48 protein-coding genes, 2 tRNA genes and 7 pseudogenes (1 of these 57 only partly in view) are annotated in these 57671 nt (G+C 43.3%); 15 read left to right on the top strand and 42 right to left on the bottom strand.

The annotated features are described in order from the left end of the window. Window positions 1–69, top strand: the 3' end of a protein-coding gene (locus tag JO375_RS12930; protein ID WP_229524858.1) for a YopX family protein. Its footprint begins 345 nt before the window's first position; 69 of the gene's 414 nt are visible here — the last part of the coding sequence; its start codon lies off the left edge, out of view; the stop codon is at window positions 67–69. 51 nt (window positions 70–120) lie between these two features. On the opposite strand, the gene JO375_RS12925 is transcribed toward JO375_RS12930, so the two are convergent. The 8 genes and pseudogenes from JO375_RS12925 to JO375_RS12890 form a co-directional block, all read right to left on the bottom strand. Next, the gene (locus tag JO375_RS12925; RefSeq protein WP_229524857.1) at window positions 121–657 is read right to left on the bottom strand and encodes a cysteine hydrolase family protein; all 537 of its coding nucleotides are present in this window, start codon (window positions 655–657) and stop codon (window positions 121–123) included. Window positions 658–1049: 392 nt separating this feature from the next. Beyond that, window positions 1050–2072 (bottom strand): annotated as a pseudogene (tnpC, locus tag JO375_RS12920) (IS66 family transposase); the annotation flags it as partial. 139 nt (window positions 2073–2211) lie between these two features. Then, window positions 2212–2486, bottom strand: a pseudogene (locus tag JO375_RS12915) (ArsR/SmtB family transcription factor). A 102-nt stretch (window positions 2487–2588) separates the two neighbouring features. Then, on the bottom strand, window positions 2589–3536 hold the full coding sequence (locus tag JO375_RS12910; RefSeq protein WP_229524856.1) for an oxidoreductase: 948 nt from the start codon (window positions 3534–3536) through the stop codon (window positions 2589–2591). Between the two features lie 201 nt (window positions 3537–3737). Next, window positions 3738–4450 (bottom strand): annotated as a pseudogene (locus tag JO375_RS12905) (DsbA family oxidoreductase). A 246-nt stretch (window positions 4451–4696) separates the two neighbouring features. Further along, window positions 4697–5311, bottom strand: coding sequence for an FMN-dependent NADH-azoreductase (locus tag JO375_RS12900; protein ID WP_229524855.1), 615 nt, complete (start codon window positions 5309–5311; stop codon window positions 4697–4699). Between the two features lie 300 nt (window positions 5312–5611). Then, entirely contained in the window at window positions 5612–6256 is a 645-nt protein-coding gene (locus JO375_RS12895; protein ID WP_229524854.1) for an NAD(P)-dependent oxidoreductase, read from the bottom strand. Between the two features lie 47 nt (window positions 6257–6303). Then, window positions 6304–6963, bottom strand: coding sequence for an SDR family NAD(P)-dependent oxidoreductase (locus tag JO375_RS12890; RefSeq protein WP_229524853.1), 660 nt, complete (start codon window positions 6961–6963; stop codon window positions 6304–6306). 328 nt (window positions 6964–7291) lie between these two features. Here JO375_RS12890 and JO375_RS12885 point away from each other — a divergent pair, with 328 nt between their 5' ends. Next, window positions 7292–7873, top strand: a complete 582-nt coding sequence (locus JO375_RS12885; protein WP_229524956.1) for a TetR/AcrR family transcriptional regulator — start codon at window positions 7292–7294, stop codon at window positions 7871–7873. A gap of 312 nt (window positions 7874–8185) precedes the next feature. Then, window positions 8186–8779, top strand: a complete 594-nt coding sequence (locus JO375_RS12880; RefSeq protein WP_152381718.1) for a recombinase family protein — start codon at window positions 8186–8188, stop codon at window positions 8777–8779. Between the two features lie 193 nt (window positions 8780–8972). Here JO375_RS12880 and JO375_RS12875 read toward each other — a convergent pair whose 3' ends face one another. The 4 genes from JO375_RS12875 to JO375_RS12860 form a co-directional block, all read right to left on the bottom strand. Further along, a complete protein-coding gene (locus JO375_RS12875) occupies window positions 8973–12080 on the bottom strand; it encodes a glycosyl hydrolase (RefSeq protein ID WP_229524852.1) in 3108 nt (1035 codons plus the stop codon). 579 nt (window positions 12081–12659) lie between these two features. Beyond that, a complete protein-coding gene (ribD, locus tag JO375_RS12870; protein ID WP_229524851.1) occupies window positions 12660–13769 on the bottom strand; it encodes a bifunctional diaminohydroxyphosphoribosylaminopyrimidine deaminase/5-amino-6-(5-phosphoribosylamino)uracil reductase RibD in 1110 nt (369 codons plus the stop codon). After that, entirely contained in the window at window positions 13766–14530 is a 765-nt protein-coding gene (locus JO375_RS12865; protein ID WP_229524850.1) for a GTP cyclohydrolase II, read from the bottom strand. The genes ribD and JO375_RS12865 overlap by 4 nt, the downstream gene beginning before the upstream one ends. Before the next feature lie 124 nt (window positions 14531–14654). Continuing rightward, a complete protein-coding gene (locus JO375_RS12860) occupies window positions 14655–15770 on the bottom strand; it encodes an FAD-dependent monooxygenase (RefSeq protein ID WP_229524849.1) in 1116 nt (371 codons plus the stop codon). A 242-nt stretch (window positions 15771–16012) separates the two neighbouring features. On the opposite strand from JO375_RS12860, the gene JO375_RS12855 reads away from it, so the two are divergent. Further along, window positions 16013–16333, top strand: a complete 321-nt coding sequence (locus tag JO375_RS12855) for a winged helix-turn-helix transcriptional regulator (protein WP_229524848.1) — start codon at window positions 16013–16015, stop codon at window positions 16331–16333. A gap of 109 nt (window positions 16334–16442) precedes the next feature. Here JO375_RS12855 and JO375_RS12850 read toward each other — a convergent pair whose 3' ends face one another. Next, window positions 16443–16832: a winged helix-turn-helix transcriptional regulator gene (locus tag JO375_RS12850; protein WP_229524847.1), complete on the bottom strand. Its 390-nt coding sequence runs from the start codon at window positions 16830–16832 to the stop codon at window positions 16443–16445. Window positions 16833–16980: 148 nt separating this feature from the next. On the opposite strand from JO375_RS12850, the gene JO375_RS12845 reads away from it, so the two are divergent. Beyond that, on the top strand, window positions 16981–17499 hold the full coding sequence (locus JO375_RS12845; protein WP_229524846.1) for a DJ-1/PfpI family protein: 519 nt from the start codon (window positions 16981–16983) through the stop codon (window positions 17497–17499). A 178-nt stretch (window positions 17500–17677) separates the two neighbouring features. After that, entirely contained in the window at window positions 17678–18379 is a 702-nt protein-coding gene (locus tag JO375_RS12840; RefSeq protein ID WP_322098731.1) for a YoaK family protein, read from the top strand. Window positions 18380–18391: 12 nt separating this feature from the next. Here the strand turns inward: JO375_RS12840 and JO375_RS12835 are convergent, their stop codons facing one another. Both JO375_RS12835 and JO375_RS12830 read right to left on the bottom strand, forming a co-directional pair. Continuing rightward, on the bottom strand, window positions 18392–19567 hold the full coding sequence (locus JO375_RS12835) for an alanyl-tRNA editing protein (RefSeq protein WP_229524845.1): 1176 nt from the start codon (window positions 19565–19567) through the stop codon (window positions 18392–18394). Window positions 19568–19867: 300 nt separating this feature from the next. Then, window positions 19868–21460 (bottom strand): alkaline phosphatase family protein, encoded by a 1593-nt coding sequence (locus JO375_RS12830; RefSeq protein WP_229524954.1) that lies wholly within the window; start codon window positions 21458–21460, stop codon window positions 19868–19870. Between the two features lie 459 nt (window positions 21461–21919). Between JO375_RS12830 and JO375_RS12825 the strand changes: the two genes are divergently transcribed. Then, window positions 21920–22693: an alpha/beta fold hydrolase gene (locus tag JO375_RS12825; RefSeq protein ID WP_229524844.1), complete on the top strand. Its 774-nt coding sequence runs from the start codon at window positions 21920–21922 to the stop codon at window positions 22691–22693. Between the two features lie 146 nt (window positions 22694–22839). Then, window positions 22840–23040 (top strand): hypothetical protein, encoded by a 201-nt coding sequence (locus JO375_RS12820; RefSeq protein ID WP_229524843.1) that lies wholly within the window; start codon window positions 22840–22842, stop codon window positions 23038–23040. Between the two features lie 9 nt (window positions 23041–23049). Here the strand turns inward: JO375_RS12820 and JO375_RS12815 are convergent, their stop codons facing one another. From JO375_RS12815 to JO375_RS12805, 3 genes and pseudogenes are all read right to left on the bottom strand, one after another. Next, complete coding sequence (locus tag JO375_RS12815) at window positions 23050–24087, bottom strand: threonine aldolase family protein (protein WP_229524842.1); 1038 nt, start codon at window positions 24085–24087, stop codon at window positions 23050–23052. Then, window positions 24074–24500: pseudogene (locus JO375_RS12810) on the bottom strand (MarR family winged helix-turn-helix transcriptional regulator). Before JO375_RS12810 ends, JO375_RS12815 begins: the two are co-directional and overlap by 14 nt. A gap of 1340 nt (window positions 24501–25840) precedes the next feature. Continuing rightward, window positions 25841–26608, bottom strand: a complete 768-nt coding sequence (locus tag JO375_RS12805; RefSeq protein WP_229524840.1) for a TSUP family transporter — start codon at window positions 26606–26608, stop codon at window positions 25841–25843. Window positions 26609–26721: 113 nt separating this feature from the next. Between JO375_RS12805 and JO375_RS12800 the strand changes: the two genes are divergently transcribed. Next, the gene (locus JO375_RS12800) at window positions 26722–27507 is read left to right on the top strand and encodes a TrmB family transcriptional regulator (RefSeq protein ID WP_229524839.1); all 786 of its coding nucleotides are present in this window, start codon (window positions 26722–26724) and stop codon (window positions 27505–27507) included. Between the two features lie 625 nt (window positions 27508–28132). Here JO375_RS12800 and JO375_RS12790 read toward each other — a convergent pair. The 8 genes and pseudogenes from JO375_RS12790 to JO375_RS12760 all read right to left on the bottom strand — a co-directional run bounded on the left by JO375_RS12790 (window position 28133) and on the right by JO375_RS12760 (window position 33749). Continuing rightward, window positions 28133–29170, bottom strand: a complete 1038-nt coding sequence (locus JO375_RS12790) for a glycosyl hydrolase family 18 protein (RefSeq protein WP_229524838.1) — start codon at window positions 29168–29170, stop codon at window positions 28133–28135. Between the two features lie 99 nt (window positions 29171–29269). Then, window positions 29270–29509 (bottom strand): annotated as a pseudogene (locus tag JO375_RS25030) (multidrug ABC transporter permease); the annotation flags it as partial. Between the two features lie 994 nt (window positions 29510–30503). Beyond that, window positions 30504–30913: pseudogene (arsC, locus tag JO375_RS12785) on the bottom strand (arsenate reductase (thioredoxin)). 25 nt (window positions 30914–30938) lie between these two features. After that, window positions 30939–32228 (bottom strand): arsenic transporter, encoded by a 1290-nt coding sequence (locus tag JO375_RS12780; protein ID WP_229524837.1) that lies wholly within the window; start codon window positions 32226–32228, stop codon window positions 30939–30941. Window positions 32229–32267: 39 nt separating this feature from the next. Further along, a complete protein-coding gene (locus JO375_RS12775) occupies window positions 32268–32567 on the bottom strand; it encodes an ArsR/SmtB family transcription factor (RefSeq protein WP_229524836.1) in 300 nt (99 codons plus the stop codon). A 204-nt stretch (window positions 32568–32771) separates the two neighbouring features. Continuing rightward, window positions 32772–32942: a hypothetical protein gene (locus JO375_RS12770; RefSeq protein WP_229524835.1), complete on the bottom strand. Its 171-nt coding sequence runs from the start codon at window positions 32940–32942 to the stop codon at window positions 32772–32774. A gap of 20 nt (window positions 32943–32962) precedes the next feature. Then, the gene (locus tag JO375_RS12765; RefSeq protein WP_229524834.1) at window positions 32963–33157 is read right to left on the bottom strand and encodes a small acid-soluble spore protein H; all 195 of its coding nucleotides are present in this window, start codon (window positions 33155–33157) and stop codon (window positions 32963–32965) included. 313 nt (window positions 33158–33470) lie between these two features. Further along, window positions 33471–33749, bottom strand: coding sequence for a hypothetical protein (locus JO375_RS12760; RefSeq protein WP_229524833.1), 279 nt, complete (start codon window positions 33747–33749; stop codon window positions 33471–33473). 106 nt (window positions 33750–33855) lie between these two features. On the opposite strand from JO375_RS12760, the gene JO375_RS12755 reads away from it, so the two are divergent. Further along, window positions 33856–34545, top strand: coding sequence for a L,D-transpeptidase family protein (locus tag JO375_RS12755; RefSeq protein WP_229524832.1), 690 nt, complete (start codon window positions 33856–33858; stop codon window positions 34543–34545). Window positions 34546–34634: 89 nt separating this feature from the next. Here the strand turns inward: JO375_RS12755 and spoVAE are convergent, their stop codons facing one another. Genes spoVAE through JO375_RS12735 form a run of 4 tightly spaced genes read right to left on the bottom strand, consistent with a single transcriptional unit; the run spans window position 34635 to window position 37372 of the window. Further along, a complete protein-coding gene (gene spoVAE / locus JO375_RS12750) occupies window positions 34635–34985 on the bottom strand; it encodes a stage V sporulation protein AE (RefSeq protein ID WP_229524831.1) in 351 nt (116 codons plus the stop codon). 1 nt (window position 34986) lies between these two features. Further along, a complete protein-coding gene (gene spoVAD / locus JO375_RS12745; RefSeq protein ID WP_229524830.1) occupies window positions 34987–36003 on the bottom strand; it encodes a stage V sporulation protein AD in 1017 nt (338 codons plus the stop codon). A gap of 1 nt (window position 36004) precedes the next feature. Further along, window positions 36005–36487 carry a stage V sporulation protein AC gene (gene spoVAC / locus JO375_RS12740; RefSeq protein WP_229524829.1) on the bottom strand — a complete coding sequence of 161 codons (483 nt, stop codon included), beginning with the start codon at window positions 36485–36487 and terminating at the stop codon, window positions 36005–36007. Window positions 36488–36511: 24 nt separating this feature from the next. Continuing rightward, window positions 36512–37372: a DUF421 domain-containing protein gene (locus tag JO375_RS12735; RefSeq protein ID WP_229524828.1), complete on the bottom strand. Its 861-nt coding sequence runs from the start codon at window positions 37370–37372 to the stop codon at window positions 36512–36514. A 269-nt stretch (window positions 37373–37641) separates the two neighbouring features. Here JO375_RS12735 and JO375_RS12730 point away from each other — a divergent pair, with 269 nt between their 5' ends. Beyond that, entirely contained in the window at window positions 37642–37848 is a 207-nt protein-coding gene (locus JO375_RS12730) for a DUF1657 domain-containing protein (protein WP_014280765.1), read from the top strand. A gap of 393 nt (window positions 37849–38241) precedes the next feature. On the opposite strand, the gene JO375_RS12720 is transcribed toward JO375_RS12730, so the two are convergent. Beyond that, window positions 38242–38430 carry a hypothetical protein gene (locus tag JO375_RS12720; protein WP_229524827.1) on the bottom strand — a complete coding sequence of 63 codons (189 nt, stop codon included), beginning with the start codon at window positions 38428–38430 and terminating at the stop codon, window positions 38242–38244. 585 nt (window positions 38431–39015) lie between these two features. On the opposite strand from JO375_RS12720, the gene JO375_RS12715 reads away from it, so the two are divergent. From JO375_RS12715 to JO375_RS25025, 3 genes and pseudogenes are all read left to right on the top strand, one after another. Next, on the top strand, window positions 39016–39810 hold the full coding sequence (locus JO375_RS12715; RefSeq protein ID WP_229524826.1) for a TrmB family transcriptional regulator: 795 nt from the start codon (window positions 39016–39018) through the stop codon (window positions 39808–39810). Beyond that, entirely contained in the window at window positions 39755–40741 is a 987-nt protein-coding gene (locus JO375_RS12710) for an alpha/beta hydrolase (protein WP_229524825.1), read from the top strand. The genes JO375_RS12715 and JO375_RS12710 overlap by 56 nt, the downstream gene beginning before the upstream one ends. A 97-nt stretch (window positions 40742–40838) precedes the next feature. Continuing rightward, window positions 40839–41000 (top strand): annotated as a pseudogene (locus tag JO375_RS25025) (DUF6220 domain-containing protein); the annotation flags it as partial. A gap of 923 nt (window positions 41001–41923) precedes the next feature. On the opposite strand, the gene JO375_RS12705 reads toward JO375_RS25025, so the two are convergent. Beyond that, on the bottom strand, window positions 41924–42814 hold the full coding sequence (locus tag JO375_RS12705; RefSeq protein WP_229524824.1) for a ketopantoate reductase family protein: 891 nt from the start codon (window positions 42812–42814) through the stop codon (window positions 41924–41926). A 134-nt stretch (window positions 42815–42948) separates the two neighbouring features. Between JO375_RS12705 and JO375_RS12700 the strand changes: the two genes are divergently transcribed. Continuing rightward, on the top strand, window positions 42949–43551 hold the full coding sequence (locus JO375_RS12700) for a TetR/AcrR family transcriptional regulator (RefSeq protein WP_229524823.1): 603 nt from the start codon (window positions 42949–42951) through the stop codon (window positions 43549–43551). Window positions 43552–44124: 573 nt separating this feature from the next. On the opposite strand, the gene ltrA is transcribed toward JO375_RS12700, so the two are convergent. The 10 genes from ltrA to JO375_RS12650 all read right to left on the bottom strand — a co-directional run bounded on the left by ltrA (window position 44125) and on the right by JO375_RS12650 (window position 57652). Continuing rightward, window positions 44125–45330: a group II intron reverse transcriptase/maturase gene (ltrA, locus tag JO375_RS12695; protein WP_267497695.1), complete on the bottom strand. Its 1206-nt coding sequence runs from the start codon at window positions 45328–45330 to the stop codon at window positions 44125–44127. A gap of 720 nt (window positions 45331–46050) precedes the next feature. After that, complete coding sequence (glmS, locus tag JO375_RS12690) at window positions 46051–47883, bottom strand: glutamine--fructose-6-phosphate transaminase (isomerizing) (protein WP_229524821.1); 1833 nt, start codon at window positions 47881–47883, stop codon at window positions 46051–46053. Between the two features lie 630 nt (window positions 47884–48513). Further along, window positions 48514–49854 (bottom strand): phosphoglucosamine mutase, encoded by a 1341-nt coding sequence (gene glmM / locus JO375_RS12685; RefSeq protein WP_229524820.1) that lies wholly within the window; start codon window positions 49852–49854, stop codon window positions 48514–48516. A 59-nt stretch (window positions 49855–49913) separates the two neighbouring features. After that, on the bottom strand, window positions 49914–51383 hold the full coding sequence (locus JO375_RS12680) for a CdaR family protein (RefSeq protein WP_229524819.1): 1470 nt from the start codon (window positions 51381–51383) through the stop codon (window positions 49914–49916). Then, complete coding sequence (cdaA, locus tag JO375_RS12675; protein WP_229524818.1) at window positions 51380–52213, bottom strand: diadenylate cyclase CdaA; 834 nt, start codon at window positions 52211–52213, stop codon at window positions 51380–51382. The genes JO375_RS12680 and cdaA overlap by 4 nt, the downstream gene beginning before the upstream one ends. 224 nt (window positions 52214–52437) lie before the next feature. Continuing rightward, window positions 52438–53061 (bottom strand): zf-HC2 domain-containing protein, encoded by a 624-nt coding sequence (locus JO375_RS12670; protein WP_229524817.1) that lies wholly within the window; start codon window positions 53059–53061, stop codon window positions 52438–52440. A 147-nt stretch (window positions 53062–53208) separates the two neighbouring features. Next, window positions 53209–53775 (bottom strand): RNA polymerase sigma factor SigW, encoded by a 567-nt coding sequence (gene sigW, locus JO375_RS12665; protein WP_229524816.1) that lies wholly within the window; start codon window positions 53773–53775, stop codon window positions 53209–53211. Window positions 53776–53964: 189 nt separating this feature from the next. Continuing rightward, window positions 53965–56757, bottom strand: a complete 2793-nt coding sequence (gene ppc, locus JO375_RS12660; protein WP_229524815.1) for a phosphoenolpyruvate carboxylase — start codon at window positions 56755–56757, stop codon at window positions 53965–53967. 741 nt (window positions 56758–57498) lie between these two features. Continuing rightward, window positions 57499–57569, bottom strand: a tRNA-Gly gene (locus tag JO375_RS12655). Window positions 57570–57578: 9 nt separating this feature from the next. Continuing rightward, window positions 57579–57652 (bottom strand) — tRNA-Pro (locus JO375_RS12650). Window positions 57653–57671 lie beyond the last annotated feature (19 nt).

Here is a 57671-nt window from a genome sequence, read left to right as displayed (position 1 = left end):
GTCGCTGGATACCGTTGTGAGGTCATTGGGAACATCTATGAAAATAAAGAGCTACTTCAGGTCGCTTAACATAAGAGAAAAAGAAATAAGTGCCCTTGCTTGATACAAGGGCACTGTAAATCAAATGAAAATTTCGTCTGAACTTTTTACTGTAATACGGTTTTTAGCGGTACCAAAACCGTTAAGAACTGAATTATGATGAGCTATGATTTGTTCGGCTTTTAATACAGAACCATCAAATGTTGAATGACAATCATTAATCAGTGTTACATCATAGCCTAATGAAATGGCACGTCTGCTTGTTGTGTCAATACAATATTCAGTTTGTAATCCGACAATTACGAGATGATTGATTTCTCTAGACTCAAGTTCATTCTGTAATTGCGTATCGAGAAATGAATCACTAGCGAATTTTTGAATGACGGGATCATTTTCCCGGGGAGTAATTGCAGGATGTATATGCCAGGTTGGCGCACCAATTTCAAATGGGCTACCTTCTTTTCCGCAATGCTGAATATAAATGACTGGGATATCTAAATCACGGGAGCGATTTATTAATTTCTCAATTCGTTCAACAATCGCATTGCCTTGATAGGGAGGATGCTCGATCATGAATGCTTGAACATCTACGATGAGCAGAGCAGTGTCTTTACTCATTAGAAAATCATCCTTTCAAGCTAAAATGATCTTTCAAGCATAACACCTTGAATGAAAATAATCATGGATAATTTTTACTTAACAAAATATTTCTTGAGTCAATTGGGAACCCACGTCCCAATAGTATGAAAGGGACGTGGGAAAAGCCTACCTACTACGTTTGGTAAGGTTCTTGATCTGTACCGAAGATGTGTCTAAGTGTTACGAGATTGGAGTCTGAAACATTTGGGAAAACAAATTGTACGTGATTGTCTAGTGGTTGAATGTAGTAACGTGATATTCCCGCGTTAGTCAGTTCTCGGCTAAGCCGTAAAGCATCTTCTAAATTGACTTTAACGTAAGCGCAAATTAGCCCCGCCAAGAAAAAATGGTGAGGGCTATTTCTTCTAGGACTAGGATTTCGTGATGCGACAAACATCTGGTAATGACGTCGACCATGGAAGGAAACGGTCCAACTCTTCTCCCTTCGTCACATCAGATAATTGGGGTATTTGTTCAAACAGATAGTTCAGATATTGGAAGGGATTTAGTTGGTTCTCTTTCGCTGTCTCAAGTAAGCTATAGATGATTGCACTGGCTTTTGCACCGCGAGGTGAATTTGCAAACAACCAGTTTTTTCTTCCAATGACAAAGGGTTTTATGGACCTTTCACTTCGGTTGTTATCCATCTCCAGACGTCCGTCTTCTAGAAAGGAAGTCAGTTTCTCCCACTGATTTAAGCTGTAGGCAATGGCTTGACCAACTGCGCTTTTAGGTAGGGTACGGGCTCTTTGCTGACAAAGCCATACCAAATAAGCATCCAAAATGGGCTTGCTCCGCTCTTTTCGGATGGCATACCGCTCTTCTGTGGTTTTTTCCTTAATGTCCCTTTCAACGACAAACAACTGGTTACAGTATTGCAGTCCCTGCTGCGCAACTGTACCTTTCCGCTCTTCCGTTGAAGGTAGGACTTTTAGTGCTTCGTCAAACTTTCGGCGAGCATGTGCCCAACACCCAACAAGTGTCGTATTGGCTACCTTGTGGTATCCCGCATAGCCATCCACGTGGAGATACCCATGAAAGCCTTGTAGATAATCACGGGGATGCTCACCGCCACGAGTCTGTTTATAGTCAAATAAGACAATGGGTGGACCCATTCGTCCCGTTCGATACAGCCACATATAGGACTGTGTTTGTGGAGCTTTCCCTGGTTCACGAAGGACTTGTAGCGTGGTTTCATCCGCATAAAGGACATCCTGACGTAACAGGTGTACACGCATCCTCTCTACAAGGTGAGACAGCCACTTTTCAGCTCCATAGATCATCCAATTGGCAAGAGTCTGTCGTGAGAGAGGAAGACCTAAGCGAGCAAGCTGCTGCTCCTGCCGATACAAGGGCTGACTCTCTACGTACTTTTGGCACATAACATGTGCCAAAAAGTGTAGTATTCATTTAATAACCCTCTATATTTTTATTAATTTAATCATACGAACGTATTTTGCAAAAAAACCACGGTTCTAATAATATGTTGGCAAAGTTGCAGTTGACAGAGAGTTAAACCAATATTTCCAATTTCTAATACGGGTCATCTATATGCAAGGAGTTAATCCGTTGGGTTCCATTTTGCTCGATGAATACAGGTTGCTGTCGCGAAGAACCTTAAGATGTTGGGAAATGGCTGGACGAGACAGCTTCGATTGTTCAGCAATTTCATTGACGGTTAAACGTCCCTTTTCAGAAAGCAATATGATAATTTCCTGCCTTGCTTTATCACTTAAAGCAAGAAATAATGGGCTGCAGGAACGAAAAAAATGGGAACTCGGCTTCTGATCACATGAGTAGTCCTCCAAGACACTTGATGATGTAGGGATGGTTTTCACCGCGCACACAACGGTCAATGGAGACATCTTGTTCACTACACCCTTTCTCTTGTTATAAACAAAAGTGCAGTTTCAAATTACGGGAGGCAAGCCGGGGTCGATCCCTGTCATGTCGACGGATACATCCCACAGTCGCTTGGCAAGCTTCGGATCTCGCGCCTGCTCGGAGCAGGAGCATTCGCGGGAAGGTCCCCGCAACTCGCGTAATCCTGACGGCCCGTAATAGCCGCTTGGCTTTATCTTCCCGGTGGCTGCGTGCAACGCGCCCCAGGCACCCATGGCCGGCGTGGCAAAGAACTGGCCGATCAACGGCATCAGTACTTTGCCAGCCATGCTATCGCGTCCGAGGTCCGTTCCCACAAGGCCCGGGTGGCAGGCCACGACTGTTACTGGCGCTCCCGCCGCCCGCAGCCGCCGGTCCAGCTCGAAGACGAAGAGCAAATTCGCGAGCTTGCTGGCGCTATAGCGCGGGAGCCATTTGTAGCTCTTTTCTGCGTTAAGGTCTTCCCATTCGATCTTCGCGTCTTTGTGTTGACCGCTGCTCGTGACGACGATGCGCGACCCAGGCGTTTCCATGAGCTTGGGCAGCAACAGCGCGGTGAACGCGAAGCAGCCAAGGTGATTGACGCCGAACGTCAGCTCGAAGCCTTGCACAGTGTGCCTCAGCTTCGAACCCTGCACGCCGGCATTGTTGATCAATACATCGATGCGCGGCTCCTTGGCGGCCAATTCGGCTGCGCTCCGCACACTCGCCAGATCCGCCAGGTCGAGCGGCAGGAAAGCGAGGTCAGCTCCGGGGATCTTCCTCCGAATCCGATCCATGGCGGCTTTCGCCTTCGCTTGGTTGCGGCAGGCCAGCAGCACCCGCGCACCCCGCGCTGCCAGCACTTGCGACACTTCGAAGCCAATTCCAGTATTGGCCCCGGTGACGATGATGCATTTGCCCGACTGGTCAGGTACATTGGCATCCGTAAATCCTGTGTGACCGATTTCTCCGCTTTTGCCCGTTTGGCGTGCCAAATAAATCACTCCTCTAATTTTTAGGCTGAGTTCAGCGTCTTTGTTACTTAGGAACATTCTTTCTTGTATTCTTTTTAGTTAAAACTTCTGTTTCATTATTTGAATCTCCATCCCCCATGAAGTTGTTATATAGAAAAATCCAAGAGGGCTCAGCTCTCTAATTATTCTTTTGAGATTTCTGTATCTTTTTTTGAATATTCATTAAAATTCACATGTTCCATCTGAACAATAATCATCGAGCGACGGCTCTAATTTATGCTCTTCAACCTTAGCATTCGCGTACTCTTCTTTCCAAACCCGTTGTAATGTTTCTAAAAATACTTGGCTAGGTTGTGCTCCTGAGATGACATATTTATCATTCACTACGTAAAAGGGCACGCCCTGAATCCCAATTTTTGATCCCTCGGCTCTATCAGCTGCAATATTCTCGCTATATTTATCATTTGCTAAAACATCCAAAGCTTCGTTGCCATCAAGACCTATCTCACTTGTAAGTTGAGCAAGTGTTGCATGGTCACCGATATCTAGTGAATCCGTGAAATGAGCTTTCATAATACGCTCCATAAACTCCTGTATCTTCCCTTTCTCTTTTGCATAATAAGAAAGACGAAGTGCATCATATGAATTCGTAGGAATCATTGTATCAAATTGATAATCTAACCCAACCTCTTTTGCTTTCTGTTTCAATTGATTGTTCAGTGCTTTTGCTTTTTCATATGGGATACCATGCTTGGAAGATGATACTTGATGGATATCCATTCCTGTTTTTTTTTCGCATATGGATCTAATTGAAAATTACGAAATAAGACTTCTACCTCTTCTTTATGTTTAAACTGTTCTAACCCTATTTCAAATTGACGTTTGCCAATATAACAAAACGGGCAAACAAAATCAGACCAAATTTCTACTTTCATCATATGTTCCCCCTTTATTATTTTGATGATTGTGTTTTATCTATTCCCTATTACGCTTGACAGTTTTAATTGTATAACGTAATTTGATATTACTTAGCAAGAATAGGTTTTTAAATTTTTGTCCTCTTGATTCTATAGAAAAATCCCCTCCATTATTAAGTACAATTTAACGTTCTTTTTGTACTAGTCTACTGTGAGGGGATTATGTTAATAAAATCTTTTTAACTATTCCACCAATGCTCTTTTTTAAAAAGTTCGTGCTACCGCTTTTGCCTTTTCAATTGCTGCAGCAACAATTTCTTCTTCTTTAGTTGGATCATAGTCAATACCTTCAACAAAAATCGTTGGAACCACTTCAATCCCAACAAACTTTAGCGCACCTTTCACGTAAGAATCGGAATGCTCCATTCCAATTGCCTGCGAATAAAACCCTCCCATTCCATGAATATGGATTGCTTTTTTCCCTTTCATCAATCCTTCTGGACCTTCTGGTGTATATTTAAACGTTTTTCCAGCACTCATGATTGTATCAAAATAGGCTTTTAATAACGGTTGGATTCCTAAATTCCACATTGAAGACTGAATGATGTATTTATCTACTTCCATAAATTGCTTTGTGAATGCATTAACTGCTTCTACTTTCTGTGCTTCAACATCTGTTAGCGCTTCCCCACTTCTTAACTTCTTTTGTCCAGTTAAGAAATCAGCATCAATTAATGGCACATTTGCATAATAGACATCCACCTCAATTATTTCATCCGTTGGATTTACTTCCTTATATTCATTGATAAATGCTCTTGCAACTTGCGTACTTCTTGATTGCTCCTCACTTTGAGGTGTTCCTTTAACAATTTTTGACATGATAATTGTCTCCTTTATGATTTATTCCCAAACATTTTTTGAATACTCATTAAAAGAATTTACACGTTTCATCTGAACAATATTTTCGGTATGATTCTAAATGATCCCTACAATTTTTGCTGAATCAACACCCTCACACAAAAATATGTGTTATTTAAACGACTAGTGTTGTTTATCTATTAACAACCACCAAAATGACTTATATGTTGTTTACACAACACTTATATTGTATTGTTGTTTTTAAACACCAAATCCGACCATATCTCAATTTTCATTTTGAATGCTCCCTTTAAAGCTGATTTAATTATTATAGACAATGGGCATTTTTCCGATTAATTGGCTTTGCCGAGCGGCGGCATACATGAGTTTAGCCACATTTTCCCTAGAGACGGACATTTTAGCTGGCTGATCGCCGAATGAATAATCATAAGATTGCCCTTTGTATTTGACATTAGGATTAATGATTCGAACGACTGTCCAATCCAGGTTCGATTGTTTAATAATTTCTCCTATCTTCTTCATTTCGGCATAACCATTTGGCATTAAAAGTTTAGGCAATATTCTCGGCAATATCGTCGATAAGCTTTTCTTATCGTCGTCAGATTGCAAGGCTGGCGTCGCGAGTGTAATCAACCTTTTTTTGGTGAACTTCTTCATCGCTTTGACAATCCGGTTATGTCCGTCGGCGATCGGTGTGCCTTTTAGTTTTCGCGACATATCAACCCCGGGGCCTAAGGTGCTTAACACGACATCTGCTTCTGAAACTGCCGTTTCAATGGCTGAAGTGTTCGATAGTTCCCCCGTTACAATGCGTAAATTGGAATGCTTTAGCTTGATTTTCTCAGGGTTTCTAACATATACCGTAACGAAATCTCCGTTTTCTAATGCAAACCGCGTTAGAAGTTGACCGATTGCACCAGTTGCCCCAAAAATAGTGATGTTCATGGTCTTCTACCTCCTTGTGTATAGTGTCCTGAATAAAATCCTCCGATTCACACTTTATCTTCCGTAATAAATTCTTCGACTCGATCTCTTTTGGTGTACATGTCATACCAAATGTCGGCGATTTTGTCTTGAACTCTCGAATTCGGCTGCATCCAGATTCCAATCGAAACATGCCCGGCATAAATACCCTTGTCCTTTAATTCGCTGTTCAAATTGATGATATAATTACGAAGACCAGAAACAGCTATTCCGACATTGCCCATCATTGGTACTGGATCGATTGCGGCACCACCCGTCGTAAATAACAAAGCTCCGCTTTGTTTATCCAGCATATCCGGAAGCACTTCTCGAATACTCGATATCGCACCTAAAACGTTGAATTGAAATTGGTATAGCGCATTTTCTTCTGTTACATCTAATGCGGTTGCTACTGTATCGATACTTGGAGTTGGACTGTATTCAACCACATCAATAAATCCGTATTTCTCCTTGATCGCTGCGAAAGCTAAACTAATTTGGGCTTTATTTAATATATCTGCTTGAAATGATGCTGCTTCAATGCCTAATTGTTCTAGTTCACTAACTAGTTGGTTCAACTTTTCTTCATTACGGGCTATAAGTGCTACACGAAATCCGTTTTTTCCGAACTTCTTCGCAATAGACATTCCTAATCCTGGTCCTGCCCCAACAATTACAATATTTTTCATAATATAATTCCCTCCATAACTTCTTAGCTAAATATTTTTTTATAGAGCTCATTTGTTACGATAGGTACTGCTTTATTTATTAAGAACCAATCGCCTTTTCAATCTTTTGAGTATGATTCTGAATGATCACAACTATTTGCTTGATCAAAACTCTTCCACAAAAACATGTGTTATTTAAGCAACGCTCGTTGTATAATTGATGATAAGATGAAAAAGAACTATTAACAACCACCAAAATGGCTAATATGTTGTTTACACAACACTTCTATAGTATTGTGGGTTTTTAAACACCATTATGTACCCTAAAAAGGAGAAGAAAAAATTGATTATGCCAAAAAAAGATCCGAGAATACTTCGTACAAGACAATTGATTGTAGACTCTTTTCTTTCGTTAGCTAGTGAAAAAGATTTCAACAATATAACGGTACGTGATATCACAGAAAAGGCTACTATTAACCGCGCTACATTTTATGCGCACTTTGACGATAAATTTGATTTATTACATTCTACAATCACCAATACTTTTACAGACAAATTGAAAAAAAGACTAAATGATCACGAGGGATTCAATGAAAAAGTCATTGCAAATATTTTTCTAGCCATGTGTGATCACCATAAAGAGTTAAGCGACCTATGTCCTAAAGGTTATAATTCTTTAGGAACTATTATAGAAAGTAAAATTAAAGAAGAGTTACAGAAGCTAATAGCTGATCTTGTGCTAAAAGGAACTAAAAATACCATTGAATTAGAGGATAAACAATTGGTAACAACCCTATCTACTATGCTAAGTTGGAGTATATACGGAGCTGCATACACATGGAATAAGGATGGAAGACCTATTTCACCAGAAGAGCTAGTGACTAAGACCCTGCCTATATTTAAAAATGGCATGAGTAAGTATTTCCTTTAATGAAACTCATGTTAAATTTCAAATCTTTTTCGCCATTTTAAAGTAGCCTTTACTATTAAATTACGCAACAAAAACGAACGTTTCTGTTACGCTGGTTCGTACCAATTTTTTCAGCTTGTAACTTTACATTTTATTTTGCGCACTTTTGACACGAATAGTTGCGCAGATCCATGTAAGGGACTGAGTGACTAATTACTATTAATCTATCAATAGGGTATACTCTATTGATAGATTGCTCAAGTGTTGATTTTCTTGTACAATCTAACTATCATATACACCTGTCTTTGATTACGTGTTTTTGGGAGGGATTTTATGATTTTTGGGTATGCGCGTGTTTCTTCGTTTGATCAGAACTTGGATTCACAAATTGAACAATTGCGAAATGCAAACGTAGATCGAATTGTTCAGGAAAAAGTATCAGGTGTACAAAATCAGAAAGAGGAATTGCAACAACTACTGAATCGATTAGTTAAAGGGGATACGCTCATTGTTACAAGGATGGATCGTCTGGGAAGAAATACAAAGCAGTTGTTAGAGCTCATTGAAGAGTTAGAAGGACGTGGCATTCATTTGGTCATATTGAATCTGGGGATTGATACTAGAACTCCTTCAGGAAAATTCATTTTAACGGTTATGTCGGCGTTTAGTGAACTCGATCGCACGATGATCAAAGAAAAACAACAAGCTGGCATTGCGATTGCAAAAAGGAAAGGGACATACAAAGGGAAGAAACAGAAGTTTACCTTAAGGCATGACGGTGTCAAACATGCAATCGAATTACATGAAACCACGAATAAACCCATAAAAGAGATCTGTAAGATCACCAATATAAGCGAAGCTACCTTTTATCGTCGATGGAGAGAATATAAGAAACAGAAAGAAAATATACCTACATCTACACACTAAAATGCCTCTTAAAATCGTTGGCAGGTTGCGTATAGACGTGGCCTAGCCAGCTCTACCAAGATATATTTTCATCATTTATTATAATCTTACGTATTTTATATCTTGTCTTACCGTACAGGTAACTGGATAAAATGTGTCTAAATTGTGTCTAAACGTACAATTTTTCACTTTTGGTAACGTGACCCCTATTAGTCTATAGATGGGTATAACTTGCCTTAGGGGTGTCATAAGCCAAGCCATTGCTTTCATAGGTGAACCAATAGCTGATGACCTGACCAGCTGAAAGTCCGGTGACCTTTTGTTCCCAGGCTCCATTATTGTTCATCATGCGAAAATTCATTTGATTGCCGCCGGAAACAGTATAGTGGACATCCACGAATGCCGATGTACTCTCCGGCCGGAACGTAACCAGCGCCTCGGTAGCAGAAATCTTGGAAATCCCTGTCTTTGTAGGGGCAGCCTGATGCGTATAACTTGCCTTAGGGGTGTCATATTGCGCTCCCGCTTTTTCATAAGTAAACCAGTAGCTGACGATCGTCCCGTTGTGGAGGCCTGTAACCCGCTGCTCCCAGATGCCGCCGTTGTTTGTCATTCGATAATTAAGCTGTTGTCCACCTGATACAGTATAATGCACGTCAACATAGGCCGAGGCTGTTTTGGGTGTAAATTGAAGCATTGCTTCACTATCGCTGATAAAACGGGCCTGCACGGTGTAATCCTTCTTTTCTCCGCCTCCGTCATTACCGCCAGATGCTGCTTCCGTAGTGACCTCTACAGCATTGCTGGCCTCAGACAGGTTCCCGGCTGCATCACGAGCCTTAACGGTAAAGCTGTACAAGGTAGCTTCCTTCAATCCTGTTATTGAAGCGGAAGTACCGCTTACCTCTGCCGCCTGAGCTCCGTCCTTATAAACGATATAACCCGTAACGCCAACATTGTCAGTGGCTGCATCCCACTTCAGAGTGACCTTTGAAGCCGTTTTGCTCGCAGCCCGCACATTCGCCGGGCTGGATGGAGCCTCTGTATCAGGCTCGGTATTGCTGCCATCGCTTCCATTTCCGGTATTAAAACTGTTGGGCTGCACGGTAATGCTGTGTCCATCCGAGAAGATTACTGTTTTGACCTGGTTGGTAAAGTTGTATGCTACATAGGTTTTTACCCCGTTTTTATTGAAAACGCCATAACTCGGTGTATTGGCAGTGACGCTGCGATCGAGGTTGCCTATTGCATCCAAATTGTAGATCCAGTGGTAGGCATTCGCCTTTGAATTCCCCGCTTCTGGTGTCATGGCTGCTGCGCGTGCACTGAATTTGTCCTTGGCATCGGACGGGTCCGAGATCGCTCTGTACATGTACACGATATCTTCCCACGGACTAAAATTCCCACCGCTTTTTTTCAGCAGATCGTTATAATTTTTAGCCGCATACTCCGGATATTCCGTCAAATAAAGGGATGCAGAGGTGATTGGAAGCCAGTTGATACCGTGCACCTCTGCGGGATTACTGGTCCACCATGTTGCATTCCCCACCGTTTTACCACCCCAGATCATGCTTGCCGTCGCACTTTGCATGCCTGCAGGGTTGTTTGTGCCATGTACATCAAACCAATATTCGTTAATCGCATTCATTTCTGTTGTATATAGATAAATGCCTAAATCACGAATTTTAGTATTTCCTGTAGCCTCGCCCCATAAAATAACGCCAGCCCAGGCATTCATCGCCTCTGAGGAGGATTCATTGTTGTTGCCATCGCCAAATTTGGCATGTCCCGAAGCCCAAGTGTGCCCGGCATAGGGATCAAAATTACGCAAATACGGGAATTTCGAATCAGATCTGTTGCTATTGGCAATGTCGCGAATGAGCAGATTCACCATTTGGCCCCATTGGGAATCGGATGCCCAGTTCTTGTCTACACGTGCAATTTCAGCCGCAGCCTTAATAAAGTAGCCATAATGGAAATGATGGTCATTTAATTCTATTGCACTGCCAAAGCTGTCAGGATAACCGATCAATGTCCCCCAATTGTTGTTATACACAAATAGACTGGAGCCTTTCAGATTCCCTGAGCTATCACTGGCCTTAAACCAGTCCTGCAACCGGCTTTTGATCTCATTGCGGAACTGGGCCGCTGCTGCGGTATTGCCAACCTGGTCGGCGATCGGCGCCAAAGCTGCCAGCTTGCCCAAACGTTTTCCTGTCCAGTACGTGTCTTTGTCGCCGGAGTAGTTTTCCGCTTTCGCTTCGTTTACGTAGTTATTGAGCGTATTTTTATCATAAGACCCCAAATCGGGCAGGGAAGGGAGTACCCCTGAAAATTTCATCTTCGTTTGAAAAGAAGTACCTTCTGCCGTTTTCATCAGACCGCGTACAGAATTATACGTGTAGTCAAGCAAGGGCTGTAGTGAATTTTTCCATTGATGCGGATACAAGGCAAAAATAGTACCGGCTTGTGTACCTTCCTTCGCTGTTGTCGTAATGCTAAAAGTGGTCGTTACTTCCGAAGAACCTTCGTGATAGCTGTACTGCGCTTTGGAGTTTGTAACGAAAGAATAGGCGTATTGCCTAAATTTATCCAAGGCCTTCGCTGATCTGTCAGGCAATGCTGCCACTGTAAAATAGGTTTCCCTGTTCAGCTGATTAGTCAGGGTATTCGTTCCCAAGCCTGACCAGGTGCTGCCGGAAGGACCAAACAGGCCATAGTGTGAGCCATTGACCGTAATGCCAAGCACAGAGGAATTGGCTGACCCGGACCAGACCTCAGGTACCTCATTAAACGAGAGCTTGGGATTGCCGCCGCCAAACTCAAAATAAACATATGGGGAACCATGTCCGTAGGTAGCGCTCATTTTGCTGCTTCCGCTTTGAAATAATGATTTAACAAACCAATCGCTAAAGCCGTCTACCTTGGCATCCGGAAATGAAGCAGTTGCAGAATGACCAATGGTAAAATCGTTCTTTTCATCCATCCAGCCTGCTACGAATCCCGGATTTACAGTAATTTTCCTGCTCGGGTTAAAAATCCGCAAGCCATTTTGCTGATTTTTCAAGGCAATGGGATGGGGATATTGGGCCTCAGAATGAGACACCCATGCCAGACTGCTCCACCAGTCATTGGTAGGCATCGCACCGGTTACATTCGCTGTTTTGTAAATTTCATTTTGCGGAGTAGCTGCTCCGGCAGGCAGTGTCGTTGAATATGAGCCAGCACCTTGTGTAACCTCCCCCGAAAAGGCTTTAGTAGAAACCGCAGCAGCTAAACATATCAAGCTGGCACTTAACAAGCATAACAACTTTTTTTTCATAACTTATATCCTCCTTTTAAGTCTTTAATCCCTTATGCTGCAATGGTTTTCCCATTTCTTCCAATTGGGATTCGACTACATTGTGCCCCATCCCGATTTCCAGGTCAATCCTTTTACTGCTATTTCTTGGCTAAATAAGGCGAAATGTTCCAAAAAAAAATCTAACTTTCTTTCACCCCGTAAAACATTCACACCATCAGGTATTCATTGCATGAGTTATTCATCCCATTAATCGTTCACCCGAATAAATATTTGGCATAAAAAAAGATCCTCCAGGCTTTTTAGCCCTTCAGATCCTCGTTTTTTGATCTTTAAGTATTGAGTCTTCAATTCTTTAGTCTTTAGTCTTTAGTCTTTAAGTATTTTCGTCCTTCCCCATACTCACACCATTTCGGAAAAATGAGTAACCTTGTGGCGGGCAGTAGCGGAGCGGAGGGGTTGAATCTGGAGAAGCGTATGCGTTGCCTTTGCCCCTGAATTTTAACCCTGTAAGGGGTTATACAATCCAAAAAATTCAGGGGCAACAGCGATCGGAAGATCAACCCCTTCGCGGAGCGCCTTCTCCCATCCACAACTCACTCACTTCTTCCGCCCAAAATACCCTTCTATTCTCAAATCCACGCCAACCTGCGTCACGCTCAAATCTAGCAACCCAACCGCATCGCTCATGGCAGATACACCTTCTCCTCCCAAAAAGCCCGGTGCTTCGCGTCCTCCAACCAGCTTCGGCGCAATATAAAGTACAAGCTTGTCAGCCAGTCCTTGCTGTACAAACGAAGCGTTCACCTCGGCACCGCCTTCCACAAACACCGAAGATACCTCTGCCGCCCCCAGAATATCCAGCATTTGCGGCAGGTTCACCCGATCACTGTCTGCATCCTGTGTCGGGTATACCTTCACACCAAGCTGTTCCAGCTGGCTCCGCTTCCCTTCATCGTAATTACGTCCTGTGAATATCCAGGTAGGCGCTTCACCGTCTGTAATGACGCGGGCATCGAGCGGAATACGCAGGGTGCTGTCCAGAATGATACGAATCGGATTCCGCCCTTCCGGCAGACGTGTTGTAAGCTGCGGATTATCGTGAATCACGGTCTGCACCCCGACGAGAATGCCCACATGCTCGTTACGAAGCCGATGCACATCCTCCCGTGCCGCCTCGGATGTGATCCATTTGCTTTCCGAGGTCCGGGTTGCAATTTTACCGTCCAGCGTCACGGCTGATTTGATCGTAATAAAAGGACGCTTGCTTACAATATATCGGTTAAATACTTCATTCATGCGGATCGATTCCTGCTCGCATACGCCGACGATGACCTCGATTCCCGCATCTTTCAATATCTGCACCCCTCTGCCCGAAACAAGCGGATTCGGGTCCAGCGCAGCGATCACCACCCGGCGAATGCCGGCCTTTACAATTGCTTCCGCACACGGGCCTGTGCGTCCGTGATGGGAGCACGGCTCCAGCGTTACATAAATCGTTGCTCCCCAAGCATGTTCACCTGCCATACGCAAAGCATGAATCTCCGCATGTGGCTCGCCAGGCTTCAAATGAGCACCGATCCCGACAATACGACCGTTGTTAACGATCACTGATCCGACGAGCGGATTCGGTTCTGTTTGCCCTTTGGCACTTCTGGCATTTTCCAGTGCCAGGCGCATATATTTTTCGTAAGTGGTCTGAGTACTCATAGAACCTCCCTGAAATCGAAATCCCGCAAATGGCCGGACCGTTCCACTTTTGTATTCAAATACCGTTCATTATATTGCGATACATCGCCCCACAGCGGCATACGACCCGCCACATTCATACCCGATTTTTTCAAAGCATCCAGCTTTTTAGGGTTATTAGTAATCAACGTGACCGGTTTTTGTCTCAGGTGACGAAGCACACCAATCGCATCGGCATAATTGCGCGTATCATCTTCAAAGCCCAATTGATGGTTCGCTTCGACCGTGTCCAGCCCTTCTTCCTGCAAAATATAAGCCATTGCTTTGCTAAACAAGCCGATCCCGCGGCCTTCATGATTAGCCAGATAAAACAACGCACCCGTTCCATGCTCCACAATCATTTTCATCGATTGGTGAAGCTGAAATCCGCAATCACAACGCTTGCTGCCAAAAATATCTCCAGTATGGCAAATACTATGCATACGAACAAGTGCATTTTCCGACTGTTGAAGATCGCCATACACCAATACACTTGACTGTTGTCCCTCTGCCAAATTCAGCGTGGACAATCGCTTCACAATCGTGTCAGCGGTCGCGTTCAGCAAGTCCTGGCGATCTGTCTCATCCCGCACAGGTAACCAGCAGTACCATTGGAAAACTACAGTTTCCCCTTCCAAATTGACTGGCAGCTTGATGGGTCCTACCAAAATCGTCGAGGATTGCTCTCCGCGAATCGTTTGAATTTTATCGTTAAGCAGCGTAGCTACATCTTTTTGGTTCATCTCTCTGCACCATCCTTTATATCACTCTATCTATCCGGAAACTCTTATATTCAAGGAATAATCATTGCTTTACATGATTGGGGTATATACTTCTTCGATCTATATATTGTTTATTGAAAGTCGCTTATTGGATTTTTGCCAAATCCTCATCTTGTGAAAAATGTTCATGAAACGCGGATTCCATCGTCAGTTGCCGTTCCTGAAGCTCGGTCACAGCCTGTCGCCGCCCGTCTTCGAACGCCTTCAAGCCTGCTGCGGTGTATCCTCCCTCCTGACGTAAACGAAGAAGCACACTCGCCAGCACATCGGCATCCTTCAAGGCTGCGTTCAGGCCAAAAGCTCCGGTAGGTGTCATGGTATGCGCCGCATCGCCGATAAGGACCAGTCCGCCCTGTGTCCACGTGTCACTGCGGCTGCTGAAAATGTCCAGCGGCACGAAATCCTTCCATGAACGAATGTGATCATGCACGCTATGCTCCAAATCCGGGAACGCTTCTGTTAACAGCTGTATGAACGGTTCAAAAGATTGCTTGAACAGGCTTGAAAAGCTGCCTTCCTCCACATTCCAGCCAATCTGGATATAGTCTTCAGCCTGCGAAAATAAAGACAGTTGTCGTCCATTGACCAGCGCCAGGCGTGTCACAGGCTCCCATCCGACAGGTGCGGTGATTTTCGCCCATAGCAGATCATAGCCGTGCCGGATGTTCGTCACAGGCATCTGTGCCAACTTCCGCACCGTAGAATAGCGACCATCTGCTCCGACAATAACAGAGCAGTGAATCGTAATCTCATGGCCACTCTTGTCACGCACAGTCAGGCCCGTGTAGCCCTGCTCCCTGTCACCCTGCAACGCAGTCACTGTCGTGCCACCCAGGTAATGAAAGGATTCACACGTTGAAGCCTGTTTTAGCAGAGCCTCTAAAAAACGGGGCTGTGGAATGTGAATCCCCACGTTACCGTATGCGGAGCCCGACTTGACCGTTTTCAGCTGCTGCTGATGCTCCCAATATTCAATTCTCGTTGAGGCAAGAATGTAACCCTCATGAATGTTGTCGAGCAGCCTATGCTTCCCAATCACCTGCTGGCCCTCATCGTTTAAAATTTCACCGCGAAAAGCCTTTCCCGCCACACTCTGCCGCTCAACCAATATTGTAGAAACACCATGCTCCGCCAGCAAATAGGACAACAAAGTCCCTGCCGGTCCTCCGCCAACTACGCACACTTCACATCCCAGCTTCATCTGACTTCCCCCTACACCCAAACCATGACTTCAACGATTAAGCCCGTACGTATCAATTAAATTACATTTCGTTACAAAGTTCAATTTTTAAATACCATATATAAATGTACGTATTCAACAAGTTACTTTATGTAACAAAGTATATTTATATCATTCAGTTTCGTCAAGTAATAAATTTATACAAAGTAAAATCATTTACTTTTAACAGTGAATCGTTAATAATAGGAGCATGAGGTGATCATATGAACATTCCGCAAATGTGCCCACGGTTTGAAAAAGCGATGGAGCTACTGAGCAAGCGCTGGACGGTGTTGATCGTATTTCAACTAACTAACGGTCCACAGCGTTTCGCCGCTATCGAGAATTCAATCCCCAATTTAAGCGGGAAGGTCCTTTCCGATCGCTTGAAGGAGCTTGAAGAAGAAGGAATCATACAGCGTATGGTTTATCCTGAAAAGCCGGTTCGGATCGAATACTCCCTTACGGATAAAGGACGCGATTTAGCTCCATTGTTTGACTATATCGGTACTTGGGCTACTCGCTGGATTGAAGTTATGCCATGATAAATAACACGAACTGCTAACATGCCAAAGAACGCCATTGTCCGGGTACAATTCGTACTCATCACACAAGGCGTTCTATTTCTTTATGGAACGTGATAAGTGAAGTGTTCTACTTATACATCGCTGCTGCGTTCCATTTCCTCACGGATGGCTTGCACCCGTTTTTCCCCCAGTCATACATCATCTCTACAATCGGTAAAATCGTCATCCCCAATTTGGTCATCGAATACTCCACTTTTGGCGGCACCTCTGGGTATACCTCTCGGTGTACAATACCGTCCTCCATCAGCTCGCGCAGCTGGTTGGTCAGCACTTTATGAAACAGCTTCGGAAACAGCCTCTGCAGGTCGCTAAAACGGTGCGGCCCTTCCACACCCAAATGCCACAAAATAACAACCTTCCACTTCCCGCTTAACACCGACAGCGTCAATTCCTTTTCGCAATTATAGTCCCCGTTGACGATCTTCTCCCGTATTTCTTCTCTCAGCGTATCAGACATATATCGATTAACTCCTTCTAATTCATCATGTTCCTGCAGCCCAATAGTAACCTGCAGGTAACCTCCGTACTTGAAAGTGCATTCTTCACAGCCTGACAAAACCATCCTACAATAATAGTATCATTTTACATTCAAGGAGGAATAAAGTATGAGTAAAAAAGCTCTTTTTATTATACCCCCGGAGCGCTTTAATGAGGATGAATTGTTTAAACCCAAAGGGGTGCTGGAGCAAGCAGGCTTTACGGTGACACTGGCGAGTACAAAAACAGGCGAGATCATCGGTGACTATAACGGTAAAGCGACGGCTGAACTTATTTTCTCAGACGCAATCCCTGCGGAATATGATGTAGTAGCTGTGATCGGTGGATCAGGAACGAATGACTATCTGTGGAATAACCCAGATCTCCAGGCACTGCTAAAACAAACTCATAAGCAAAAAATCTTATTGTCCGGTATCTGCGCGGGTTCCGTAGCCGTGGCCCAAACCGGGCTGCTCTCCGGCAGAACGGCTGCATGCTATCCAGTGGACGTACAGAAAGATCAGCTCCAATCGCATCAAGCCGAATATGTGGCTCAGCATGTCGTTGCGCATAGCGACATTATTACGGCCGACGGTCCAGATGGTGCTCAGGCGTTTGGCGAAGCTCTCGTTCAAGCGCTGCAATAAATCATCCGAAGCTCCCGGCAGTTGTCCCTAAGCAAGCAAAAAAACCGCTTCATGTTCTCGCTAGAGTGAAGCGGTTTCTTTGTGCCGATTTCGTGCCGAAGTGTCCAAATGAATTGTCGTATCCGGATTGTCGTGCTAAGTTAGAGGAATCGACGTTTTAGCACAGGAGGCTTCGGCCGTGATTATGAAGGGCAAAATCCATTTACATCAGGTAACGTCCGAATCCTTACGACTGGGCGCCTTACTTTCATTAGTAGGGGGCTTTTTGGACACATATACCTTTGTCGGAAGAGACGGCGTATTCGCCAACGCTCAGACAGGCAATATCGTACTGCTGGCTATCAAAATCATTCAGGGAAACTGGGTTCAGGCGTTAGTCCATATCCCGCCCCTGATCGCCTTTTCGCTGGGTGTTTTTGTCGCTGAAGGGATTAAACGAAAATCGACCCATCTCTTAACTCCAGACTGGACTCGCGCTATTCTTTTACTGGAAATTGCAATTTTCTTCATCGTGGGACTCATTCCGCAGGGGGTTCCCAATACCGTGGTGGTGGTGATCGTCTCATTCGTCGCTTCTGTCCAAATGACTTCCTTCCGCAAGCTCATTGATGTGCCATATACCTCAACCGTCAGCACCGGCAACCTTAGATCAGCTTCTGAGGCTTTGTATATTGCCATTACGACCAAGGATACGAACGCCGCCATTCGAGCGATGCGTTACGGTGTCATCCTGACAGCCTTTTTGGTCGGTGCTTTGCTGGGGGGATTTCTGACTTTGGCTATTGGGGATATAGCCATTTGGGGTGCTGTTGTTGCACTCATTTTTTCTTTTATTTTATTTACGGAAAAAGAAAAGTGGAAGCTGCCCCTGCGTCACTAAGCCTGTATTATATTAGCCCTGAACAAATTGCCGCCGGGCTGTTTCAAAAAAACTCAGAAGATCCTCGCGGGACGGGAATGCGGCCTGAGCTGATTGGTTGCTGCCGCCCCCCTTCCCTTGGAATGCGCCCAGATTCTCCTTAAAAAATGCCCCGCAGGCGACCGCCTGTGTGCCGTTATGTGTCAGAATGATTTTGTTGTCTGCTGTCGTCGCTAATAAAACAAGCAAATCATGTTCAGCGGTCAGCTTGGTAGCCAATTGCTGCATCTCCTGAAAGGATTTTTGTTCGAATACATGAGCAAGAACGTGCCCCTGAACAGCTGACAGCAACTCTTTTATCTGATACGAAGCATTTTCCTCTTGTAGGAGCTCCACTTGTGCCTTGAGCTGCCTGTGCTCCTGCTCCCATTTTTCAAATCGGGTCAAAATGTCTTTGCGTCCGGTATTGAACCTCGCAGATAACACGTCTAGAATCCGAACACTCTCGTTAAAGTCCTGAAGTGCACGAGCGCCGCATTTGAAATGGATTCTTGCCATTCCCTTCTGCTTCTCCCATTTCAGGCATTTGATAATCCCAATTTCCCCGGTCTGATCCACATGTGTGCCACCGCAGGCATTATATTCAATGCCTTCAATCTCAACAATGCGAATATTCTCCGTCACCTTGGGCGTTTTCACAAGCGGGATATCCTGCAATTGCTCATGGGTTACAAAATAGCTTTTTATGTTGCGGTTGCTGTAGATTTGCCGATTTACTTCCTGCTCGATTGCCGATAGCTGCTCAGGGGTTATACCCGAACAGTTTACATCAATCGTGGCGTACTCTTGTCCCAAATGAAAGCTTTCTGTACGCGCGCCCAACAGCTCCAGACAAACCGCTGACAGCAGATGCTGCCCGCTATGCTGCTGCATATGGTCAAATCTGCGCTCCCAATCCAGTTGGCAGACCACCTTCACATCCTCCGGCAAACGCTCTACCTCGTGCCAAATGTCCCCCTCTTCCAGAAAAACATCCACTACCCGGATACCCTGAATGGTTCCTGTATCGCACGGCTGTCCTCCTCCATGCGGATAAAAAGCCGTTGCCTCCAGCGTGATAAAATATCTCCCCTCTTTTTCCATACTGTGGGTAATATGTGTGTCCCACTCCGTAAGATTCGGAGCGGTGTAATATAATTTTGTCGCCATTTCAGGTCCCTCACTTTTGGGTATCTTTGTCTCGTGCGATATCCACTTATTATCAAGTACTTCACTGTAAATATCAATGTAGTGAATAGCTTGAATTATGCACGAACAACCCTCATCGGCAAAGTGTCTGCATAACATTTGACAAAATCTGGATTGAAATTAACTTTTGAGTCGATAAATTAATCTGTAAAATAAAAAGGTTAAGGGTCGTTCAATGCCCCTTAGCCTTTTTTTACTAGCTTGAGAATGTAACGAAAAAACTTGTATACCACAAAACTTCCCTCAAAAAAAGATACCGCCTTATTCATTCACCAGTTGCAGAATCCAATCTTTTATATCCACAATTCGCAGAGTTTTGGGCCGTGTATTCGTTCCGGAAATAATTAACGGGACAAGGGAATCTTTTTCGTGCAGTGATCCATGGGCTCCCCCTCCGATGTGAGTAGGGGAACTTTCACCAACGAGCTCATATCCGGGTTTGACCGTCACAACAACATATTTGCCTTCATGAGAATTCATCGCCCCGTATAACCTCGCTAGAACATCGGGGTATATTCCATACTTAATCCGATTGTTATTTATTTTTATATCGGCAAGGCTTGCTTCGCCCGATAATGTCCATGATTGCCCATATTCATCTGTGAAATTTCCACCGGGACGATAAGAAAAGCTGGCGACGCCTTCTTTCCCCTTGGCAATACGTATATTATGTTTATCGTCTTTTATTGCGATGATATCGAGTCTTTCCTCTTTTTGTAGATCCTTTACTACATCGGATAAATTGACGTTATCATTAATCGCATAGACATAGGCCATTCGTTCATTCGCGGAAATGACCATTTGGTCTTCTTTTCTTATGGGTTGATTTAACTTTGCTAAACGGTAACGGCTCAACAGCCGCTTTATATCAACAGTTGCTGCCTGTCGATCATCATAAACCACACTTTGTCCACTGTCGCCCATGACGATCCATATCGCATTTTTCACAGCCTGCTCCCACGAACCATATTTGTTAAGCACCGTTTGCAGCGCTTGATCCGCTTTTTCAATTCCCTCTAGCTCAGTTGGGCCTTTTTTATGCACCTTACTGTCATTCTCTGGAAAATATGCAATGGTTACGCTGGGAAGCTTTTTTTGACGAATTAAAAAAGCGATATCTTGTGCCGAAAACTCGTTGTTCATCCCGAATTTTTTCCACGGAGAAGTATTCCAGTTATTCTTCGGATCCAGTTGTGTAAAAGTTGCATATGAAAACCATCGGGGTCCTTTTATTTTTAATTGTTCAGGCACTCGGCTGCTGCTCGATAGGAAGCGAGGCACTTTTAAAACATGCTCTGTTCTTCCTCTATAAACAATAGCGTTAATTGACGCAGATTCCTTTCCTTTGTTGGCCAGCTCTTCATGAATAGTTTTCGTTTTTTTACTCAAATGAACTTGATTTAACTGGTGGATTACATCCATAAATACTTGCATTTGATCGATCTTGAAGGCTTCTTTGACGCCATTTCCGTAGAAAACCATGCGTTTCCTTTGATCGCTGTACCACACAAGTCCGGGCACATGATGCTCGTTTGCATACGTCCCCGTTAATAATGTGCTGTCAATGGTCACGGACATCGTGGGGAATGAGCTAACAACCTGCGGGAAGTATTGCCCTTTTTGAATCAGATATTGCATAGCGGGTGCACGGCCCTGTTGAATTGCCTTTAGCAATGGCTCGTTCATTAAAGAATCAATCAGGATCACGATGACAGGTTTAGCCTTACGATTCACTGAAGTTTGGGATTGAACACTTTGTTGATGCAATTGTTTGCTGGAGTCCGCCCTGCAACCGATGACCAATAAGCTTAAACTCAACACAAGTAAAATGCTCATTTTGTTCTTTATTTCCATGTCGGCCCCCATCTTTGAAATCATACAGTTTACTTCATTTCTAATATTTTTGCTTACATTACAAAAGTTATTCCAAATCAAATTATGATTTCATGAATGTTTTTGATCTTATAGGTCAAAATTATGTTTGTGATTCGACTAATTAGAAAGAGGTTGAATTCTCATTAACATTCCGTTCTCACCCAGACTGTATCATTGGTTTGTCCGTCCGAAATGGTTCACTAAAAAAATATATCCATGATCATGTACAATCCCATTTTACTTTTGAGGGCCAAACTGTACTGGATTTTGCCTGCGGTACTGGCGCAAATTGCTCCAGAACCTTCATCGTTATGGAGCCCTGTTCATACAAGAAAAATCCGTTATGTAACAGGTTTATGAAATGGTATGACAACGGGGAATATATTCGTAATTTTTTTATAATAAAACCAAAAGCACTAAAGGAAGGAGAGTACAACGATGACGACTAAAAACATAAACGGATACTCAATGCATTATATTGATTCCGGAAAAGGAATCGCTCTCCTCTTCATTCATCCTCCGGTGCTCACAAGCTTAAATTTCATATACCAAATCCAAGGGCTTTCGTCTCATTTTCGCACTATTGCTTTTGACATCAGAGGACACGGTAAGAGCCAGCCTTCACAGCAGGCTGTTACGTATCCTCTAATTGCCCAGGATATCAAACAGCTGATGGACCAGATGGGCATTGATAAAGTATTTTTATGTGGATATTCCACTGGAGGCTCGATCGTGCTTGAATTTCTCCTGACCTATCCAGAGCGGGCATGGGGAGGTATCGTTATCAGTGGAATGTCGGAAGTAAATGAACGGCGGCTAAGAAACAAAATTTCTTTGGGTATTGCTCTCTCCAAAATCAGAGCGGTCGGTACAATTGCGCTGTCTAATGCCTGGTCGCAAACGAAACAGCCGTCTTTGTTTTATAAATTATTTAACGATGCAAGACAGGGCAATTTCAAAAATGTCGAACAATATTACCAATACAGCTTAAAGTACAACTGTACCTCGCGGCTCGGAGAAATCCATCTTCCCGTCCTGCTCGTTTATGGGGAAAAAGATAAGCTCTTTTACCCGTATGCCAAAATATTACACCAGCAATTGCCGGTGAACGAACTTGTTTTCATTCCAAAGATGGATCATCGCCTTCCTACGAAGGCGGCGGAGGCATTAAACGAACTGATCAAGCAATTTGTTCACCGCTTTAGCCTTTAGGGCATACGCTACAGGAGCATCATGAACCTTATTTCACATTGGAAATATACAAATTGTGCTAAATCATATATAGTTTAGGTAGGGACGAATATATTACTGCAAGGTATGGCCATTTCGATCAGCGCTCCTTTTTTGCTCAGCCGATCATGCCGTTGCCAATTCAACCCTACTTTATATGCTTGTTTTTCCATTTTTATATCCGCCTGCTCTTTCATGGAATTGTAGACAAGCCGCAGGGAATTCAGCACATGGGCAGCACAAAAAAGCCTATACTCATCGCAGTCCTGGCAACAAGTACAGGCTTTCAACTTACCTCCTATGATGTAACAGATGATACAACCGAATAAATAAACACACTAATGCAACGCTTTGATATCCTGAATCAGCATTTCAACATGCTCCTTCTTCGTGGCCCAACTAGTGCAAAATCGAACCGCGCTATGTGTGGCATCGGTTTTTTCCCAAAAGGAAAAAGTATATTTCTTTCCCAGTGCTTCTAATGTATGATCCGGTAAAATCGGGAACTGCTGATTGGTTGTAGAATGATACAGGAAGCGGATTCCTTGGTTAGTCAACGCAGTTTGAAGCAACATCGCCATCTCTATGGCGTGCTTGGAAATGTCAAAGTATAGACCATCTTCAAACAAAGTTTCAAACTGAATGCCTAACATGCGTCCCTTCGCCAGCAGTCCTCCGTTTTGCTTGATCATGTATCGAAAATCTTTTTTCAACGCATCATTGATAATGACTACTGCTTCTCCCATCAATGCCCCAACTTTGGTTCCGCCGATATAAAATACATCGCATAGCTTCGCGATATCTGCCAAGCACATATCACTGTCATCTGCAGCCAGGCCATATCCCAACCGGGCGCCATCTATAAACAAGGGCAGACCACATTCCCGGCAAACCTGACTTAACGCTTCCAGCTCGGATTTAGTATAGATCGTTCCATATTCCGTAGGCTGAGAGATATAAATCATACCGGGCTGTACGCTATGCTCAGGAGCGGCATCGTTCCAGTGAGCGTCATACAGCTCCTTTACCTGCTCGGCCCGGATTTTCCCATCATCACTTGGCAAAGTAAGTACTTTATGCCCAGTAGCTTCAATCGCTCCGGTCTCATGTACGGCAATATGCCCAGACACTGCAGCAACGGCACCTTGATGCGGACGCAAAATAGATGAGATCACCGTTGTATTCGTCTGTGTACCTCCAACTAAAAAGTGTACATCTGCATTTTCGGAGCCACATGCTTTTTTAATATAAGCCCTGGCTTTTTCACAGTGCTCATCCACACCATAGCCGCCAGTTTGTTCGTCATTCGTCTCCAATAGCCGCTTTAATATACGTTCATGGGCACCTTCGGTATAGTCGCACTCAAATCGAATCATGTTGTTCTCTCCAGTTTTTCCAGTTTATTCTGAATCCGCACCATAGAAGTATGTAATTCTTTAATCTCTTTCTCTGATAGACCTTGAACCAATTTTATGATTTGCTCGTCAGACCTTTTATCCAGTTGGCGATAGAACACTTTTCCTTTAGGCGTCAAACGAATCAGATTTGTTCTATTATCCACCGAAGAATTTTCCTTAACAAGGAAGCCCTCTTTGCAAAGTTTAGCAATGATTCTACTCATATAGCTGCGGTCAATTTTAAGAGAATCGACTAATGTATTGGCTATGCATGGCTCAATCATACCGATCTCTATAATGACACGTACTTCGGTAAAGGAATGTCCGCTATCCAGCACATGTCGATCCAATAAACCGAGGATATTGGTATAAAATCGATTGAAACGTCTCATATCTGCGATAAACTCAGCATCTATATTAATTTTAACCCCCCCTATATAGTGGACTTTTACAACAATATAGTAATCATTTTTGTGGACTGTGTCAACAAAATGACGGGATTTGATGTTCAATTAGCCATAAAATAAAACCCGTCGCTCTTTGTATAGAGAAGACGACGAACAACGAAATTCTTCCTCTCTACGCGTTTTTTAGCATTTAATTATTGGAACGAATCACAAAAACAAATGTGTCGAACATGTAGACGAGAATATTTCATCGACCATAACTTTTTTGAAAAACGGCACTCACTTTATAACTTACATGAAACCTTTTTTTATTCCAACGTGGAGAGCTGTCACAAAAAGACGAGCACATCGTTATTGTATCCATGTAAAGAGTAAAGCAGAAAGGGCAGACCGCAGCCAAGTTATAAAACATGTGCTCTCCACTATGATCTTGTATCCTCTCAAATGTTGTAGAGGTGTAACGATGAAAGGACGGTGACAGCAAAAAAGGGGTTGAGCTGGAGGTACCATACGTTTCTTGGTGTTGGACAGTCACTATAAATCTATTTAAATCTGAAGGGAGTTTTGTACATGCAACACATTTTTAACGATCTCATTCAGCCCTGATCTGGGCAACACATGTAGACTGGAGCGAGGTGACAGACAGCGTCTTTGATGGGCTGGAAAGACCTGACTACTATTGAATTAGTTCTCGTCGCAAAGACACATAAAGAAGACACACCTAAAGGCAGCCCTATTCCTGGCGCCCATGAAGAGGGGGAGAAAACGACATAGCTCCTACCGTCAGCGCAAAGGAATTCGTAGAAGATAATCAAATGTTGTTGTTCCAGGCCGGAGCTAAAACAACGGCGATCATCGTTCTTGTCTGGTAGTTTCCTATAGTTCATGGAAGACCCCGGCTACTTATAGCTGACAGGTCTTCCATGACACCTCCAAAATCTCATAGCGTGGGTTTTATGTCATTTCGTTGGCAGTACCCCACCTATACTTTCAGAAACCCATTTTCCAAAAATACATTTTTTGACATTATTTATGTATTTCATTATCAAATAAGACATTTTATTGAATAATAATATTTATTATGTGTGTTTCCAATATACCATCTTTTGGTACAACAATAAATACTATAAATGCTTCATTAGGAGAACATTGGATTTACAAGCTGTACTTGTAGGTTCAAAATCATTTAGGAGGGTGGATATCAAATGAAGATATTCAGGATTTTGCAAAATTCGATTCCTAGAAGTGGCCTCCCTGTTTCTATTTACACATAATATCTTACGCTCTCAACTATGACCCTTTAGAGAGATACAATTTTTTAGAAATTAATGAATAGAATCGTATATGTTTTTCGCTAATAGTAAAAAGGTTACGGCAATAAACAATGCACGTACATAACCACTTCCTCTTTTAATTGCAAATTTCGACCCGCAAATCGCTCCAATAATTCCTGCAAGTGCCATTGGCAATCCATAAACATAGTTGACTTGTCCTAAATACATAAACATCAACAATGCAGCAATATTACTACCAAAGTTTAAAAATTTCGCATTCCCCGCTGCCTTTATAAAATCTAATCCAATCATTAAAAAAGCAAATATTAAAAATGAACCTGTTCCAGGACCAAGAAATCCATCATAGAAACCAATAGCAAAAATTAATACCGTAAAAATAATAAAGTGATGGATAGACAATTTTTTATAAGTTGAGATACTGCCCCAATCCTTCTTGAAAATCGTATAAATTGCAACGACTGCGAGCATGACTAACATCATTGGCTTGAGTACCTCAGGGTTCATAAAATGAACGGTCCAGGCCCCAAGCATCGAGCCGACAAATACGAGTGGAAATAACTTATACACTGATGTTAAATCGAGTTTTCCAGAACGATAAAACATAAATGTGCTCGTTAAAGAACCCATTGTGCCTACTAATTTATTCGTAGCAACAGCTGCCGCTGGAGTCATCCCTGTAAATAACAATGCAGGCAGTGCAATCAGTCCACCCCCCCCTACAACTGAATCAATAAATGAAGCTAAAAATCCAAAAACAATCAAAATAATTAATACCGATGGGTCTAAGTGAAAATCCATATAATCACCCTTTCTTTAGTCACTACTCAAATGGTAACTAATTATTTGCTAAATGTAAAGAGTTATTGTAACGTTGAAAATATAGGAAATGAACAATTGGAGGACGAAAAAAAGTGGACTACATAGTGCAGCAGCTCAAAAAATTAGGTTTTAACGAATATGAAGCTAAATCTTATGTATCTCTTGTTAAACAAGGTCCTGTTACAGCCTACCAAGTTAGTAAAGAATCAGGTATCCCAAGAGCACGAATTTATGATGTGTTAAGTAATCTTGTTGAAAAAGGAATTGTCATGAAGGAAGAAATAAATGACACCACTCGATATTCACCTCTACCTGTTGAAATCTTTTTGCAGAAGGCTCAATCAGAGTGGCAATCCACTTATGCAGTAATAAGTGAATCATTAAAAAGTCTAGCAACTTCCGAGGAAAAAGCGGACAATCGAGTGATTACTTTAAAGGACTATAAAACGATAATTAGCTATTGTCAGACATTACTAAAAAAAGCAGAAAAGCGTATTGTCATTTCGATGTGGGATGATATGTATGAGGTGTTAAAGGATAAACTAGCTGAGGCGGCTAATAAAGTCATGGTACAAGGTATTACCCTACATGTTGAAAAACCCATTAAAAACCTAGAAATCCATCGTACAACAACTTATACGGAAACCCCGTCTACAGAGCATTGGTTTATTTTGTCCATTGATTCTAAAGAGATGATTTATGGACCATCATTTGAGGAGCGTAGTGTTGCTTTTTATACAGATGACCCTGTTCATATTTACCTATTAGAGGATTATGTGTGGCATGATGTACTAGTGAATCGACTTGTCAGACGTAGCCAAGACAATTTGGATAATTGGATTACTACAGAGCGAAAGGCATTCTTTATGGGAGAATAACAAGCATTATCTAAATTAAATTTCCTTGTTCAACTAACCTGACCGTAGTTGAACAAGGAGCAATGCATATCCTATACACGACAGCTTACCCACCATACCGAAAAACTGCATAAGGTTCACCTGTCTACTATTTCGGGAGCATGTATCTTGGGTGTGATAAGATGTATCTAGAAGTTAACTAATAAAAGAGAGGGTAATCTAAATGAAAACGCAGAAACTTGGGCAACAGTGAGCTTGTCTTCTCCTATTGGAGCGGAGGGAACAGGCAATTGTCGCTACCAAGTTTACATTTTATCCTAATTGGGGGTTTATTGGAACCCATCCTTATTCCACCAGAATTCAAGCCAGCCCATTTTTTATCCATTTACATTGTCTTTCCCTGTACTTTCTTTGAGCGATAAAACTCATGAAACAGCTTCACCAATGCCCACTTCTCAATCCGCGAAACATACGAGCGAGATATTTCCAATTCACGAGGCGCTCTCTCACTGCGTCTTCTCTGTGTCCGTTCCGGTTGGATCCTGAAGGGAGACGTCTTTGCAAGCTTTTCTTGAGGCTGCGCAGGTGCATGAGGATTACTGTGAACGGCCTTTTGCTCATTCCTAACCTTAAAAGTGAGTACACGTCACTCTAGGCCAGAAGAGATAGCCTCCCAGAATTTTTGATCCTCCATACCCATTGCATAAACTGATACGCCAGCCAACCAGTATCTTTGTGTATATTGCGTCTTATTTTTTATACTTGTTTCGTCTTCATACCAAACCACATGTTCAGATCCATCCGAATCGGTGTAATTGAAATACATCGAACCGGAGGCCTCGTCTCTAACTGGTGTTGCTCCTGTAGTAGCGATTAGTTCAGGAATATCTCTCCACATTACCAAGGAATTACTTTTATTTGCAGGATCAGATAAATTCCAGTCATTCCCGTATTCCGGAATGCCCATGAGCACCTTTTTAGAAGGAATATAATCGATGGCGAATTTGAGAGAAGATTCTATCCATGGAGCACTTGCGACAGAACCTGGGTCTCCCCATACCCCATGTTCATCATAAGTCATCACCTGTATAAAGTCGGCGGCTTTTCCCAGTGCCTCATAATCATATGCACCTGTCCAATCATCTGAAGAATCGTCTGACGATTTTGCTGGAACGGAGACCATTGTTAGTAATTTGTTGGCCTTCATTGTTTTCGAAACCTCTTCAACGAACGTAGTCATTGCTTTACGATCCTTTGGCGAAACAGCTTCGAAGTCAATGTTAATGCCTTTATACTTATTTTTTTTCACAAGGGACAGCATATTTTTTATAAGCTTATTTTTTACTTTGGAATTGGTGAGTACTTCATGTGCAATGTTGCTATCCCACTCATTTGCGCCAAAATTCGACACCAATGCATATGGTAATACGTCTACTGAATTTGCGTAGGAGACGTCTTGCCTCGGTACATTCCCTACAAGATTACCATTACGATCAGTATTAAACGTATCAGTAGAAATTTGATTCATATATGTATGAAATTGGCGAAACGCTTTAGTAGAATCAGCAGTATAATATCCCAGAATAATTTTAGAATCAGCATAAGATTTCGCAGCAGGAACGGCAAACAGTGAAGCTAATAAGGCTGTAATTATAACAACCTTTTGTATTTTTCTAAAATTCATGTAAGTGCCTCCTATGGGTTTTCTACATTCCAAGGTTAGAACAGATTCGATTATTAAAATTAATAAGAGTAATCAAGAATTACATGTGTTTTCCTTGCAGGTAATGGGTCCTTTTTCAATAAATATAATTTGGTCTGCCCAACTACAATAGAAAGACAAAGAGCAATTATGAAAGTCGTTCGTCCTTTCATTAAGTCTCTTAATGCTTTCTGTACGGCATTTCCAATTTGTTATTTAAGCTGACGTAGCTTTATCCAGCATAAAGATTTTGGGATTTTGTAACAATGCTCACTCGATTGTGATTCTCTAGCATTGTCCCCCCGATAACTTCATTCCTCTTTAATTGAAAATTTTACTAAAAATTATAAATTGCTTTGGCAGGAAACCATAAATCTCTCTACAATTAAGATGGATGTTTTGAGTTTAAGTGTTGGTCTACTGACAACGGTTCGTCCATTGTAATTTATGTAATGGACTTCGAGCGAATAATCTTGGAATAATCCATTTAAGATAATGGATATATGCATTTCCGCAAATTCATTAGCGATCATTCTCTGCGTTTGATAAGGATCTAGTGAGCAGTTATGTCAGGGAGGAATGGTATCATTTACATCTAATGGATAGACACCATTTACAGGCATACGCCTTCAATACCGGCATCAATGTAGAGCAAATCTTCTTCTTCTTCGAAAAATTGATTCATTATGATTCGGGAAAAGTCGTTGTCTACAGCCCCAATCAACACATTTTGAATTACTGTACTCGAATCAGTCGAATAATCAATGTTCGAGAATAATTCCCTCAGCTTTATGATGACTTACATCTGCCGAAATGAATGGCTGTCTAAATAGGTTCTTTTATTCTATTAAGTCGGGATCAGCTATTATTAGAGATGAACTAACGTTTTCAAATGCAAACATCATTTTAGCCAGACCTGTACCAACAAACCACCTGTACCTCCGGCTCCAATTAGTACTATGTTAAAGTGTATTTTCTTATTTTTATTTTTAGGTAAATATTTACTATGGTTGTGGTAGTCTAATAAATTAAGCATTCATCAGACCTCTTTTCTTCTCAATGATAACTTTTTCACGCCATTCTTGTGGGTAAGGAATATAATTTTGCTTGAACGGTCTTTCTGAGTCAGGTTTCATATGGTCTGCAATATCCTGTAAAGGATAGTCGCCTTCAAATATGACGGAAGGCTGTAGGTTAATAAATTTTCCTGATAAACCAGCTCTAAAAAAGTCCCGCTCAAAAATTGTTATCAGGACTGTACTTTTCTCTATTTTTTTAAAAAATAAGCCGGGATTGCCCCCGGCTGAACGTTCTACTATTCTCCGGTTTCCGTAAAATGTTTAATGCGTTCTCCCGCTTGATCACGAACTCGCTGGAAAACAGCCCATTTCTCTTCTTCCGCTCCTGCTGCTTTAGCCGGATCATCAAATCCCCAATGCTCACGACGAACTTGTGAAGGTGTGACGGGGCATTTATCAGCCGCATCCCCGCACAATGTCACAACCAAATCGGCGCTGTTTAGCAAGACCGGATCAATGATATCCGAAGTTTGACCTGAAATATCGATTTCTGCTTCTGCACTGCTTTAAGATTAAGGCCGTGGGCTTCAATACCTGCACTGTACACGTCCCAGTCGTCTCCCAAGTATTTCTTGGCTCAGCCTTCTGTCATTTGACTCCGGCAAGAATTACCGGTGCACAAAAAGTAAATTGTCTTTTTCCCCATGATAAACGTCTCCTTTAAGGTTCAATTATGAAATAACTAGCCACAGGTATAGTCCCAGCAGGGTAATGAAAAGTGCAGGAACCGTTAAAATAATGCCTGTTTTCAAATAAGTTCCCCAAGAGATTTTCACGCCTTTAGAGCCAAGCACATGCAGCCATAATAATGTCGCCAATGAACCAATCGGGGTTATTTTCGGCCCCAAATCCGATCCAATCACATTGGCATAAATCAGCGCCTCTTTGATCATGCTGGTAGTATGGGTGGCATTTATGGCAAGCGCATTAATCATGACCGTAGGCATGTTATTCATCACTGACGAGATGACTGCAGCGATAAAGCCCATACTCATGGTGGCCACAAACATCCCTTGATCAGCAGCCGCTTGAATCACATGAGCCAGCAGATCTGTTAAACCTGCATTACGCAGACCATACACCACAACATACATCCCGATGGAGAAAAATACGATGGCCCATGGAGCGCCTTTAAGGACTTCTTTTATCGGTACCGCAGTGCTTCTTCTCGCCATCAGCAAGAAAAATAAGGCAATCACGCCAGCTACCGCCGAAACAGGAATATTAAAAAATTCGGACACAAAGTATCCAACCAACAGCACCGCGAGAACAAACCAGGACATGCGGAACATTTTTGGGTCTTTAATCGCTTCTGCAGGCATTATTAACTGTGCAGCATCAAATGTTCTCGGAATCCTTTTGCGGAAAAAGAGATACAATACCACAATACTAGCCGCTAAGGAAAATAAATTAGGCACAATCATGCGACTCGCATATTCCATAAACGTGATCCCAAAGAAATCGGCTGATACAATGTTCACCAGGTTGCTGACTACAAGCGGAAGCGACGTCGTGTCGGCAATAAATCCGCTTGCCATGATGAAAGGGAAAACCATTTTCTCATCCAATTTCAGCGCTCGAACCATCGCAAGTACAATGGGCGTCAGGATTAAGGCTGCGCCGTCATTGGCAAAAAAAGCAGCCACAACGGCACCCAGTATGGTCACATAAACAAACATCCGGGTTCCGCTTCCCCGCGCAGCCCGCGCCATGTGAAGTGCTGCCCATTCGAAGAAGCCGATTTTATCAAACACCAACGAAATCAGAATAATGGCCACAAAAGTCAAAGTCGCATTCCAGACAATCCGGGTAACTTCCCAAACATCATGCAAATCGACGACACCCACCAGTAGAGCAAGTACGGCTCCCCCGCAGGCTGACCAGCCAATAGACAGATTTTTAGGCTGCCAGATCACCAACACTAAAGTGGCTAAGAATATAATGCATGCCAACAAAACCAATGTTCAAACCCCCATCACCTTATAAGTATATACTTATATCTAAAACAACATTTTTAAAATATGCTTTGAATCCTGTATACATTCAAGCACAGCTTGAATATGCGGCTTGTCGTCTACGTTTAAGGAATAATATACCCATTGTCCTCGTCTTTCTTCTTTTACAATCCCTTTCGACTTTAATTTTCTTAAATGCTGGCTAATGCCTGGCTGCGAAATATCGAAGATATCCACAAACTCGCAAACACACCATTCTCGTTCTTTTAACAGGGAAAGCATGGCCAGCCGCGTTTTATCCCCCAATAGCTTTAAGTGATCGGCTACATAATCAAGTTGTTGCATTGTGTAACCCCCTTAAGGATATAACTATATGATTATATACTAGTCAAATTCCATTTTAAAATCCAGAAAAAAAACTCGTATTTCACATCTCGGGTAATAGCATCAAACTATACGCGAAAAGCTGATGGACAAAACCATGTAAAAAGTGATTTTGAACAAATAAAAAAGCACGCAGCAGGATATCTGTGCGCGCTTGGTCATTCTCTATTTTTCCTCCAACTCATCCGGTACATCGTATTTGTTGATATGTGAGGTCATCGCAGCAACTGCTTCGCTGGCATTCGTCGTGGCAGGTACTTCTCTTACCACATCATCAGTCTGGTCACGAAAATTCAAACGGTCAGCCTCGACGACTTTCTGTTGATTGGGTTTCATTTTCTCGTATCGCTCCTTTTTTATTCCAGGGTCTGATCTCGCTCTGTTAATGTGTACAAAGGTACTTCCCGCTCCTCCTCCGGATGATTCAGCGCATAGATGCGTGCCGTCTCACTCTGCTCGTTCACATGCTGAATATAAATGGGTTGTCCATCACACAGCACATTCGCCATTATGGGAGAAGATGCTATTTCTTGTGCTCTTTGAACATTCATGCTGAAAAACCTCCTTTACTGAGTAGCGCTCATCTTTACTATGCACGAGGCAAATATTTGTTATACAAAGCTGGCCAATCTCGGGTTTATTTTCACATGCGCTTCAACTGCTCGAACCGCTCGTACAGCTCTGTAAATTGCACGGCCATATTCAATCCTCCTGGCTTATAATAAATCACTAATACCCCATTCGCCGTGATTTATAAAACTCTAGCGTCCGGCATAAGCTTGCTAAAATCAATTTTTTTGTTGACAATGATGTTGTTTTTCTCAAAGTTTGTTAAGCTAATGGCAGTTTAACCCTAAGCTGCTGTTAAGTATTTTTAAATAAGTCTATCACGCCATTAAAATGAATTTCACTCAACTGTTCTATGATCTCTTCTACCCCCAAATTCTCATAATCCGTAATCCAGAGACAAATCACGCCTACTAATCCAGAAATCATGTATTCTAGACCAACTTTCATCTTTCGATCATGAGAAGGATCACTGATATCAAAAAGAATAAATTTTTTATGTCGCCTAAAGGTATTTTCGTTGATTGCTGCCGGATATTTACACCATTTGGGTTTGTAAAAATCATGCTTTCTCACATAGGAATAGACAAAGACCGTTAGGTAAAAAATAAGGTTGTCCAGTAATATGCTTTTCTCTGCCCTGCTACCTTAATACGAAATGGTGATAATAATGAAGCTTAGCATGCATTCACCCCCTCTTCGAATTGTCGTACTGGTTTCGCTTCTTTACTTGTCTGCCCTTTTCCGGGGGATAAGTGTACATGCCGATCCGTCATTACCGATCGTATCTGAACAAGGAGTATACGCAATCGAAATCTTTCCTCGGAAGCACCAACTTATTGTACGAGCGAATGGGAAAAAGGTGAAAATGTATCGGGTCGCTGTTGGAAATCATTCAACCCCTACACCCATTGGGGAATATAAAATTGTATACAAAGGGGAAAACTGGGGACCGTCTTTTGGTCCGCGTTGGCTTGGATTAAATGTGCCTTGGGGATATTACGGCATTCATGGAACCAATAGGCCGTATTCTATTGGGCAGCATAAAAGCCATGGTTGTATTCGAATGTGGAATCACGATGTCAAGGAATTGTATAATCTGATCCCTCTAGGCACAAAAGTGATCATATTTGGCCATGTATTAGGGGAGTCTGATCGAGATCCAAAGGACTTGGCGGAAGGTGACGTCGGGGGAGAGGTACAATTGATTCAATCTCGCTTGAAGAGCGCAGGTTACTTCAAAGGAATTTGCAATGGCAAGTTTCGCTCCGATACTACTGCTGCCCTAAAACGATATCAGCGTGATCACCAGATGTCCCCAACTGGCATCGTCACGATCAACGTATATAAGGAACTGGGACTATTGGAGTAATATAATCACCACCTTCCTATCAAGGCCGCAGACCATTGAACGAACTGATCAAACAGTTCGTTCAACTCTTCAGTCATTAAGGTAGCCACTTAACCTTTTGGCTTAATCAGCAAGGCTGCCAAAAATGAGAAAATAATGGCTGCCGAAATACCTGAGCTGGTGACCTTGAATATACCGGTAATGACTCCGATCCATCCGTCTTTCTGTAATTCCTCCAAAGCGCCGTGAACCAGGGAGTTTCCAAAACTAGTGATTGGAACAGAAGCTCCGGCCCCGGCAAACTTAACGAGCGGGTCATAAAAGCCAAGTCCGTCCGCGACTGCTCCCAGCACGACAAGTAATGTCATGGTATGAGCTGGAGTCAGTTTAAACACATCGAAACAAATCTGTCCGAATACGCAAATTGCGCCCCCTACAAGAAAGGCCCATAAAAAGATCATGTCAGATTCCCCTTCCTGATTCGATCGCTACAGCATGTGCGATACTAGGAATACTTTCTCCTTGTTGGTACGAAAGCGGTGATAAGAGCGCCCCGGTAGCAACAACAAGCATGCGTTTGATTTCTCCCATTCGCATGCGTTTCAATAAGTGACCGTAGGTAACAACGGCCGAACAACCACAACCGCTTGCCCCCGCCTGCACCATCTGAGTATCATAGTCGTAAATCATCATGCCACAGTCGGCATACTCCGTTTGATGCATCGGAACGTTATGTTTTTCAAACAATTTGCAGGCAATGTCATAGCCTACTTTACCCAGATCGCCTGTGACGATCAGATCATAATAACCGGGCTCGATTTGTAAATCCCGAAAATGAGCTTGAATGGTGTCCACCGCAGCAGGTGCCATGGCTGCCCCCATATTAAAGGGATCGGTAATGCCCATATCGATAACCCGGCCAATTGTCGCTGACGTGATGACAGGCCCTTCCCCTTCTTGCGAAACGATCGCTGCACCGGCACCGGTCACGGTATATTGGGCAGTTGGCGGCTTTTGTGAACCGTATTCTGTCGGATACCGGAACTGCTTCTCTACGCTTGAATTATGACTGCAGGTCCCTGCCAGTATGAATTTTGCTGCTCCACTATTGACGAGTGCGGACGCAAGAGCCAAGCTTTCCATCGAGGTTGAACAGGCACCGAACACACCAAGATAGGGGATCGACAGCGTACGAGCAGCAAAGCTGGTGCTGATGATTTGATTCATCAAATCGCCGCCAATATGAAAATGGACTTGCTCCTTGGTTAACTCTGCTTTTTCAATCGCCAGTTTTGCGGCCTGTTCAATCAATATTTTTTCAGCTTTTTCCCAGCTTTCTTCTTCCAGCATGGAGTCACCATGTATGATGTCAAAATCGCCGGCAAGCGGCCCTCTGCCTTCAAATGGGCCAACTACGGTCGCCGAAGCCTTAATCTTCGGTTTATTTTCAAAGATCCAACTTTGATGCCCTTTTAGCATATCAGTGTCCTCCTCCAGTTCCCTTAAGCACAAACGTGATGATCCCGACAACAAATGCCGCTACAGTTCCAAAAACAATAACCGGACCAGCAAGTTTAAACATTTTTCCGCCGACACCTAATACAAAACCTTCACTGCGATGTTCAATAGCGGCGGATGCCATTGAATTTGCAAAGCCAGTTACGGGAACAGCCGAACCGGCACCCGCCCATTGCCCTAATTTGTCATATAGGCCAAGGCTCGTTAAAATAACGGAAATGAGAATTAGCACGGCAACAGTGGGATTGGCTGCTTTTTTTTCATCAAAGCCGGCCCAATGAACAAACATTTCCTGAATGGCTTGTCCAATCACACAAATCAGCCCCCCGGCAAGAAACGCACGCCAGCAGTTTTGGAATAAGGGCCGTTTGGGTTCAAGCTGGTTGGCGAGCTGTTGGTACTCCTGTTGGACTGGCGTTGCTTTTTTCATCTTTTCATTGCTCATTTTTAATCCTCCTGATCATCTTGTCTAACGAATGAGTAGCGGTCTGACTTCCTTAATGACCTGTGCCAGCTCTTTGGCGCATTCTTCATACATTTTTTTTGCATTTGGCGCTGTGGTGGACAGGCTGAACATTTCAAGATCCGCTTCACATTTTTTTAAAGTCGACAGTAAAGTAGCTTTATTCTGAGGCTTAGGGACTCTGATCTGATCGTCAAATAAGTCAACATAAAGCTGGCCATAGGCATCTACCTGGCCAAGAACCACGTTTTCAACTGCAACGCCTATCTTTTCGAGTTCCGTATCCAACCAACCCCGGTTGAGTCCCATCACAGCCAATGGTTCATCCATGACATTTCCATCCATAATGACTATCTGCGGTTCCTTTTCGGGCGCGACTGTAATGCCAAGGTGTTTGGGTGTTAGAGGTTGATTTTCTTTCGTTAGCAGGACGTCCATTTCTCCATTCGGTTCCATAATCGCAAATTCTACATCCGACACTAGAAAAACATCTTTTTTTCGCAACTGTTGCATCAGTTCGTCAGTGGTAAGTCGTTCCTTCTTAAGGTTATCCTCCAATATTTTTCCGTCTTTAATTATGACCCTTGGCTTACCATCGATAAAATCCCTTGCTTTTTTGCTCTTAAGTTGTAAAAACTCGATCCCTAAAGAGACGCATACCCATACAGACAATGAAATGACACTTAAATGCCATTTTTGGTCCATCTCCAGTGAAGTATAGGCTGCTAAGCTTCCGATCGTGATCCCGGTTATGTACTCAAAAAAGGATAGTTGGGAAACCTGCCTCTTTCCCAATATCTTAGTCATTATAAAAAGTACGACAATCGCTAACAATGTTCGTAGTGAAATAAGTAACCAATCTGGCATCATGTAGCCCCCTTTATCTTTGCACAAGTGTAACTTTCCCAATTGATGGTAAACCTTATATATGCAAGATTGTCAGTTTTTCACCTTTTTATTCATTTGAATGTAAATCTTCATTTTTTGTTCCAGTTCATTTTCCTTTGATTTGCTTTTTATCTCCCTTACTGGTGTATGATTTCGAAAAAAGGGGATACATTATATATGTTGCCTGGGCAGGAATAGCAGTATTTTTGTTCCTCACGCCCTTAATCCGTAAAAGGAGGTGAATTGAAATGACCGTAGCTTCCGATGTCAAAACATGTGTTGCTTCTTTAAAAAGCGCTCAAGCTAGCTTAGAAACATTCGCGTTGAGCACCCAAAATCAAGAAGCAAAAACACTTTTTACAAACGCGGCTCAGCAAACACAACAAATTTTGCAGCAAGTTGAAGGCCGAGTACAACAGTTAGAGAATGAAGAACCACAATACAAAGGTTTCTAAGAATGAGAAAACAAAAACAGCCATGTTCATAAGAGCATGGCTGTTCTTCTGTTCCCAAAAACATGAAACGAGTAAGGGACTCCCCGAAATGGCACGCGTCACAAGCGTATCCAAATTCATATTATCCATCTTGCAAAAAGAAAAAAAAGGATCCAGGTTAACCTTTTGATCAGATTGGCCATGGCATGGAATCCGAGTGGTTCCTGAATTTCATTTCGTATATTCTTACCCCTTTTTACGGTTATGTTTATTATTACTTTTCTCGCTTTGACTCGACGAATCGCCACTTACAAGTATTATTGGCTATATAGAACTCTTAAGAACAAATTCATTTCAAAATAAAGATGAATATACGCGATTTGGTCAGAACACTTATAACAAAGCTATGAAGAACTATCGCACTTGGCTTGACAATCTGTCAAGAATAATAAATTTCGCTTCATCATGAACCAATTCGATCACTTTATCAATCTGTTTGCTTCCTAGTGCTTGAAAATACTTGTTAGCACCTGTTGGGCACTTTGCATTTTCTACTAATCTTCCTTCGAATAGACGGAATAAGCTTTGCACAATCCATAACATATTTAACTACCATCCTGTCCGTTGGCTTAACGCCGCCGCTGCCAGTCTAGAACTATATTTTCACGGTCTAACACTTTATTTTCTCAGTCTATAACTTTATTTTCATTAAACAGCCAGTTGTCCTTTTCGGCATGTCTAACGGAGCTCGTAAGGGAGTGTTGTTTAAACCCTCACCGAAGGTAAACCAAAGCTCACGGGTATCATACCATTCCATGGACATAATCAAGAATCTCTCTTGAAACTGACTGCTTCGCTCGAAAACCTTTCAGAACACCCCATCTCCAAAGCAATTGTCCAAAGCGCAAAAGACGAAGGAATCACTCTTGGGGTCCCACCAACATTTTAACGAAAATATACGATAAGCCTTAAATCATGCCTGGCTTAGCGTTTACTCTAAGCCGAGACAGCCCTCTTGCATCTGCAAGGGGCTATGATTCGGCTTTTTTTGTCGGTTTCATTGGCCGAAGCGTTAAGCTAACCGACAGTAATGCTTACGTTTTAAGATAATGGGGACAATTTTTATTGACATGAATTAACTTGCGGTATATAGTGGTTCCATATAAAACTACTAAAGGAAGTGTGCTGATGGAGCAGATGATATCTCATCTTATGAAGCTAGGTTTCACCGAGTTAGAAAGTAAATGTATCGTCGTATTAGCAGAAAACCAAAAAATGACTGGTTATGAGGTAGCAAAGAAACTTGGTGTTTCACGGTCAAATGTATATGCGACTCTTCAGACCCTTTTAGATAAAGGGATGTTATTAAGTTCGGTAGGGGATGTTACACATTTTCATGCAATCCCTATTGATGAGATCCAAGGTAAAATTCAAAAAAACATGGATTCTTCATTTGATTTCCTAAAACAGCACTTCCCTTCCAATGTTCGCAGCCTGGATGACTTTTATACCATTGACGGAGAAAAACAAGTTGTTGAACGAATTACTTGGGAGTTACACAGAGCGGAGCAAGTAATTTTAGCAGATTTTTGGTCGGAGGAGGCACAACTACTAGGCGATCTATTATTGGAGAATGAGAAAAAGGGTGTTTCCGTGCTTATTTCTACAGTGGGTCATGTTGATTTGCCTTTGAAAAGTAAACTGATTGATGACAGAGAGGAATCATGGCAAGAAGACGGTTGGAGAAAATTCTCTTTTTTAATCGATAGAAAAGTAGCGATTATTGGGGTCAGAGGAAGCAACGTGGCTACAAAGGCATTAATCACCGAACATCCTGCTTTAACAAAACTATTGCTTAACAACTTCTTCCACGATGTGGTCATCCACGAAATTATGCACGATATGAAGGAAGAGCTGGAAACACGCTATGGCAGAAATTTTGAAGAGATCCATAGAAAATACACAGGAAAAGGTTGGAGCTGAAGTGCAAACTAATATCCATACAGCGAAGATGCCTAAAAGAAAGAAATTGATCAAATGGATATTATCCGCGTTTCTCTTTCTCGTTGTTCTGCTTGTCGGCTTTTCATTTCTCGTTTCTTATAAGTTGACTCATTTAACCCAAAATACAGATTCTTTTTATTCGCTGGATTACCCATACGAAAAGGTTTCATTCAAGAGCAGTGAAGGTGATCGAACGATTAAGGGAGTATTTTTTCCTGCAAATAATAGCAACCAGACGCTCGTCGTCGTTCACGGATACGGGAGTAACCGTTGGGTGAAAGGTCGCACTGAAAAGCTTGTGGCACATTTTATACCTGAGGGTTACAATATCTTGGCTTTTGATTTAAGTGGACAAGGCGAGTCAGACGGAAAAATGGTTACACTGGGGTATAATGAGCAAAAAGATTTGGAAGGTGCCTTATCTTATCTTAAAGAACGGGGACAAGCCGGGAAGAAAATTGCGGTACTTGGATTTTCTATGGGCGGGGCAACTTCCTTAATGGTTGCCAGCCACGATGATCGAATAGATGCTGTAATTGCGGACAGTTCGTTTAGCAATGCGAATTTGTTTTTATCAGAAGGGCTTTCATACTTTACACATCTTCCTTCTTTTCCGTTTAACCCGCTGATAATTGGAGTTGTGAAATATGCATATGGGATTCCGTTAGAACAATTGTCTCCAATCGATGACCTGAAGACAGTAAAATCAAAGCCAGTGTTTTTGATACACACAAAGGCTGACCTCCAAATACCATATGAAAATTCAGTACAACTTTATAATTCCCTAAAGTCAAACCCAAATGCAAAACTATGGACGCCGCAAAAGGGTGATCATATGGATGCAATTAACGAATACACCGATGAGTATATGAACAATGTCAGTTCATTTCTAAAAGAGTCATTGAAATAATGATGATAGGAAAAACACGATGATAAAATACAAATGGGCATTCACCATTCTGGTAACCTTTTTCTTACTGTGTATAATGACATAGGTACTCTTAACTGGCCTGGCTACATTTGATGATTCATTGTATTGGATGAGGCATACAAGTTTTGTGGATTATTTTCAATTCTTACCCATCGCTATGTTCTTGCTATCCATAGTCGGAAAAGTGAACAGGGAACTAAGTTGCATTATTTTTGTTTTGGCTTTCAATTCGCACTAATTTTGTCACCAGTTAATAATTAAACAGAAGCCGATTATTCCTGTCTTAGCGTAGGAAAAATCGGCTTATTCATCGGTTATCTTGATCCTCTTTTTCTTAAAGGAAAAAGAATCACGTGGCACCGGAAAACAGGCAAAACTCCCTCAAATCGGGTTTAGGAACTTAAAACGTCGGTTTGTATGGTTTTCCTTGATTTCAACCCTGTTTACGGTCGGCAATTTCTCTGATGCGTTTCGCTTTGCAGGGGCAAGACACGAGAATGCTTCCTTCTCTTATTCCACTTGCTTTTTTCACGTTTAATTTAACCGGTAGTATTTTATCCATGTCAGTAGGCATGCTTTCGGATCGCATTGGTCGTCGTCCGGTACTGATCTCGGATTTGTGATCTTTGCTCCTATTTATTTTGGATTTGGCATTGCGAAGAACGTCACATGGATGGATACTGTTCATCTTGTACGGGCTTTATTATGCGTTTACGGAAGGTATACAGAAGGCTTAATTGCCGATATTGTACCTGAAGGCCAGCGAGTATTGCTATGGGCACATACAACGCGATGATCGGCATCGCCGCATTACCAACCAGTTGTCCGATGGAAATAAAGTTTTAGACAGGAAGGCTTGATATTACGGGCTTTGAGAAAGGGATAATCGTCAGATTGCTGGAACTTAGTATTAGATGACCCCAGAAATCTCTGGTTGACCTAATAATACGAAATAAAGTCCTAGACTGTCGCTGATTTCATTGAACTAACGTTCCACGTCGTAATACCCGGAGCAATCAAGGAGGCCGACCATCTTGGAATATAAGTTTGAAACATATTCCAATGGCCCCAGAACAGCACGACAGTGGTTTTGCGAATGATCAAGTATGGATAAATGAAAAGAACTGGAGCTTATTGAAACTCCCATGAAAAGCCTTAATATCATCGTTGTGACATCTCTTTGTGAAACGTCTCATCCAACAACATGATTTCTGCTTTTTGATTTACGGCATGATTTCCAAGCATAACATCAATGATAAAGTCATTACTCAACATCTGACGGTAACGAGAAATAATATCGTTGTCTGGCAATTCACCCATCGCCTTTGTTTCGGGTGGGATTACCGGTATTCCGGCGTGTTCTACCAGTTGAATGTTTTGTTTAATATCAGCTGCAATCTTACATAAAATGCTTTCACTTTTTGCTGTCTCTACATCCACCATTCCATCTTCTGTGTAGAAATGCTTGTTGACGATAGCCAAAGCAGTATGAGAGATATGGAATGCTAAAATGTTTTTTTGGATTTCATATTGCAAATCCACCGTTTCAAATATTTTGGCAAGATCTTTTACTCTTTCGGTTACCAGTCCATTTATTTCACCAAAAATGGTTCCTTGATGTTTTTCGGATCCGAATTGGGCGTATAGAACATCCTCTTTAATGTCTCCACCGGCACCCGGGAATCCTGGGAGTAACCGATCACCCACGATTTCAAGCCAGTGATCATATCCCATGGTGTTGGTCAAGGTGACTATGGTCTTGCTCTGATTATTCTTAATAACAGTTAAGGCAGATTCGACCTGATCATATCGTACGGGAACAAAAATGTAATCATAAACGTCATCATCTTCTAACTTATCTATCGTCTTGATCGGTATTTGCTTAATCGTTCCATTATCGTTGTATCGCAGTCCGTTCTTTTTCAGCTCATCCAATCTCTTTCCGCGTGCCAACACTGTTACGTCCAATCCGTACTGTGCAAATCGGAGAGCGTAGACACTGCCAATCACACCAGCACCAAATATCAAGAGCCTATTTTGTCTAATGCCCATTATGCTCCTTCCTTCAGCTAAATTGTCAGAGTTTGCTTAAGCAACACCTGCTGTTTTAAAATATTATTACCGTACTCTTATGATTCCAACCAGCAGATGATGTGGAAAGTAGCTTAAACAACACTCTAGGATATATGATGTTTAAGAAGGGATTTGATTTGGTGAATTTGCAGGATCCAAGGGTATTGCGTACACGACAGTTAATAAGGGAAGCTTTCAGTGAATTGTTGCGGACTAAAGGATTTGATGCAATATCCATAAAGGATATCGCTCAGAATGCTACCATTAACCGCGCTACCTTTTATGACCATTATGTAGATAAATATGCTTTGCTTGACGAGACAATTGAGCAGGCTTTTCACGGGATGATCCCTGAAGAAGTGAAGTTATCGAGGGAATTCACAGAAGAAATATGCGATCAATTGATCTTGATGACACATAGCTATATTGTAGACTTTTATCGAATATGCAGAATGGATTCCAAATTCATTGCTAAACTTGTCGATGAAAAAATAAAGAAAATGTTGGAGCAAACAATTGAGAGCATATTTTTAAAAGAAGAAAACCACCAGTTGCCAGCCTACGATTATATAAAGATCATTTCGGCCATGACAAGCTCAACGATCTATGGTGCTGCATATCGTTGGTTTACGGATGGGGAAAATGATCGAACTGATTTACTCGCAAAGATTGTTCGTCCTTATGTGATGAATGGTCTTGGTTTGTATCACAAGTGATGAATATTTTAATCCAACGAGCTCGATCCAATTGCTGTTCTTCCTCCAGCTCCTATGGGCCTGCTCGAGCCGCTGCAGTTCATCTTCCTGGGGTATCGCGGCGTTCGCCGTGATCACGGCCAGGACGTCCGCTCAAGCCCCTGCAGATCATCATCCTGATCGTTAGCTTAATGAAAATCGTGGCAGTCTAATACTTTATTTTCTCAGGACATTTAGTACACAACTTTATTGTCAGAATACACCCGCAGCATAGTCATAACCACCGGCTTAGCCGATGGCTTCCATCAGCCCTATAAGGGCATGGTACTAACAAGCGCCTAAAAAGGCGCACTGAAAGTCTGCCAACCGCAAACGGTCCCGGGCTTGCCCCTCAAAGGGGCTTCTTTATTTGCCCTTCCTATCGACTCAGACCGGCTATCATCTTATCATATAGGTCAAGGGATTCTTACTCATAGCTTTAAGCTTTCCTGAACCCCAGTTGAATTTGGGGTTTTCTTAATCGAGTAGGAGGCTACTGTTAGTTGAGTAGCCGACCTCTCACACCCCCGTACGTACCGTTCGGTATACGGCGGTTCAACCGTTTAAGTGCAATTCACGTAGACGCTCGTACTGAGCAGGGAAGTCATAATACCCTGCCTGTGCGAGCTTTTCGTTTGTAACAGAGCGTTGCAGTATCGCGCTTCCGGCGATGCGCCAGTACCCCAGCCGGGTGTTCCCCCATGGGTAAGCCTGCCACTCCGGTATCCTCAGCTTCCGCAGGTTCTGCACCTTCGTTTTCGGCTTCTTCCATTGCTTCCAGATGTACATGCGCATCCGCCTTCGCAGCCATTCATTCCAGCTTTGCAGGATTCGTTTCATGTCGGCTACATAGAAATAGCCGATCCAGCCGCGAATGTAGACTTTTACCTTCTCCATCACCTGGCGAACGTTTCTGCCTTGACTTCGGCTTGTCAGTTCTTTCAGCTTCTTCTTGGCCTTGGTGAGCGATTGGAGATGTACGCGGATGTACACCCCGCTTCCGTTCTTCCCTAGGGCAAGGCCAAGAAAATTGAAATACTTCTGCGCCACTACGCTGACCACCTTACTTTTCTGCTTATTCATCTTGAGCCTCAGCTTGTTCTCCAGATACGTCCGGCTAGACTCCAGAAGCCGTGTCGCTATTCGTTTGCTCCTTGCCAACACCACGATGTCATCCGCGTAGCGTATGACAATCACGTCACGGCTTCTCACCTCCTGGTCGAATTCGTTCGGATAGATGTTTGCCAAAAGCGGCGACAGAGGGCCTCCCTGAGAAGATCCTTCTTCCATTTCGCGGCGTACCCCGTTTTCCATAACTCCGCTTTTCAGGTACTTTTTGATCAAGTCCGTTACGCGCTTGTCCTGGATTTGTTTGCGTAGCAAGTTCTTTAGCAGCTCATGGTTTAACGTGTCGAAATATTTCGAGAGGTCGATTTCTACCGCGTGACCGTATCCTTGCTCCGCGTGGGCTTTCACTTGCCGAATGGCTTGCTGGGCACTTCGCCCCGGGCGGTAGCCGTAGCTTCCTTTCGAGAAAAGCAGCTCGAACAGCGGTTGCAGCTGCTGGGCGATCACTTGCTGGATGATACGGTCCACGACCGTGGGGATGCCAAGCTTTCGCACCCCACTTCCTTCCGGTTTCTGAATTTCCTTGCGCCGTACCGGGCTTGGTTTGTATCTTCCCTCTCTGATGCTTTGCAATATCTCGTCTCTGTTTTCCCGCAGCCACGGCAATGCCGCTCGACGCTCATGTCGTCGAATCCCGGCGCTCCGTAGTTGCTCTTGACCTGTTTGTAGGCTTTGTTCAAGTTGTCCCTGTTCAGTATCCTTTCTAGCAGGCCCTTTGCACCATCTCTTTCTCTACTCTCCCGAGTGTCGATGCTCTGCGCTCCTATATACTCTTTGTGTTCCACACTATCCCTTTTGCAGGCAGTCCTTTCGGTATTCTGCTTTCACTGCACCGAATCTCCTTCCTGTATGTACTCGAGACTTACGATTGTTTAGCCCTTCCCGAAAAAAAAAAAAAACTCCCGGTACTATGGCCTCTGCTGACTTCTCACAGTAAGCTTTACTCCGTCTTTCGGATTTTTTTCCTACTCCACGTCTGTGAGATCTCCCCGGGTAAGAGCGATAACCTTCCCCTCATCTATCTGCCACATTTACATGATGGGATTCGGGCAGTATTGGACTTTGCTTTGTATCGCAAGCTCGTCCGTCCCACCATGCCTTCTATGTGATTTCTGCTCGCCAGACCGAGGGTTTACCTCTGGCTTCCTTCAGATTCTGCCTCACGGCAGACACCCTTGCCCTTAGCTAACAGTTCCTACTGCCAAGCCTGTAGCGGACTTTCACCGCTAAGTTATCGCCCATGCCGGGCGCACGACAAAAAACCGGTCATCCTAAATTAGGACAACCGGTTTATAAAGCTCAGAAACCAACTTTAATGTAACTGAACAAGTCAGATACTTCCTAAGGAGAGCCTTATTCTACAGTAACACTCTTAGCCAAGTTGCGTGGCTTGTCGACATCATGCCCCAGTGCAAGGGAAGCATAGTAAGCCAACAGTTGGAGAGCTACTACCGAAACCGCAGCCGACAGGATCGGAAGTGTCTTCGGAATAGCGAATACCTGATCTACCGATTTCAACAGATCAACCGCATGTTCTTCATATGTGATCGCGAGAACATCGCCGCCACGAGCCTTGACTTCCTTAATGTTGCTTACCGTTTTCTCCAACACAGATTCCTGTGTTACCAAAGCAATAACCGGAATACCCTCTTCGATCAATGCTAGTGTACCATGCTTCAATTCACCCGCAGCATAAGCTTCGGAATGAATGTAGGAGATTTCCTTGAGCTTCAAGGAGCCTTCTTGTACTACAGCATAGTCCTGACCGCGTCCAATAAAGAACAGGTGTTTATGGCTCGCAATTTGCTCAGCATAAGCTTTGATTGCATCTGCTTTACTCAGCATCTCTTCCACTTGCTCTGGCAGTGATTCCATAGCAGCCAACACATGAGCTACTTGTTCATCTGTTTGTGTACCACGTACTTGAGCCAGATACAGACCAAACAGATAGAAAGCAATCAACTGCGAAGAATATGCTTTGGTAGAGGCGACGGCAATTTCCGGTCCTGCCAGTGTAACCAGCACATCATCAGCATCACGAGCAATGGAGCTGCCGACTACGTTCGTAATCGCCAGTACATGAGCGCCGTTAGCTTGTGCTTCACGCAGTGCTGCCAACGTATCAGCAGTTTCACCGGATTGACTCACCACGATCACTAATGTGTCTGGTGTTACGATAGGGGAACGGTAGCGATACTCGGAAGCTACGTCGTTTTCTACCGGAATACGAGCCAGACTTTCGATAACCGTACGACCAATCAAACCAGCATTGTAGGCTGTACCACAAGCAACGATTTGAATGTTGCGGATATTTTTAATTTGTTCTTCTGTCAGCTTCAGTTCAGGAAGAACAACTTTTTTAGTTTCTTTATCGATACGGCCCAACATGGTATCACGGTAAGCTTTAGGCTGCTCGTGAATTTCTTTCAACATGAAATGCTCATAGCCGCCTTTTTCCGCTGTTACAGCATCCCATTCGACATGAATCATTTCCCGAGAAATAAATTGGCCTTCGATTGTCATTAATTCGACGGCATCACTGGTCAAAACAGCCATTTCGCCATCGTTCAAAATAAATACATTGCGTGTATATTTCAGAATAGCCGGAATGTCGGAACCGATAAAGTTCTCGCCTTCTCCCACACCAATAACCAACGGGCTGGCTTGACGAACAGCTACCAGCTTGTTAGGTTCATGCTCTGTCAGCACCCCCAGTGCAAAAGCACCGCGCATAAAGGTAATTGCTTTTTGTACCGCTTTGACGATGTCCCCTTTATATTCACGCGCAATCAGATGGGAAATCACTTCCGTATCTGTTTCGGAAATAAAGGTATGACCTTCGCTGATCAGTTCTTCCTTCAGCTCCAGATAGTTCTCGATAATTCCGTTGTGAACGACGGAAAACTTTTGGCTCTCATCCATATGTGGGTGGGAGTTTTCATCTGAAGGCTTACCGTGCGTTGCCCAACGTGTATGTCCGATACCTGCATGGCCAATCAACGGTGTGCCATCCAGTTTTGCTTCCAGATTCGCCAGACGGCCTTTCGCCTTGGCAACTTGCAGTCCTGAATCTGTAAACACGGCAATACCCGCAGAGTCATAACCGCGATACTCCAGCTTTTTCAAGCCATCAATCAATACCTCTTGCGTATTCTGATCACCAATATATCCTACAATGCCACACATATTCGTTATCCTCCCGATCATCACTTCACAGGACGGCACATCACAGGGCTAACGTGTGCGGTAGATTGCGGAATAAGTTCATTCATCTATGAAGTTGTCAATGATAACTATACAATTACAGGCATCTCTTCACGAATCCAACGAAATTCCCAAACCGCGCACGCCAATGATGATGGCCGCACATTCATGAAATGAATCTTATAATTTAGGTTATAAAATAATATGGCATCTACCGGTGCGTTGTGTAAACAGTTGCCTGTTCATTTTCCGCTGCCGGTTTACGGCTTGATGCTTTACCGGAAGGTCCCCGCCGAATATTTCGAACACCTTCACCTCGTCAGCTTGCTTTGTCGTGAACCGTTGGGAAGCAGCGGCATCTTGACTGATGCATCGCTTACCCCTCAAGTTCCCCCGCACAAACTCAAGCTCTGGCGCTTGTTTTACATTACCTCACGACCCTCACTTTCTCTATCTGAGTCATAACATTCCTATATTATATTCAGACCCGCAACATTTGGCAATAACACTTTATTCATAATTGCTTATCCAGGTGAAGATTCAATGGAAGCTGCATAACCGTAAACGCAGTTGCCTGCCTCTATTGAACAGGCAACTGGGGTTTACAAACTTTTACACTAATTCTTTTTTGACCACATCGACGATCTGTCCGACAAAATGCTCCAGCTCATCCTTATCCGGGCCTTCTGCCATTACGCGAATAAGCGATTCCGTACCCGAAGGACGTACCAGTACCCGTCCGTTATCTCCCAATTGCTGTTCCACCCGCTCAATCGCTTCTGCAATGGCAGGATTTCCTTCATAATTGCGTTTATCCTGTACACGCACATTAACCAGCACTTGCGGGTACTGCTTCATAAGTGATTTCAGTTCACTCATCTTTTTGCCGGAAGCTTTCAGGGTATCTACCAGTTGAATCCCGGTCAGCATGCCATCGCCTGTCGTATTATGATCCAGGAAAATGACATGACCGGACTGCTCTCCACCCAGATTAAAGCCTCTCCGGCGCATTTCTTCCATAACATAACGGTCTCCGACCGCAGTTTTGGCCGTCCTGAGTGCCAGCTTTTCCGTAGCTTTATAAAAACCGATATTGCTCATCACTGTCGATACAATGGTGCTGTCCTTGAGCTTTCCGGCACGGTTCATGGCATCTCCGCAAATACAAAGGATATAGTCGCCGTCTACCTCTTCCCCATTCTCATCAATTGCGATCAGACGATCAGCATCACCGTCAAAGGCCAGACCAATATCCGCTTTCAAGCGGAGTACTTCCTCCTTGAGCTTTTCAGGATGGGTTGAGCCGCAATGATCATTGATATTCAGCCCATTGGGTTCCGCCCCGATCGTGTATACTTCCGCTCCCAAATCCTTAAAGAGCTTCGGCGCCAGCTCATAAGCTGCTCCGTTTGCACAATCCAATACAATTTTTAGTCCTTCAAAGGAATGACTAATTGTTGTCTTCAAATATTCAAGATAATCGTAGCGTGAATGCTCGTCTACAACAACCGTACCCAATCCTCCGCCAATCGGACGAGGCAGCTGATCTTCTTTGGCATCCATCAATTCTTCGATTTTCAACTCTGTTTCATCTGTCAATTTGAACCCGTCGCCGCCAAAAAACTTAATCCCGTTGTCCTCCACAGGATTATGAGAGGCAGAAATCATCACACCCGCGTCTGCTTTCAATTGACGTGTAAGATAAGCCACTCCCGGCGTCGAAACAATCCCCAGGCGAACCACGTTAGCCCCGATCGACAGCAGACCAGCTACAAGTGCCGATTCCAGCATCAAGCCAGACACCCGTGTATCCATACCGATAACAACGGTTGGCTTCTCCACATTACCTGCCAAAACATATCCGCCGCAACGGCCAATGCTATATGCCAGTTCTGCTGTAAGTTCCTGATTAGCAACGCCTCGAACACCATCTGTACCAAAATATTTCCCCATGTAAAATGACTCCCTTTTTTTGTCTAATAAACTCGATTCATTACTACAGATAAAACATGTTATGGTTGACTATTCTCCGGGGTTCCATTTGCAGGTGAAACTGCGCCGTTATGAGGATTGGTTTTATCCCCCGCAGCTGCATTTTCCCCAGAATTAGCATCAGAGTATCCACCCTGACCATTTGGCCTCTCCTGGGGCCTCTCCTGACCCTTGTCGCCACTACCGGAAGGGTTTGGTTCATTCTCATTACCTAGATTCGTTACAGTAGGCGCTGAAGGACCTACGATGTTTACTGTCGCCTTTAGCTGATCAGGTTTTCCGGCCTGTATAATATATTTGGGCAAGCCTACCTGCAACGTAACCTCATGCTGACCAGCAGAGAGGCCACTTACATCTGCCACCAGGCTAATATCATCATTGGTTAAATTGCTGACCATATCCTGTGGTCCCTTTACGGTAACATCCATCGTCTTGCTGGTAGGTGCAGTAATGGTCGCAGTGATTCCATCTCCAGCACCTTGTAAAACGATGGGAATTCCATATAGCGTCCGTTCCACATCTGTGACCTGATTGGAAGGAACGACCGTTACCTGAATTTGTACCGAGCCTGGCTCGATTTTATCAGAACCGGCGGGCGTTGCCAAATTAACTTGGACTGTACGGGTCCCCGCTTCTGTAAATTGGCTGAGATCCACTGTAGCAGTAACGAAAGAAGCAAGACTGCTTAATACGTCCTGCGATGCATATACCGCCGCTTCCTTCACATTTGCCTTTACCTTGGAGAGTGCCAACCCCTCTGGCAAATCGCCTGAATAGACGATCTTGATAGGCACTGGCTTCGCCTGCTGCGTTACTGGGATTTCGACAGATACAGTAGATGGCTCGATGACCGCTCCTGTAATTTCTTGCCCCATTTTGTTATATGCCCTAAGTTTTACACGCTTCTGTTCGAAATTTTCCGAAATGCCTTCTGTATCTACAGCCCCCTGTACCGCAGTTACGGTGCTCAACTGACTTTTCGGTAAGGTTACCTTTACGGTCTGAGGAGCAATCACAGGTTCGCCAAGCTGTAAACCGGTATCAGGGTTGCCTTTGGGCACCACAGAAACATTAAATGATTTCGTCTGCTTTTCCTCAATCGTTACCGTAACACGATTAGGAATCATGGATACCAGTTCGACCCCATCCGGTAATTCCGGTTCAAGCAACAATGTTCTGGTACCTGCTCCCAAACCGCTTAAATTTAATTTCGCCTTATAATTATCTGCAAAAAAGGAAGTCAGGACAGAGCGCTGGCCTCTGACCTCCATCCTTACATGGTCAGTATCCATAGTAGACAACACATACTTGGAATCATCCAGACCACTGGCCTGAATGCCTACATTATCAATCACCTTATTATTATAAGAAACGGTTAGCGTAGATGAGGGTGTCCCTGCATCCAGATGGACCATTCCCCACAACATCACGGCAATCGCAAGTGACAGTATTTTGGAAATCGTATTATTGTTAATCCATTTGTCCATCATGAATTTCCACGGCCTCCCCTCCGATTCCAGAATGAGCCGCGTTTTTCCTTCAAAGACGGTGCTGGCCGCAATTCCTCATACAGCTTGGAAATTAAGGATTCTTCCTTAATATCGCGCACGACCTGTCCATTAATAGCCAAAGAAATTTGCCCTGTTTCCTCTGATACCACAACCGTTACGGCATCTGTTACCTCGCTCACCCCAATCGCAGCCCGGTGACGAGTCCCCAGCTCCTTGCTGATGAACGGATTTTCCGACAAAGGTAAATAACAAGCTGCAGAAGCAATTTGCTTATTTTGAATAATTACCGCGCCATCATGCAGTGGCGTATTCGGGATAAAAATGTTGATGAGCAATTCTGAACTGACCACTGCCTGTGTCTTGATGCCAGACTCTGTGTATTCGTTCAGCCCTGTCTCACGCTCAAATACGACCAAAGCTCCTATTTTTCTACGTGATAAATAATTCAACGCCTTAATCATTTCTCCGATTAACTTGTTAATTTCTTCATCATCCGCAGACGAACGCCCAAATAGCTTGCCCCGTCCCAATTGTTCCAGAGCACGACGTAACTCAGGCTGGAAAATAATGAAAATAGCTACTACACCAAAAGTGAACATCTGGTTCATCAACCATTTGAGTGTGTACAAATCAAACCAGGTGCTAACGGCCCAAATGACAACCAGAAACAGTATCCCTTTCAGCAATTGAACCGCACGTGTCCCGCGAACAAGTAAAATAAGCTGATACATAATATACGTAACGATCAAAATATCGATGATATCTTTAATGGATTCTTTCCAAGTCAGATCTGCAAAATAATCCAACATGCGCATGCCCCCGCAATTTTCTGTAGTGAGTGGGTGTGATATGTACACAGTATGCTCTCTTTATCTAGGTTATAACGTTAAGGCTCGTGTTGCAAGTTGTGCGACAAAAGAACCGCTAAAATCAGTAAAATACAGTACAATTCGCCAGCTTTATATATAAAAGAACGCCTTTTCCAGCGGAAAAAGCGCTCGATATCGTTCTTGCCATTTTAAGCTTCTTTCTTTTATGGAGAGAACGGGTACCCGAATAAGTCGGTAACTTTATACCATATCCAATCCAAGGTTTGATCGATGCTTTTGACCTGACCTGCAATATGAGCTGTAGACGCTTGATAGTAAGAGCCATCAATGACAGTTACATTTCCCTCCACATTGCCATATACCTGAGCCTTCCCATTTTGTACGGTCAAATCTCCGGCAATAGATTTCCCTTCAGGCACAATCACTGTATCGCCTTGAATCACGACTTGATCCAGATCGCTCCCTTTGATTACCAATTGATGATCCGTGCTTGAAAAACTGGCCATACTTGAGCATATAACAATAAGAAAGAAAGCGGCAGCTGTTACAGCGGGGTGCCTCTTCACCCAGGACAGAAGTGGCGGCACATTCTGTCTCTTGTGCGATGGCAAAGCATTCATAATGCGAAATGTCAGCTCATCCGATACACATGGCATTTGATAATGGCGTGTACCATAAAGCATCGCATCCGTCCGCTCCAGATCTTTAAAACGCATGCGACATTCCGGGCAGGCCAACAAGTGCTGCTCTAATTCCTGTTTGTCCTGCTCAGACAGGTCGCCATCCAGATAGTCATGCATTAAAGAGACGGCTTGTTTGCAATCCATATGAGCCAATCCTTTCTAGTATTCTTCCGTATTTCTCAACAAAACATGCTCCGGCTTAGACCTTTACTCTTTTTACATACGTTATAGCGAGCATTATGTTTCATAAAACATCTATACAGATCCTTTTCAAGTATCTAAGCACCTAATTCACAGCTTGTGCTCCAATTTTTTGCGTAGAAAATCCCGGCCTCTATGAACCCTCGTTTTAATTGTAGTCACCGGAATATTGAGTACATCGCTAATTTCCTGCAAGGACAGCTCCTGCAAATACCGCAGTACCATAATCGTCCTATATTTATCTGGAAGACTATTAATGGCATCATGGATTAACACCTGCGTCTCGGATAACAGCGTATGCCCCTCGGGGGTAAGCTCTTCACTAGCGAGCATAGCGTACCCATCGACACCTTCCTGATCAGTCATCTCAGCATCAAGTGAGTATGTAGGTTTTCTCCTCCGCAGACGATCAATACATAAATTTGTAGCAATCCTGTAAATCCAGGTTGAGAACTTCTGTCCATGATCATACTTTTCCAAATTGCGATACACACGCAAAAAAGTCTCCTGCACCAGATCCTCCGCCTCATGGCGGTTCCCCAGCATCCGGTAGGAAAGATGAAAAATCCGATCCTTATATAACTCGACTAACTCCGCAAAAGCCCGCTGATCACCTTTCTGTACCAGCCTAACCAAGCGGCTTTCCATATTATCCACTCTATATTCCCCCAGACTTGCTGATGGGTTACCCTATTATATATTTATGATTATTCATCGTAGTTTAATTTTATCCGAAAATCAACTGTAATATTGACATATTTCGACGCCCTTCCCTCATAGCTGCACAAACAGCATAATCGGGCCCTATAAGGGCCCGATTGCCTGTATTCATACAGCCAGACTGTATCAGCCTGTATTCCTTAATCCTGCGGCAATTCCGTTAATGGTCAGCAATACCTCACGCAGCAGTTCAGCATCATCGCCATTCTGATTACGCAGCTCACGCAGCTCACTAAGCAGTTGAACCTGCAAGTAACTTAACGGATCGACATAAGGATTGCGTAACCGGATAGATTCCTGAATGACTGGTACACCGTCCAAAATCTCGGATTGTCCGGTTATTTTTAAAATCAGTTCAGATGTCAGCTTGAACTCCGCTGAAATCTGTTCAAAAATACGCTGTCGCGCCTCTTCATTATCGGACATTCCTGCGTATTCCTCGGCAATCAGCAGATCCGCTTTGGCAATTGCCATTTGCAATGTATCTATAAGGGAGCGGAAGAAAGCCGAGTCCTTGAACATCGTTTGCAGTATTTTGAGATTATCCTCGTTATTCTGATAAAAGCTTTGCAGACCTGTTCCCGCCGCATACCATGCAGGCAGCAAGTAACGACTTTGTGTCCATGCAAAAACCCATGGAATGGCGCGCAGGTCCTCAAAACGCTCGCTGTTCTTACGCTTGGATGGACGGGAACCAATATTCAGCTCGCCCAGTTCAGGCAGAGGTGTCGATTCTTTGAAGAAAGCGAAGAAATCCGGATCGCGGAATATCAAATCCTGATACTTCCTCAGTGATACCTCGGAAATACCGGCAATGATCTCCTCCCAGCTTTCCTCGAACACTTCTTTCTTCCCGGAACGATGATATGCCGCAGCCGTGATCAAGGCTGAGGTAGCCTGCTCCAAACTCCGATAGGCAATGCCTTTGAGCGAGTATCGGGATGAGAGCACTTCTCCCTGCTCCGTAATCTTGATCCCGCCTCCAATCGTATGAGGAGGTTGAGCCAGGATGCTGCGGTTAAGCGGCATTCCCCCGCGGCCCAGTGCTCCTCCACGGCCGTGAAAGAACTTCACTTTTACACCATATTCATTAACCACTTCAGTAATGCTGTTCATAGCAACCCGAAGCTCCCAGTTTGCTGTAACCACACCGCCATCTTTGTTGCTATCTGAATACCCCAGCATGATCTCCTGAAGCTGATCCATCGCAGCTACGGATTGTCGATATACAGGCAAATTCAATAATCTTCTCATAATACTAGGCGCAGCGTGCAAGTCATCAATCGTTTCAAATAAAGGAACGGATTGCAGCGTACATACGACAGCGCCATCCTTTTCGATTCGGAACAGACCGACTTCTTTGGCTAACACCATAACCTCAAGTAAGTCACTGGCTCCCTGTGTCATACTGATGAGATAACTTGTAATGGACTGCTTGCCGAATTCCTTCTGAGCCTTATAAATTGTGCGATACACGTCAAGACACTCCTGTGTGCTATCGCTATACTCTAAATACGGCGAAGTAATCGGGCGAGGCTCGTTCAGCAGCTTTTCCAGCAGATCTATTTTTTCTTCCTCTGGCAGTTTACCGTAATCGGGCACGATCTTCATTTTGGAAAGAATTTCAGCCATCGCATTTTCATGCTCTTGGCTATGCTGACGCACATCCAGTGTAGCTGTATGAAAACCAAACAACTCGACTTGACGTATCATTTTTTGGATATACGTGTCTGCAACATAGTCCGCAAAATGATGACGTAGACTGTTATCAATGACTTTCAGGTCTGCAATGAGTTCGTTGGCGGAGCTATAACGTTCCTTGGTACCCTGCTTGCTTTCGTCCAAAATGTTATTCACCTTGGCTATCATGTAGGCCAGTTTAATTCGATAAGGCTCTTTTTCGTTATGCCATTCTTCCATCTTTTTGAGTGTGATATGGGCACGATCTTCCTCAATCGAAGCCAGCAGTTCATCTGCAACACGCACAATGCTAGTGCTAAAGCTGAGGTATCCCATAAGCTCTTTCAGAGTACGCTGATATTCTCTCAAAGCCAGCTTGCGCTGCATACGTAATGTTTCCCAAGTTACATGGGATGTTACAGACGGATTGCCATCACGGTCTCCACCAATCCAAGAACCGAATCTCAGATAGGTTGGAATGTGCCATTTTTGTTCGGGATAATATTTGCTTAAACATCGCTCTAATTCCTGATATACATCCGGCAATACATGAAACAGAGTCTCATGAAAATAGTACATTCCATTTCTTACTTCATCTAATACAGTTGGCTTGCGATCACGCAGCTCATCTGTCTGCCACAATGTAATGACTTCATTCAGCAAATTCTCCCGTACCTGTTCCCGCTCACGCAAGGTAAGCATCGGATTATCCAACAGCATGACATCTTCAGAAATCCGTTTGTGAATATCCAGAATTACCCGCCGGGTTGCCTCTGTAGGGTGTGCGGTCATAACCAGTTCCAGAGAGAGCTCCTCCAGCATATTGTTAACGTCCTCGGCAGAAAAACCACCTTGCTTAAGCTCCTGAACTGAACTCTCAATAGAGCCGGGTTGAACATCCTCACCAGCGAAATGCTCATAATCCCGCTTACGACGAATACGATGGTTTTGCTCTGCAATATTGACTAACTGAAAATAAATCGCAAACGCGCGAATAACCTGGTGACGAATATCTGTATCCAATCCGCTGACCATTTGTTTGAAATTCTTATACAACTCCGGTTGATCCCCGGCACGTAACGATTTACTTGTCTCACGTATTTTCTCCACGATATCCAAAAGTTCGTTTCCACCCTGATGAACCAAAACCTCTCCAAGAATATTCCCCAGAAAACGAACATCTCGCCGCAGCAGATTATTGGATTGATTTTTATTTGCGGTTAACGTAAGCTCAGTCATGCTTTTCCCCCTATCTGATCTGTTCCACTACATGTACAGTTTTGTTGTAAAGATGCGTATACACCACGAAAATTGACACTTTCTTAACATCATACAATAAAAACGTATGAAAAGCTGCAAAATTTACAGAAAGAAATCATGCTTTTTAAATACTTTTTTTGATTATATATTGGATTTTTATGCAAAAAAATCAAGTTAAATAAATGAAATTGATTATTTTTTTAGTTATCCTTAAATTTTATACATATCACTTATAAACAACAAAGGATTTTTAACACAAAAATCTATACATTACCATGTGCACATGTTTATGATTTGTTGACAATACCGGAATAATGAAGCTGCTATCCACAAAAATATACACAAATTAGCTACTGCTTTTTACTACATGTGTCTTTTCTTATCCATACTTTGCGATTACCCACATAAAAAAGAGAGAAATGTGTATAACCAATGTAGCAGCACTGGCGTTATCACCATGAATTCATACAGTTAGCAGTCATAGGATTTCTATATTTAAGGGAGTTGATCATAAATTAGTCTTGCTGCAAGGAAAGATCTACTTTGGGGAGAAAATCTGGGGTATAGATGTTAAAAGTAACAAGAGCCTATGTACAATATACACAAATCATCCCCAACTGTGCATGATCGCATAGGCTTTTACAATGACTTTAATATATTGAGGTGGATGATCATGTGGACAAAATAAAAAGAAGCCTTTCGGCTTCGAGGTAATTTGTAAGCGGGTGATGGGAATCGAACCCACGCTACCAGCTTGGAAGGCTGGAGTTCTACCATTGAACTACACCCGCAAATTAGTATCGGGATGACACGATTTGAACATGCGACCCCCTGGTCCCAAACCAGGTGCTCTACCAAGCTGAGCTACATCCCGATAATAACACTTTGTAAAG

This window comes from Paenibacillus farraposensis, assembly GCF_020736845.1.
GTDB classification, from domain to species: Bacteria; Bacillota; Bacilli; order Paenibacillales; family Paenibacillaceae; genus Paenibacillus; species Paenibacillus farraposensis.
The sequence above is the reverse complement of the archived record's forward strand: the minus strand, read 5'-3'. Positions and strand labels throughout refer to the sequence as shown.

Bases quoted from the DNA above. Each gene is read 5' to 3' on its own strand.
- JO375_RS12735 (WP_229524828.1), bottom strand. From the start codon at position 37,372: ATGCCAGATTGGTTACTTATTTCACTACGAACATTGTTAGCGATTGTC.
- glmS (WP_229524821.1), bottom strand. From the start codon at position 47,883: ATGTGTGGCATTGTAGGATATATTGGTGATCAGAATACGCAAGAGGTA.
- ppc (WP_229524815.1), bottom strand. From the start codon at position 56,757: ATGACTGAGCTTACGTTAACCGCAAATAAAAATCAATCCAATAATCTG.
- JO375_RS12755 (WP_229524832.1), top strand. From the start codon at position 33,856: ATGCATTCACCCCCTCTTCGAATTGTCGTACTGGTTTCGCTTCTTTAC.
- glmM (WP_229524820.1), bottom strand. From the start codon at position 49,854: ATGGGGAAATATTTTGGTACAGATGGTGTTCGAGGCGTTGCTAATCAG.
- JO375_RS12855 (WP_229524848.1), top strand. From the start codon at position 16,013: ATGAACATTCCGCAAATGTGCCCACGGTTTGAAAAAGCGATGGAGCTA.
- spoVAE (WP_229524831.1), bottom strand. From the start codon at position 34,985: ATGATCTTTTTATGGGCCTTTCTTGTAGGGGGCGCAATTTGCGTATTC.
- JO375_RS12805 (WP_229524840.1), bottom strand. From the start codon at position 26,608: ATGGATTTTCACTTAGACCCATCGGTATTAATTATTTTGATTGTTTTT.
- JO375_RS12900 (WP_229524855.1), bottom strand. From the start codon at position 5,311: ATGTCAAAAATTGTTAAAGGAACACCTCAAAGTGAGGAGCAATCAAGA.
- JO375_RS12880 (WP_152381718.1), top strand. From the start codon at position 8,186: ATGATTTTTGGGTATGCGCGTGTTTCTTCGTTTGATCAGAACTTGGAT.
- JO375_RS12845 (WP_229524846.1), top strand. From the start codon at position 16,981: ATGAGTAAAAAAGCTCTTTTTATTATACCCCCGGAGCGCTTTAATGAG.
- JO375_RS12860 (WP_229524849.1), bottom strand. From the start codon at position 15,770: ATGAAGCTGGGATGTGAAGTGTGCGTAGTTGGCGGAGGACCGGCAGGG.
- JO375_RS12670 (WP_229524817.1), bottom strand. From the start codon at position 53,061: ATGGATTGCAAACAAGCCGTCTCTTTAATGCATGACTATCTGGATGGC.
- JO375_RS12825 (WP_229524844.1), top strand. From the start codon at position 21,920: ATGACGACTAAAAACATAAACGGATACTCAATGCATTATATTGATTCC.
- JO375_RS12830 (WP_229524954.1), bottom strand. From the start codon at position 21,460: ATGGAAATAAAGAACAAAATGAGCATTTTACTTGTGTTGAGTTTAAGC.
- JO375_RS12680 (WP_229524819.1), bottom strand. From the start codon at position 51,383: ATGATGGACAAATGGATTAACAATAATACGATTTCCAAAATACTGTCA.
- JO375_RS12890 (WP_229524853.1), bottom strand. From the start codon at position 6,963: ATGAAAAATATTGTAATTGTTGGGGCAGGACCAGGATTAGGAATGTCT.
- JO375_RS12790 (WP_229524838.1), bottom strand. From the start codon at position 29,170: ATGAATTTTAGAAAAATACAAAAGGTTGTTATAATTACAGCCTTATTA.
- spoVAC (WP_229524829.1), bottom strand. From the start codon at position 36,487: ATGAGCAATGAAAAGATGAAAAAAGCAACGCCAGTCCAACAGGAGTAC.
- JO375_RS12770 (WP_229524835.1), bottom strand. From the start codon at position 32,942: ATGAAACCCAATCAACAGAAAGTCGTCGAGGCTGACCGTTTGAATTTT.
- JO375_RS12925 (WP_229524857.1), bottom strand. From the start codon at position 657: ATGAGTAAAGACACTGCTCTGCTCATCGTAGATGTTCAAGCATTCATG.
- JO375_RS12720 (WP_229524827.1), bottom strand. From the start codon at position 38,430: ATGTTATGGATTGTGCAAAGCTTATTCCGTCTATTCGAAGGAAGATTA.
- JO375_RS12775 (WP_229524836.1), bottom strand. From the start codon at position 32,567: ATGCAACAACTTGATTATGTAGCCGATCACTTAAAGCTATTGGGGGAT.
- spoVAD (WP_229524830.1), bottom strand. From the start codon at position 36,003: ATGCTAAAAGGGCATCAAAGTTGGATCTTTGAAAATAAACCGAAGATT.
- cdaA (WP_229524818.1), bottom strand. From the start codon at position 52,213: ATGTTGGATTATTTTGCAGATCTGACTTGGAAAGAATCCATTAAAGAT.
- JO375_RS12715 (WP_229524826.1), top strand. From the start codon at position 39,016: ATGGAGCAGATGATATCTCATCTTATGAAGCTAGGTTTCACCGAGTTA.
- JO375_RS12865 (WP_229524850.1), bottom strand. From the start codon at position 14,530: ATGAACCAAAAAGATGTAGCTACGCTGCTTAACGATAAAATTCAAACG.
- JO375_RS12885 (WP_229524956.1), top strand. From the start codon at position 7,292: ATGCCAAAAAAAGATCCGAGAATACTTCGTACAAGACAATTGATTGTA.
- JO375_RS12895 (WP_229524854.1), bottom strand. From the start codon at position 6,256: ATGAACATCACTATTTTTGGGGCAACTGGTGCAATCGGTCAACTTCTA.
- JO375_RS12710 (WP_229524825.1), top strand. From the start codon at position 39,755: ATGGCAGAAATTTTGAAGAGATCCATAGAAAATACACAGGAAAAGGTT.
- JO375_RS12705 (WP_229524824.1), bottom strand. From the start codon at position 42,814: ATGGGCATTAGACAAAATAGGCTCTTGATATTTGGTGCTGGTGTGATT.
- JO375_RS12700 (WP_229524823.1), top strand. From the start codon at position 42,949: ATGATGTTTAAGAAGGGATTTGATTTGGTGAATTTGCAGGATCCAAGG.
- JO375_RS12875 (WP_229524852.1), bottom strand. From the start codon at position 12,080: ATGAAAAAAAAGTTGTTATGCTTGTTAAGTGCCAGCTTGATATGTTTA.
- ribD (WP_229524851.1), bottom strand. From the start codon at position 13,769: ATGAGTACTCAGACCACTTACGAAAAATATATGCGCCTGGCACTGGAA.
- JO375_RS12850 (WP_229524847.1), bottom strand. From the start codon at position 16,832: ATGTCTGATACGCTGAGAGAAGAAATACGGGAGAAGATCGTCAACGGG.
- JO375_RS12835 (WP_229524845.1), bottom strand. From the start codon at position 19,567: ATGGCGACAAAATTATATTACACCGCTCCGAATCTTACGGAGTGGGAC.
- JO375_RS12765 (WP_229524834.1), bottom strand. From the start codon at position 33,157: ATGAATGTTCAAAGAGCACAAGAAATAGCATCTTCTCCCATAATGGCG.
- JO375_RS12820 (WP_229524843.1), top strand. From the start codon at position 22,840: ATGCCGTTGCCAATTCAACCCTACTTTATATGCTTGTTTTTCCATTTT.
- JO375_RS12815 (WP_229524842.1), bottom strand. From the start codon at position 24,087: ATGATTCGATTTGAGTGCGACTATACCGAAGGTGCCCATGAACGTATA.
- JO375_RS12730 (WP_014280765.1), top strand. From the start codon at position 37,642: ATGACCGTAGCTTCCGATGTCAAAACATGTGTTGCTTCTTTAAAAAGC.